This window comes from Parabacteroides faecis (assembly GCF_014647375.1).
Classification (GTDB): domain Bacteria; phylum Bacteroidota; class Bacteroidia; order Bacteroidales; family Tannerellaceae; genus Parabacteroides; species Parabacteroides faecis.
Map to the genome: position 1 here is coordinate 1 of NZ_BMPB01000002.1, position 57,671 is coordinate 57,671.

Below are 57,671 nucleotides of genomic sequence, written 5' to 3' on the forward strand. Positions count from 1 at the left end.
GAGTAATATTTGTGCCGGGATCGGTAGAGGACAGATGTTCGTACTGGATGAACATATAGCACGGCGTAGGGCAATACATCAGTTGTATACGGATTTATTGAAAGATGTTCCGGGAATTACGGTTCAGCAAAATCTGTCGGAGGATTTCGATTCGAACTTCTGGCTGACCTGTATTCTGGTAGATTCGGAAAAGGCAGGCTTTAGCCGTGAAGATATCCGGTTACATCTGGCAGAAGAAAATATAGAAACACGCCCTTTGTGGAAACCGATGCATCTGCAACCGGTATTTAAGCAATCACCTTTTTATGGTGACGGGGCATCGGAGAGATTGTTTGATAAAGGACTTTGTCTGCCTTCCGGACCTACACTGACCGATGATGACATTTGCAGGGTGGTGGAAGCAATGTTAAGTCTGTCATCTCCACGATAGAGTAGAAATAACAGACTTTAGATGTTGCTTCATTAGGGAACATTAGAGATGAAAAAATGTCCGCGGAGTTGTTCGGTAGAGGTACTGTGATTTTGGATAAAGCAGAAGCAGCTTTCGAACGAGGAGAATTTGTGACGAATGAAGAAGCAGAGAAGATTATAATATCTTGGTTGCTTTGTTATGAGGGATTATGCGCTGTCATAACATGATTATTTTGAGGATAAAGATAGTCTATATTTGTTTTTTGTGTAAGTTTGTAAAAAAAGTATGCACAACATCTCAGCCATAGAAGATCAGAATACAGAATTTAAAGCCTCGTTCAATACAGGAGTCATTGAGTCTTTGGTTGCATTTGCAAATGCAGGTGGAGGGACTGTATACGTGGGCGTTGATGATAGTGGTAAACTCCTGGGGATACAACTTGCTAAAGAAAGTGTTCAAAATTTCGTAAATGAGATTAAGAGTAAGACTGCTCCGGTATTAATACCCGATGTCAATGTAATAGATGTTGAAGATAAACAAATTGTAGCTTTTCAGATTCAGGAATATCCGATTAAACCTGTGGCAGTTCAAGGCCGGTATTATAAACGGGTTAATAATTCCAATCATCAATTGACAGTCGGTGAAGTAGTAAATTTATATTTGCAAACAATCAATTCCAGCTGGGATACCTATGTCGATACGTTACATACAATTGATGATATATCGCTGGAGAAGGTTCAGAAAGCTATTAATTTTTTAGAAAACAAAGGTCGTAGTATTACTGAAGATCCTTTGTCCTTTTTGTTGAAATATAATATGCTAAGAGAGGATAAAATAACAAATGCAGCTTTTTTACTCTTTCATAAAGATGATAATATTATCTCAACAGTAGAGTTGGGGCGTTTTCAAACGGATATTATTATTAAAGATTCTGCCCGTTCGAAGTCGGATGTACTAACCCAAATCAATGAGGTTTTGGATTTTGTACGAAAGCATATTAACAAAGAAATAATTATTACCGGCAGTGCTTATAATACCGAACGTTGGCAATATCCCCTTGAAGCAATAAGAGAAATTGTTTTGAACATGATCATTCATCGTGATTATCGTTCAGCTTCGGATTCGATCGTGAAAGTGTACGATAATAAAATTGAATTTTTCAATCCAGGTATGCTTCCTGATGATATTACGGTCGATGATTTAATGAATAATCGTTATAAATCGACACCACGTAATAAAATGGTTGCTGATTTCTGTAAAGATTTGGGTTTGATAGAGAAATATGGTTCGGGAATTCGTAGGGTTATCACACTGTTTAAAGAAGCAGGATTGCCATTACCGGAATTCGAACAGATTTCAGGCGGATTGAATGTAACGGTATATTCAAAGACTTTTGAAAGGATAAGTGATAATAAGGTCATAGATAAGGTCATAGATAAGGTCATAGATAAGGTCATAGATGATTTAAGTGAAAATCAATCAAAAATCATCTTGTTAATGCGTCAAAAGCCTTCAATTTCAACAAGCGATATGGCTAGTGTAATTGGTATCTCTCAAAGAAAAGTTTTTGAAAATATCCGCATTTTGAAACAAAAAGGAAAAATTATACGAGAAGGAAGTGCAAAATCAGGTCATTGGACAGTTTTGGATTAACTCATACAGAAAAACCTGTCGCCCCTAAATCTAAGGAAGCAACAGGCTTTTCACAATCAAATTACTTTTTCCATCTCTTCCCATCCCGGCTCCGGAAAATACTCATCGAGGATGAGATAGAACAGATGATACTTGCGGATCACATGCCGGATCCAACGTTCGCTGACCAGGAGTATTTCACTGATAGCGGTAATATCACGGTCGGTGATGCCCGATAGAGCTGTTTCCCGGCAATGCCGGTCGTAGGCCAGCAACAGGCAATGATAGATAGCATATCCGGTTGCTTTGTTACAACAGATCATACGTTGATAATTTTCTTTGTAGCTCATGCAGTAAATAATTTGTACAGACCACCGATTAGTCCCGCAGCCATCAGACTGTAACCGGCGATGTCTATGGGTTCGACACGTTGTTTGGTTCCCCGGTCGCCCTGGTTGAGAGCGAGAGTATCGCTCCGATCGCTGTCAGCGTCACTTCCGTCTGCTCCATCAGAAGAGACAGCAGGGTGATCGCCATCAGGAAGAGGACGAGGGTAGGGATGGGGACAAGGACAGTCACCGGCTGTCGGCTTTTGCTTGCGGGGAAAGATGATCCGGGCAAGGCTGGTGAGGAAGTTGAGAATGGTTTCAAGGACATTCATGTGAATTTGAAATTAAAAGTTGAAAATTAATGATTATAGATCAATGGAATTATCGTATCTTTATCAGATAACCAAATAAAAAGTATTGTTTTATGAAAAAATTGAATGAATACCCAATTCAAGATGAAACATCTTCGGTTAAGGAGCCGGAGATAACATATCAACGGAGCAATTCTTCAGAAACATATCCTATTATGCCTTTGGAGGAAGCGTTGAAGACTGGAATGTATTTAGAAGAATCCAGACGATTGATCCTTGAACGAATTCATAAAGACTTTCATCGATAATTATAATTTGTCATGAAAGTCGTTGTTGACCAAACCGTTCTTTTCGATCGACCCGCAGATCGACACCAACAACCTCTGGTAAGCCGCGCGGTTGTCACCGTTCACTTCGCTGATGTATTTGCTGTAAGCGATCTCTTTGGCATAAGCTGAAGGACGGGTGCTTAGTGAGGCTGCTACCGGATAAGCGGTGTGGATCAGACGGGCGAAGTCCATGAAACTGTCTTCCCTCGATTCGTAGGTGCGGAACCATAAAGAAGTATGGCCGCTGTTTTCAGAAAGATCGGTCTTTGTGCCTTTCCAGAAAGCATTGGGACGTCCATAGGCGGTGATGCCGAAGAAATTGTTATGTTCCTTTGCCAGGGTACTTTCTCCCCAACCGGTTTCGATGGCCGACTGGGCAAGGATAACCACCGGATTGATTCCGAAACATTCCCCCGCCTTTCGGGCGGGGAAAAGGTACTGTTTGATGTATTCCTGTTTTATCATACTGAATAATTATTACTCGATTTCCGGACGGTCGCTACCGCCACCTTCTTCCGGTTTGTTTTCCGTGCCGGGGATGATGTATTTTTCGAAACTGGCATTGCGGATTGTGTCCGTCAGCATTGTACCCGGATAGAAAACGATATGTGCCCGGTGGAACAGAGAAGTATTGAAATCCTTTTCCGTAGAAGAACCTTTGCTGCCGGCAACCATACGGAAACTACCGAAATCGCCCAGGTGCACCGATTCACCGTCACCCAACGATTCATTCATGACGGACAAGAGGCCGTCGAGTACCAGCAGGATATCACCGCGGCTTGCCGTACTGTATTTGCTGATACGGCTGCAAATACGGTTCAGATCGACCTTTTTGGTGATGCTCGTTTGTGCATAGTAAAGTTCGGCTCCTTCGGCCGCACCCTTACTCATGTCCCTTCTTTTGACAAGTCTGAATTTTAATGGCATGGGAAATAATTATTTAATGTGGATAATATGCCAATGTGCCAATGAAAAAACTTTTCCGGCATTCTGGCGGTTAGTTGGTTATCGATAACATTACAAAGATAAATACAGCCGAAAAGTGCCTACTGGATAGGAGCAGATAGCGATGGTTAATGGCGGATAAAGACAGTTATTTTTGAAAGAAAAAGGAATGAAAAACACTGTTGAAACATAGGTGTTTTAACGGCAAAACATATATGGTTTGCGAACGAAACATATATGTTTTGAGGAATGAAGAATAGGGTATTTCACAAGAATAAAACCAAGATTACGATTTAAAATCAGAGAATTATGAATACAAATAAAATAAATCGTATAGTGAATAATTTAATGGACGTTTTAAAAAAACAATCAGGGCAATAACAGGAAATCATTTGTCCTTGGAATCCTTGTCAAATTGGCTTGAAAAGCTACCGGATAAAGGACGCTATGTGATGTTGTTGGCGTGGCTCCTGGGAGAACCGGCTATAAAGCAATATGCGACCTGGGAGGTGTTGAGGAAACGTTTTAATAAACACCATCGGGATGATATTCTGGAATATTGCGAAATCGATGCCTGCCGTTTGCTGATCGAACGTATTGTGGTGAATGAGCCGGATTTATTTATCGCTTATATATCGGCTATGCTTCGTTGCGGAATACTGGACGGGACGTATGAACATGTGGCCGATCATATCGATCTGGTTTTTCGTACCGGTAAGGAAATAAATACCATTTGCAACCATCTGAGCGATGCGGATGATGTGTATTTTGACATTTGTGAAGCGGTTAGAGAGACGAAAAGGAAACATAAGAAAAATTGAAGTGACAGATATATTATTTAAACAACTGTAATCGAAGGATTTATAATTGAGAGATACCCTCAAGATATATTTTTCAAGGCGAGTGGTAATGACTAAGTTTGTATCAGAGCGCAAGAGAACGGTTCTGATATCAAAAAATGTTGAGAAGTCGCTAATTATAAATTCTATATAAAAGATACTTCTATCTATATTTAAAGAGAGACCGGCCCATTCGTATAAAGTGTGTTTGAGGATTTATATCAGGCTTTTAAAATTCAACAGTTTCGGCGTATAAGATCCGTATAACTCAGCGTATAATTAGTAACCTAAATTGAATGGATTATGAATGAGATGAAGGAAAGGGTAGAACGCAAATTGGAAAGCCTGGGAAATTCTTTTGTGAAAATGCCTCGCAAAGTGCTTCTCATGTCTTTCAGCCTACAAAAGAAAGACCGCCTGTATGCAAGAATTTTCATGGCCTTGGTTTCTATGTGTTATTTCAAGGATGGTATGGTGAAGCTGGGTAAATATTTTTATACATGCCACCGTGGTGAGTATCTGGGTAACTATCGTGAACTGGCTGACCGTACCGATGTCAGTTTCGGATCGGTCGGGCATTATCTGAAAGCATTGTCGGATGACTGCCTGATCGAGTACGAAGCAATAGCCGGAGGCACCCGGATCAAGGTCTGCAATTATGATTTTTTCTCGGGGTATCTGACAGAAAATACGGTAGACAACGGAAATGATATTTCAGCGGCTCAGGCAATGGCTGCCGCTGAACAGACTATGGGAGGACGCAGCAAACAATTCACGCCGAAAGGAAAAGGAGGCGAAGCATGAAAGAGGCTGTCGATGAACAGAAAGATTTGACTTTGGCGGAGGTGGAGAACACATTGGTGTGCTGCCTGCTGACCAGTGTGGAGGCACCGGGTCTGGTATCATCCTTATTGCGTAGGGAAATGTTTTCGGATGCCGCGGCAGGTTTTGTTTTCCAGGCGATAATGAATTTGTACGAACAGGGTGTGCAACCGGATATGATATCGGTCGAAACGGAGATGCGGCGGATGGATGAGGCCCGTTGGAAGGAACTGGACGGGGTGTCGTTCCTGCTTACTACGATGCTGAATGTGCGCCACGGAGGTAATGTGTTGCATTATGCCGGAGAGATCAAGCGCCAATATACTTTGCGCTGCCTGGCACAGTTGTTTGCTATGCTGAATTTTAAGAGCAGTACTTTCGATGCCGATCCGGGAGCCATTATTTCGGAAGCGGAGGATTCGCTGCTGAAACTGCAGACGGAAGTGGCCGGAAGCGAACCGATACGTCCGGTGGGTGTGTTGGCTGCTGAAGCGGTGGCGTGGCACCGGGAGCGGCTGGACGGGGCGTACGACCGGAACCGTATACGGAGCGGGTTGGGTGAGTTCGATTACGTCACCGGTGGTTTTCATAAAGGCGAACTGTCGGTGTTGGCCGGTCATTCGAGCGATGGAAAGACGGCTGTAGCACTGCATATTGCCGTCCAGGCGGCACGTGCCGGAAAGTATGTCTGCCTTTTCAGTCTGGAGATGTCGAACCTGCAAATGCTGAACCGTATCCTGGCGGGTATGACGGATGTCGATCCGGATCATCTGCGTATCTCGGGACTGACGGCTCGCGATCTGGAAAAATTGAAAAAAGCGGGCAAAGACCTGGAGCATCTGCCTTTGTATATCGATTATAAGGCTTGTAATACCTTGGCGGATATCCGTTCGAAAGTAATATTGAAAAGCAAGAAGGGAGAGTGTGATTTCATGATCCTCGATTATTTGCATCTTCTGGGAAGTATCCGCCAGAAAAATGAAACGCAGGAGCAGGTGGTAGGACGCAACATCACGGCATTGAAGCAGCTGGCATTGGATGCCGATTGTCCGGTCCTTGTCGTTTCGCAGGTGAACCGTGCCAGCGATCAGCGTGCCGACAAGGCGCATATTCCGGTGATGAGCGACCTGCGTGATTCCGGCACTATCGAACAGGTGGCCGATTGTGTATTTTTTGTCTACCGCCCGGAACGTTACGGGATCGTCAAGGACGAACGTACAGGGGATGACCTCAAAGGAGTAGGCAAACTCTATATTGTGAAAAACAGGAACGGGGCAACCGGTATTGCCCGTTTCCGTTATAATGCTTCCTTTACGAAAATAACGGATTATTAATACCCGGAACGAAATGGCACAATATAATATCGATCAGATAAAACGGTCGGTTCGCCTGGAAGAGGTGGTCGGACGTTACGTCAAACTGTCACGCCGGGGGAAGTTGTTTATCGGACTTTGTCCGTTCCACGCTGACCATCATCCGTCGTTGACCGTCGATCCGCAGAAGCAGACTTTCACCTGTTATGCCTGTGGAGAACATGGGGATGTGATTGCTTTTGTACAGAAAGCGGAGAAATGCAGTTTTGCGGAAGCTGCGAGAAAGTTGACAATTGACAGTGGACAGATGACAGATACGGTTACAGGTGGAAGAAAGAAGAAAATAAATAGTGATGCGAAGCAACTGTCACCTGTCACTTGTCCACTGTCACCTGAAAAAAACGTGCAGTTTTTTTCCTCCCTTCTGCCTTACGCTTGTGGTAATTCGGAATTGACACCTGCTTATCTGGATTTTGAGGTGGGCATTTCGCCGGGGCTGGTTCCGAAAGAATGGTATAAGATGCGGAACCGCATCGTTTTTCCGATCCGTGATGAGATGGGACGGTTGATTGCTTTTGCAGCCCGGAAACAATCCGGAGGGAAGCCCGGCGATCCGAAATACATCAATACCTCAGTGGAGGAAGGTTACCGGAAAAGTGAGAACTTGTATGCCCTGAACCTGGCGAAAGAGGCGATCGGGCAGGAGGGGTTTGTTTTTGTGGTGGAAGGGTATAAAGATGCCATAGCCATGCATGCCGCAGGTTTCAGGAATACGGTTGCTTTGTGCGGGACGGCTGTGTGTGACGGGCATGTCGCATTGCTGAAGAAATATACTTCGCAGGTGACAGTCTTGCTGGACGGGGACGGACCGGGCGAGAAGGCTTCGGCTGAAGCCGTGGCAATTCTTCGCAGGGAAGGTCTTTGGGCTGTCAGAGGACATTTGCCTGACGGGGAAGATCCTGATTCGCTGTTCAGGAGTCGGGGCAAAGAGGCTTTCGTCTCTTTTATCCGCGGGGTACGGAGGCAATTGTTATCGTCGGAAGAGTTTGCTTTATTCAACCGGATAAGCGGGCAGGTCCAACGGTTGTTGCAGAAGCGTACTGCCGGAGAAAGGGAAGTGTTGCTCGATGGTTTGACAAAGATGCTTGCCTACCGGACAGGATTGTCGCTCAGGGATAATTGGCCTGCTACATCAGACTGGAGGTGGCTATGAAAGAGGATCGGGAAAAAAAGCATCCGTTACCGGAGGATGAAGAGGAGGAAAAATGGAAAAACCGTAGTTTCAGTTGGCTGGAACTGGGGATTCTGTACAGTCCGACGCTCACACCTGCCGCAGCATCCCGCCGATTGAAGGCATGGGTATTGGCAAACAAGGTACTGGTCTCTCTTCTGAATACCGCCGGATGGAACAGGCAGCAACGGATCATGACTCCGAAACAGGTAGAATGTATTGTCGAGATACTGGGGAGACCTTAACAGGTTCATTGGCCAATATGCTAATAGAGATAGCAATAGATTCAGTATTTATCAGAGTTGAGCTATCCCCTTATCAATGTGACTTTGCCATTACAGGTTCATTTGCCGTCTGCTTCAGCTGACGGATTAGTAAATGATCTATCTCTTTGGACTTTAGTCCCATTTTAAACACACTCTCTATATTAAAAGAAATGTGGCTAAAGCCAAAAAGAGAAACAACTTGTAAACCGTCAGCTGAAGCAGACGGCAAATGAACCTGTAACTAAGCATGTCTTATTTATGACTGATGGTTTATGCTCGAATAAGCTCAAATCTTTTTAAATCGAAAGGAAATGAAATTTATATCTAAACTAATTATTGGGGGAGGTATTTTACTGCTTCCCTGGAATACGTATGCTCAGTTTACCAAAGGGCTGAGTTACCGGGCAGAGACCGGGATCAGTTTTAGCGGAGGGAAACATACACCTTTCTGGCTGGCAGCTAATAAACAAGGACTTTCATCTATCGAAAAGAATAACGGTTATCTGCGTGCCGGGATTTTCCGGGAGATGGAAGAGGATAAACGCTTTTCGTATGCTTTCGGGGCAGACCTGGCTGTGGCTTATCATTTTACGTCGACATTCATTGTCCAGCAATTATATGCCGATTTGAAATATCGCTGTCTGGGACTGAGTATCGGCAGCAAAGAACGGTATAGTGAATTTAATAATCCGCTTTTAAGTAGCGGGGGATTGACGTTTTCGGGGAATGCCCGACCGATTCCGCAAGTGCGTATCGGTATTCCGGAATATACCGTTGTACCGGGGACAAAAGGGTGGCTGGCCTTCAAAGGGCATATTGCTTATGGCATGTTTACGGATGATGGTTGGCAGAAGAATTTTGTAGCTCCGGGAAATAAATATACGGAACATGTGCTCTATCATTCAAAAGATTTGTATGTGAAGGTAGGTAACCGGGAGAAGTTTCCGTTGATTTTTGAAGGAGGACTGGAGATGGCTGCACAGTTCGGAGGGAATGCGTTTATTGGGAATGAAAAGATAGATATGCCGAATGGGATAAAGGATTTCTTTAAAGTATTTATTCCGAGCGGAGGAAGTAGTGAAACTCCGATGGGAGAGCAAACCAACATTTACGGGAATCATTTGGGAAGCTGGAATTTTTCACTCACCTGGTACGCTCCGCAGGATTGGACGGTTCGTCCTTATTATGAGCATTATTTTGAAGACCACTCGCAGATGTTCGGTGAGTATGGCTGGAAGGACTGCCTGGCAGGGATAGAGATAACATTTCCCAAAAATCCCGTCATTAGTCGTTTTGTGTATGAATATCTGTCGACAAAAGATCAGACGGGGCCTGTTTATTGGGACCATACGCCGGAGATACCAGAGCAGGTAAGTGGGGCGGATAATTATTATAATCATGGTATTTATACCGGTTGGCAACATTGGGGAATGGGTATCGGAAATCCTTTGGTGATGTCTCCTGTCTATAATACTGACGGTGATATCAGTTTTAAAAGTTCACGTATGCAGGGACATCATTTCGGGGTGATGGGGAATCCGGTTAGCGACTTACAGTATCGTATTCTTCTGTCGGTTACTCGTAACTGGGGAACATATAGTATGCCTTTTTATGAGATCAAAAAGAACGGGAATGCGTTGATTGAATTACAATATACACCGCATCAACTGAAAGGCTGGAGCTTTACAGCGTCGTTGGGTATGGACCGGGGTGCGATGTTGGGGAAAAGTGCCGGAGGAATGCTAACAATCAGAAAAACAGGATGGATACGATGAAAAGATATATGATAGCAATATTGCTGATGTTGATAGTCGGAGCTTGTGGTAAAATGCCGGTCAATGGGGATCTGGATGGCCGTTGGCAGATCATGAAGATAGAATATGCTTCCGGAGAGGAAGAAACACCGGAACGGGCATATTATAGTGTGGCATTGCATACGATCAATCTGATGCAAGTCGGTGTGACAAGTCAGACAGGAAATATGGAATATACCGGGGATTCATTGTTCGTCGAAATGCCCATCAGTAAAATTGAAAATCTATTGCCTTTCGGCATGAACGGAACGGAACAACGTTTCGGAGTAAAAGAATTAACCTCTAAACAGTTGGTTTTGCAATCGGATTATGCCCGGTTGGAGTTCAGAAAGTTTTGAAAACAACAAAAACAAATAACAATATGAATACCGTAATCAGAAATGTATTATTAGGGGGATTGGTGTGGCTGGCTGTACCATTGGCGGCACAGGTACCCCAGGAGTTGATAGACAAGGCGAAAGCCTCGGGTATGACGGACGATCAGATCCGTCAGGAGATAAATAAACGGATGGGGCAGTCTGGTGCTGAACAGAGTAGCCGTACGGCATCGGATGCTGTGGTTACCGATCGTACGGTTATGGCTCCGGAAGGTAAGGAAATACCTCCTTTGGAGATCCAGCGGGAAGCCAATCGTCCGGCAGGAGATTTAAGCGGAACGGTGTTCGGGCGTGAAATATTTTCGAACAAGAACCTGTCTTTCGAACCGGATTTGAATGTACCGACTCCCAAAGGGTATATTCTGTCTGCCGGAGATGAGTTGCTGATCAATGTATGGGGCGATTCCGAGTTGAACCTGAAACTGAAGATTTCCCCCGAAGGGACGATCCTGATCCCTAACCTGGGACCTGTCTCTATCAGCGGATTGACGATCGGTGCAGCCGAGAACCGTATCCGCCAGGAGTTGGGACGGATTATGTCGACCTTGTCCGGAGATACAGACGGGGCCAATACGTTTGTATCGGTCAGTCTGGGCCAGATACGCAGCATCAAAGTGAACATAGTGGGAGAGGTGGTTGCTCCGGGAACCTATACGCTTCCATCTTTTGCGACCTTATTCAATGCGTTGTATGCTGCCGGAGGGGTGAATGAGATCGGTTCGCTTCGCGGAATCAAAGTATACCGGAATAGTAAGGAAGTTGCCTGTCTGGATGTGTATGATTATCTGCTTAATGGCAAATACGATACGAATATCCGCCTGGAAGAGAACGATATGGTGATCGTTTCCCCTTACGATCAGTTGGCGGTCGTGCGGGGGAAGGTGAAGCGTAACCGTATTTTTGAGTTGAAGAAGGGGGAAACGTTGTCCCGGCTATTGAATATGGCAGGCGGTTTCACAGGAGATGCCTATACGAAAGATGTCCGTGTAAAGCGTAAGGCGGGTAGCCGTTACCAGATCGCCACTGTTACAGCGGATAAATATCCCACTTTTACGATGATGGACGGCGATTCTTTGTTGGTGGATTCCGTGATTCCTTTCTATGAAAATCGCCTGATAGTGACAGGTGCAGTCTGGCGTCCGGGAGAATACGAATTAAATGCGAACGTGCATACAGTAAAAGAATTGATCGACCAGGCAGCCGGTCTGAAAGGAGATGAGTTTACCGGCCGTGCCCAGATTATCCGGTTGAATCCGGATTTCACAACGACTGTTATAGCCGTCGATATCCGCAGTATCCTCAATGAAACCTCTCCGGATATGGAACTCAAGCCCGAAGACCAACTGAATATCCCCTCTCTGTTTGACCTTCGCGAACCTTATACGATCAAAGTGAGCGGAGCTGTCAATTATACGGACACGGTTCTTCCTTACCGGAATAATCTGACGGTGGAAGATGCTATTATGATGGCAGGAGGGTTGAAGGAATCGGCTGCAACTGTTAATGTGGAAGTTGCCCGCCGGATAAAAGATGCGAAGACTCACGAGAATACGAACCGTACGGCCGAGGTCTTCAATTTTGAATTGAACGACAATCTGGGGTTGATATCTATAGATGGAAAGAAGAGTGATACAATTTTTACGTTGGAGCCGTTTGATGAAGTTTATGTGCGTTTCTCTCCGGGATATCAGGAACAACAGGTGGTAAAGGTCGATGGTGAAATCACTTTCTCCGGCGATTATGTGTTGGCGGAAAAGAACTCCCGTCTGAGTGATATCATTGCTAAAGCCGGAGGGATAACTCCGGATGCTTATGTAAAAGGAGCGAGCTTGAAACGGCGGTTGACAGAGGATGAAATGCGCCGCCTTGAAACCTTGCTACAATTGAGTTCCAATAAACAAAGCCGTGACTCGGTTGCCTTGTCTCTGGAAAATATTAAAGACTATTCAGTCGGTATCGATCTGGAAAAGGCCTTGGCTAGTCCGGGAAGTGCCCATGACGTTGTGCTTCGTGATGGGGATGCACTTTATATCCCGCAGTTACAAAGTACGGTTAAGATAAACGGTGCTGTCACTTACCCGAACAGTGTCACTTATACAAAGGGTATGTCAGTAGGGAAATGCCTGTCTCAGGCAGGAGGATATAATGATATTGCCCGTAAATATCCGATCGTGATCTATATGAACGGGAAGGTGGCGACAACCAAAAGGTGTTTTATCTTCTTCAAACGTTATCCGAAGGTAGAGCCGGGTTGTGAGATCGTTGTCCCGACCAAGACACAACGCGATCGGAAGACAAGCCTGGCGGAAGTATTGAGTATTGCCAGTTCAACGACTTCAATGGCTGCAATGGTAACATCCATTATAAATACTCTCAAGTAATTTTCAATTTTCAATTATCAATTAGAAAGATGTCTATGGTTCAAAATAATGTTCCTGATGTAGAAAACGATGCTCAGGAGATCGATTTGGTAGAGTTGGCAAAACGGTTATGGGGTGAACGCCGGTTTCTTTTGAAATGTGGCGGTATAGCAGTTGTTGTCGGTTTGGTGGTGGCTTTCAGTATTCCAAAAGAATATAGTACGACTGTAAAACTGGCCCCCGAAACTTCCGACCCATCCAAGAAGATGGGAAACCTGGGAGGATTGGCTGCGATGGCTGGGATCAATTTGAATACATCTTCCGGAGCGGATGCCATCTCTCCGGATTTGTATCCGGATGTGGTCGGCAGTGTTCCTTTTTTGCTGGAATTGTTTCCGGTACAGGTGACGGATGAGGATGCGACACTTTCTACTTCTTTTTACGAATATATGGATGAACATCAGAAAAGTGCATGGTGGAGTTCTGTTTTGCGGGCTCCGTTCAAACTGCTGGGTGTAGTGAAAGACATGTTCTCCAAAGAGAAAGAAAAAGATAGTAATGAGTTATCCTCTTTTCTGTTGACTCAAGAGCAATCGGATGTCATTGAGGATTTGCAGGAACGTATATCGGTGTCCGTTGATAAAAAAACGTTGGTTATAACCGTATCCGTTCAGATGCAGGATCCTTTGATATCTGCTAACGTTACGCAGGTCGTTTTGAATAACCTTCAGAACTATATCACCAGTTACCGTACGCAGAAAGCCAAACAGGATTTGGAGTTTACAGAGAAGGTATTCGGTGAGGCACGCGAATCTTACTATAAAGCACAACGTGCATATGCGGCTTTTGAAGATGCCAATAAAAATATCATTTCCGCCAGTTACCGGACAGAACAGGAACGACTGAAGAATGAAATGACACTGACCTTCAATGTTTACAACACATTAGCCCAGAAGCTGGAACAGGATAAACTCCGTGTCCAGGAGCAGACACCGGTTTATACCGTCATACAGCCTGCCACTGTCCCACTGAAAGCATCATCCCCAAAGAAACCGTTGATATTGATCGGCTTTGTATTCTTAGCCATATTCGGTGCAGTAGGATATTTATTCATCAAAGACCTCTTTAAAGTTGACAGTTGACAAGTGACAGTTGACAGTTCTTATCAGAATTGAATGTAGTGTCGTTGGTAGGGGCGGTTCGCGAACCGCCCTTACAGGTTCATTTGCCGTCAGTTTTAACTGACGGTTTACAAGTTGCTTCTCCTTATTGGCTTCAGCCACATTTTTCTGAAACTGTTTAAATGGGACTAAAGTCCAAATAGATAGAGCATTTACTAATCCGTCGGTTAAAACCGACGGCAAATGGACCTGTAACTATACCAGCCCTATTGATGACTGATGGTTTATAGCTGAATAACTCACTTCTTTCTAAATTGGCACATGGACATATTGCTACATTGGCTCAAATCTTTCTATGCTCGAGTGCGAAGCCTAACTGTCACTTGTCAACTGTCAACTAAAAAATGTTTCACATTTTTATGTCCCTTCGCGATCTTTACCATTCTTATAATTATTTTGTAACTGAAGAGTCCGGCTGTTTGCTGGTTGGGTTCAGGGAAGATTCCGTTACTTTCATTGTGAAAGAAATATGGAATAAGGAGCCTGTCGGTTTGACGGAAGTGGACCGGTTGTATACTGAAATGCAACAGGTAGGGGAAATGTGCGGCTGTAACCAGTTCCGTATCCTGGCTCATGGAGGGTATTTGCCGGAAGCTCTTTCTTTTGAGCTGCACGGACTGACAGTATCGGATGAAAGCTATTTGGAAAGCCTTGCCGGTGGAAAGCATGTCGAACTGTTTTCACATAATGAAGCTGCTTACCGGGCAATTGAAGAAGGATTTAAAACGAACCGTATCGGAGCTGTCGTACAGGCAACCGGAACGGGAAAATCTTACCTGATTGCCAGGTATATCGTGAATCACGCGGCAGACGATATATTGGTTGTAGCTCCCAACGTGACGATCATCGACGAGATCAAAAAAGCAATCGGCAGAACGATACCACAGGTTACCTACCGGACTTTTCAGGCACTGGTCCTGAATCGGGAGAATGCCGGAAAACTCAAGGCGGATCATATCATTATCGACGAGTTTCATCATTTCGGGGCGGAAGTATGGGGAAAAGCCGTACAGGAGGTGATCGATCTTAATCCCGATGCCCGTGTACTGGGAATGTCGGCTACTCCGATACGTCCCGAAGAGATGCTCGACACCGTGGAGGTCTATTTTAAAGGTAACCTGTTCCATGAGCTATCCCTCTCGATGGCCTGGTATTATAAGATACTTCCTGTCCCTGTCCTGGTACAGAGTGTGTTCGACCTGAACAACCAGCTGGATAAGGTGCAACGGATATTGAACGGGAGTGACTGTACTTCTGAAAGACGGAAACGTATTCAGGATAAGATAGATTTTGCCCGGTTGGATTTTCGCGGATCGTTGAGTGCATCGGAACTGATCCGGCGGTATCTGCCGAAAGAGGTAAAGAAGATGCTGGTCTTTTGTAAAGATAAGGAGGATCTTCGGAATATGATCCCGGAAGTATCCCGTTGGCTCGGACAGGCCGGATTTGAAACGGAGACCTTCGAGATCCATAACGGATTGAGTAGCCGGGAGAATGAAAAGACACTACGGGGTTTCCGCCGGGAAACAGGAAAACTACATGTCCTTTTTTCCATCAATATGCTGATCGAAGGACTGCATGTGGAAGGGGTGGATGCCGCCATGTTCCTGCGCCGGACAGAATCGTATGTGGTTGCCTTGCAGCAGCTGGGCCGTTGTCTGAAAGCCGGGTCGGACCGTCATCCGGTGGTACTCGATTTTGTGAATAACCTTTCCGGGCGTTCGGTTTATGAGGCCATGTCGAGGGAACTGGCCTATCATCCGGCCATCCGTGCCCCGAAGAGTTTTAAAGGCTTTGTGGAGTTTCAGGTGACCGGATTCCTTTCCGATATCCGTGCCCGGGTGGATGATATGCTGTCGGAGCTGGATGCCTGGCCGGTGATGTATGAACGGCTGGTCGAATATAAGGAGCAGGAAGGCCGTTGGCCGCTGGTAGCTGAAGGGAAGCTGGGTAACTGGTGCAACACACAACGGATTGCCCGGAAGAAAGGGACGCTGTCAGACAATTATATCTCACATCTGGACCGGATCGGTTTTGAGTGGGAAGTGCAGGACAGCCGTTGGATGAATTGCTTTGAAGAACTGAAAGCATTTATGGCATCGGAACACCGTTGTCCCAAACGTGGCGAACACAATCTGAATACCTGGTGCAACACGCAACGGCAGGCATGGAAAAAAGGACTTTTGTCGGACGAAAGAACCCAGTTGCTCGATTCGATCGGTTTCAGGTGGGAGCAGGATCTTGATTCACTCTGGACGGAGAACTGGCAGCAGGTGCTTGCTTACTACAAGAAATATGAACGCTGGCCCAAAAGCAGGGAAGGGCGTTTGGGGGCGTGGTGTAATACGCAACGCAAAGCCCGTAAACAGGGATTGCTGTCTGCGGTTCGTATCGCCCAAATGGATGCGGAAGGTTTTATCTGGACAGTAGATGAAAAATGGCAGGAGAATTATGAGATGCTTAAACGTTTTTATGCGGATAATAAACGTTGGCCAACTGCCCGTGAAAACAAACTGGGCAGTTGGTGTTTTGTACAACGAAGAAGCCGGAAGAAAGGCGAGCTTTCTCCCGAACGTAAGGAACAGCTTGAACGAATCGGCTTTCCCTGGAGCCTAAAGTGATCTGCTTAACCTGTTATGCGTTGATCCCTTTATAATGTAGAGGCAGTGTAAACCAGAAAGTAGAACCTTCACCTTTCACCGAATCCACCCCGATAGTACCTCCCAGATATTCGATGATCGTTTTGCTGATCGTCAATCCGAGGCCTGTGCCCTGATGGAAATCGTTGATCTTGATGAAACGTTCGAATACACGCGGCCTGTTCTCTTCCGAAATACCGATCCCGGTATCTTTGACACTGACTTTCAGTGTATCCTCTGCCGTCTCGTAATAAATAGTGATACTGCCTTCCTCAGTAAATTTGATTGCATTGTTGAGGAAGTTCGTAACTACCTGTGTAATTCGTTGCGGGTCTGTCCGGACAATAACCTGGGGTGAATTTCTGTCATAGAGAAGTTTTACCCCAGGTTTTACTTTCAATGTGCCTCCCATGTAGACCTCCGTACACAGATCCCTGATGCTGACATCTTCGATATTGTATTTCAGCATACCAGACTCTATTTTTGAAAAGTCCAGAATATCCCCGATCAGGTTCAGCAGCAGATCATTGTTTTTATGGATAATATCCAGGTAAGTAGCCTGTTCCTCCGGGTCGTCCGCCTCCGCTACCAGGTCGGAGAAGCCGACGATCGCATTCAACGGAGTGCGTATTTCATGGCTCATGTTTGCCAGGAAAGCCGACTTCAATTTGTCTGCTTCCTTCACTTTCAGCAGTTCCAGCTCTATCTCGCGTTGATCTGTAATATTGGATGTATAGCTGATTATCTTGCTGGGCTTCCCGTCTTCGGTATATCTGTAAGCACGGACATTTGAGTTAAGCCAGTACACTTTACCGTCGAATATCCTGCGGTATACCGACACATATTTATCGATCTCTCCGGTGAGGAGACGTTTAAACTGACGGTTGTAAACTTTGTACTGGTCATCCGGATGCAAAGTCTCTATAAAGTCAGCCATACAGCCGAATCTGTCCTGTTTCAGGTAAGTCAGAAAGAGGCTGTTTTCCACGTCGTCATTCAGGCTGAAATCCACCGACAGACTATCTGTTGCGATATCATATTCCCAGATAACCGATTCGCCGGTATCGACGGCCGCTTTCAGTTTGGTCAGGTTATATTGTATTTCTTCGGTCTTATGGTAACTTTCGGTATCGTCAAAAACGATATAGAAGAAACCGAGTTGTTGTCCCTGCGTATCTTTCAAAACGACACCTTTCACCCTTAAATGTTTGATCTGGTCGGTTACGGTGCTGGAATAATATCCTTTTTCCGCTACTTTTTTGAAGTTATATTTCAAAAGGAACTCAACGTCTTCCCCGTTTTTAAGCTTTACGTTGGCCCAATCCGGGATATTGGGATTTTCAAAGGCATTCAATCCGATCGCCTCTTCACGTGTAGTCCCGAATATTTCCAGGTCGGCATTATTGATATCCAGTAGAATACCTTTTTCATCATACAGTTCGACCCCCCATGGGAGTTTGTCGAAAATGATCTGGAACTTGGCTTCACTTCTCAACACTTGTTTCATGGAGTGTTCCATCATTCCTTGCGCCATCTCGCGCTCGATAGCGATAGATATGATATCGGTAAGCATCCGCAGGTTCTCTACATCCAACGCACTCCAGTTACGTCGTTTTTTTACTGAATCCAGTCCGATAAAACCATTGATGTCCCCTTCGAAGAAGATAGGGATCACAAGCAATGATTTCACTTCCTGGAGCATTAATATCTTCTGTTCGGCGATAGCCTCTTCCGGCATCCGGGTAACGTCGTCGATGACAATATCTTTCCTGTCGTTGATCGTTTTTATCCACCAGGGAAAATCTTTCTTGGGCATGCCTACCAACAGATCTTCACGCATGGAAATAACACCTTGTCCGGTTACTTCATGCGTGAAGTCGAAAGTTGGTTTATCATCTTCGTAATTTCCGATATATACTCTGTCTACATCAAAAAATTTCAAGACGATCAGGAGTGACTGGTCAATGACATCTTTTTGTCCGGACTTCATTAATAATGACAAAACATCCGAGAAGGTTTTCCTCAATGCTATTGCATTGTTCAGAATACGATTTCTATATGCTTTTTCATCAGTAACGGAGGAGCCTTTTGCTTCTAATCTCTCGATTTCGCGGATCAGGTCTTCTCTCGAATAATTAGCATATACGCTGCTCATTTAGGTATATCAAGTTTATATGTTCGTGTATAAGGAACAAATGTACATATAATAATTGATTTTCAAATGATGTTCAACGTTTTCATGCTAATTATATTTTGTTTCTTACAATTTCGGCAATTCCCAGGGTGCCCGGTAATAGGCCTTCGATAAGGCAGTCGCTTCATTATCACCGATAAACACGCTGTTGGTGTCATCCCATCGTACTTCGCGTTGCAGGCGGCAGGATATATTCGCCAGGTGCGACATCTTGGCTACCCGTGCGCCGATGGCAATGTCGGCATGAGGCAATTCCCGACTCTTGATGCAACTCAGGAAGTTCCCGACATGATTATACAATCCTTTCCCTTCCCCTTTTTTGAACGGTACAGCTTCCATACGCGCTTCTTTTCCGGCAATGACAGGAAGGACTTCCCAGCCGGCACGGGTAAGTACCAATGTACCGTTTTCGCCGAAGAATGCCAGTCCTTCTTTCTTATCGAACGGGCCGTGGTTGATTCCGCAGGCATGATCCCAGATGATATTGAAATCTTTGTAGGCATAAGTAGCCATCAATGTATCGGGTGTTTCCATTGCATCGTCGGGATAAGCGAACTTACCGCCTCCGGAGCAAACGCGGCTGGGCAGGTCGGCGTTCATGCCTTCCAAAGCATAATCCAACAGGTGAACACCCCAGTCGGACATCAGTCCTCCGGCATAGTCCCAGAAGAAACGGAAATTGTAATGGAAACGGTAGATGTTGAACGGACGTTTCGGGGCCGGACCCAGCCACATGTCGTAATCCACTCCGGCAGGAACGGGGCTGTCGGCAACAACCGGCAAGGTCGGTTTTCCATCCTGGTAAGCCCAGACTTTTACCGTGCGGATACGCCCTATATTTCCGGCTTTCAGGAAATTAGCTGCTTCGTCCCAGTGCGGGTCGCTGCGCTGCCATTGTCCTACCTGGACCACCCGGTTGTATTTGCGGGCCGCCTTTTCCATCAGGTTGCATTCTTCGATCGTGTTGGAAAGCGGTTTTTCCACATAAACGTCTTTCCCTGCCTGGCAGGCATAGATGGTCGGCAGGCAATGCCAATGGTCGGGAGTTCCGATAATGACTGCATCTATATCCTTATTGTCGATCACCTTACGCCAGTCCTTGTAGAGGTGGGGGACCTTCTTCCCGGTACTTTTTTCCACATCGGCAGCTCGTTTGTTCAGCCATTCGTCGTCGATATCGCAGAGAGCTACGCACTCCACTTCGGGATACTTCAGGAAATTACTCAGATTGGAGAATCCCATCGAACGGCATCCTATCAGGGCTACCTTCACTTTGTTGCTTGGAGCAGTTTGTCCGAAAATCGCTCCGTGTGCACTGCCGAATAACGGCGAAAGACCAAGTCCGGCAGCTGATAATGCGGACTTTTGCAAAAAATTTCTTCTATTCATGGTATTTAAATTATGTGTTCGCAAACAGTTTTGCAATTATACGAAAAATAGTCCTATATTTGTGCCCTTAATCAAAAAAAGATAATGACACCTCCTTTAAATACAACCAATTGGAATGTACTATACACTGCCCCCCGGGCAGAAAAACAGGTAAAAGAACGCATTGAAGCCCTTGGGGTTGAATGTTTTTTACCTTTGCATCGAACGCCACGTGTCTGGTCCGACCGCGTAAAAATCGTCGAAGTTCCTTTATTCACTTCCTATATTTTTGTCCGTTGTCCGGATGATGTATTGCGCGACCTGCTTCGTGTATACGGCGTTATCCGTATTGTTTTTTATAATAAGAAACCGGCTATAGTCCGTCAGAAAGAGATAGATGCCATTCAGGAGTTTCTAGACCAAGCTGCCGAACATGCTCTTTGTCCGGGAGAGGAAGTGGAAATATTGGCGGGAGCCATGAAACATGTTTCCGGCAAGGTCAAGAAGATAAAGAAGAATCATTTGCTGCTTTACCTCGAACAGCTGGGTGCAACTGTTTGTGTGAAGATGGATGATGTGGCACGGGTAAATCGTCTTAAATAAAATAGAAATTTATGTGTGCATTATTTTCCTCGTTTTTTTCTCAGAAAAAAGATATATGGCCCGGTATGACGGATGTTCATTCTCATTTGTTGCCGGGAGTGGATGATGGGTTTTCCTCTTTGGAAGATAGTAGGGAAATGCTTGCTTTTCTGCAGGAACTCGGTGTGAAACGTATGTTTCTGACTCCCCACATTATGGCTGATCTGGCGAAAAACAGGGCTGTAACTTTGAAAGAACATTTCGGGACTTTCAGAGAAAGTTGTGAAGGCATAAGTGTAGATATGCGTCTGGCGGCCGAGTATATGCTGGATGAATGTTTTTATGAGCGGATGGAGGAGGGGCTGTTGTCGTATGACGGAGAACATGTCCTTGTGGAAGTCTCTTGCCTGCAGGCTCCGGGTGATTTGTTTGAAAAGTTGTATGCTATTCAGTTGAATGGGTTTATCCCGGTGATGGCACATCCGGAACGGTATCCTTTCTGGGATATAAGCGGGCTGATGAAGCTGAAGGAACATGGCTGTAAATTCCAGTTGAACCTGTTTTCGTTAGCCGGATTTTATGGTACGTTACCTCATAAGACATCCCTGTCGTTACTGAAAAAAGGATATTATGATTTTGCCGGAACTGATATTCATTCGCTGAACTACCGTCGTGGTTATGACACTCTTTCACTGAAAAAAGACCAATACGAAGCGGTTGAAAAGTTGCTGCATGGGAATGAGACATTGTGGAAGCAATGACTGATGATTACATCAACGTGCTATAAATATACTCCATATCCACATGCTTCCTGACCAGTTCCGCTAATTTATCATATTGCTCTTCCTTGAATGCTGCATAATCGAACGGAGCCGAATTGGTTTCTTTGTTGAAACCTTCGGCTAGGTTGTCGAGCACCTCCGGGTTGTCGAGGATACCGTGCATGTAGCTTCCCCAACAACGGGCATTCAGGTAATAACCGTCTTTTCTTCCGTCTTCAAGCAACGCTACCGGACTTTCAGGGGCATTACCCAGGAGAGTTGTCTGTCCCATATGTATCTCATATCCTTTACAAGCCATCTGTGAACCGGAGCGGAACGTGAAACGGCTTTGCTTCGTTATCTTTTCCTGTTCGATAACAGTACATTGGGGGAGTAGTCCCAATCCCGGTACGGCAGGCAGGTTCCCTTCTATCCCTTCCGGATCTTCCAGACGGGCACCCATCATCTGATAACCACCACAGATACCGATCACTTTTTTCCCTTTCTTGGCTGCACGTACAACGGCATCGGCTATGCCGTTGGCACGGATGCTTTGCAGGTCAGCAAGTGTATTTTTAGAGCCTGGCAACAGGATGATGTCTGCTTTCTCTATTTCGTCTATATTGCTTGTGTAGTAAGGATTGAAACGTGGGTCCATGTCCAGTACGTCGAAATCTGTAAAGTTCGACATGCGTTTCAACAGGATAATGGCGACATTGATCTTTCCATCCTGCCAGGTATTCGTTTTCATATCCAGCGCGACCGAATCTTCTTCTTCTATCTTGATATCGCGGAACCAGGGGATAACACCTACGACAGGTATTCCTGTCAATTCTTTCAATATTGTCCTGCCTTCCTCGAACAGCGATGCGTCTCCACGGAATTTATTGATGATGACCCCTTTCATCTGTGCCCGTTCCTCGGGTTTGAGCAGGGCGATCGTGCCGTAAACGGAACCGAATACGCCACCCCGGTCGATGTCGGCAACCAGATAGGTGGAGGCATCTGCCTGTATCGCCATCCGCATGTTGGTGATATCACGGTCGCGGAGATTCAGTTCGGAGATGCTGCCTGCCCCTTCCAATACGATCGGGTTATAGCGTGTTTCCAGACGTCTGAATGCTTCGATAGCTTCTCTGAAAAGGGCTTCTTTCTGATTCTGGACACCAAAATAGTCTTTGGCGGACATGTTGCCGACCGGACGGCCGTTCAAGACCACCTGCGAACTTTTGTCGTTGGTCGGTTTCAGCAAAACCGGGTTCATATCCGTATGCGGGGCAATGCCGCATGCCTCCGCCTGTACCACCTGGGCACGACCCATTTCGCCCCCTTCTGGGGTGGAGAAAGAGTTCAAAGACATATTCTGCGCCTTGAATGGGGCAGGTTGATATCCGTCTTGCTTAAAGATACGGCAGAAGGCTGCGTTGATCACACTCTTTCCTGCATCGGAACAAGTGCCAACGAACATGATCGGTTTCAAGTGCTGTTTCATAATGGCTGCAAAACTAATGAAAAAGCAGGATAGTTCTTATATTATTTTCTATATTTGCGTTTACTTATTTCTAAATTATATACGATTTAAATTAAATACCATGGAAAAACAGAAACAGAGCCAGCGGCTTCAGTCGCTGGACGCTTTACGGGGATTTGATATGTTCTTTATTATGGGAGGTGGTGCGCTGTTCGTTGCGCTGGCAACATGGATACCTACTCCTTTCTTTCAATCGATAGCGGATCAGATGAGCCATGCCAAATGGGGGGCGGGGTTTACGTTCGAGGATATTATCTTTCCGTTGTTTTTGTTTATTGCCGGTATTTCTTTTCCTTTTTCGCTGGAGAAACAGCGGGAGCGGGGAATGTCCGAAGCGGCTATCTATAAGAAGATCATTCGGCGTGGTATTACACTTGTGGTACTCGGATTCGTATATAACGGATTGCTCAATCTGAATTTTGAAACGCAACGGTATGCCAGCGTACTGGCCCGTATCGGTCTGGGATGGATGTTCGGTGCATTGATCTTTGTCAATACACGGACAATCACACGGGTATGGATCGTGGCGGCCATCCTGATAGGGTACTGGTTGTTGCTGTTCATTCCGGCACCCGACGGGAATGGGGCGGAGTTGTTTACACGTGAAGGAAATCTGGCTTGTTATATCGACCGCCTGCTGTTGCCGGGGCGTTTGCATGGAGGAAATTATGACCCGGAAGGCCTTCTGTCTACCTTACCGGCTGTCGGTACTGCTTTGCTGGGCATGTTTACCGGCGAATTCGTCAAACTCAGGAAAGAAGGGTTGAGCGAAAAGAAAAAGGTGGTGTATATGTTGGTGGCAGGCTGCTGCCTGTTGATAGTCGGACTGTTGTGGGGATTATTCTTTCCGATCAATAAATATTTATGGACCAGTTCGTTCGTTTGTACGGTGGGCGGTATCTCTGCTTTGTTGTTCGCCACCTTCTATTATATTGTCGATGTGAAAGAGTGCCGGGGATGGACACTTTTCTTTACGGTGATCGGAACGAACTCGATCACAATTTATCTGGCACAGGTATTTATCAACTTCACCTTTACTGCGAATGCAATTTTCGGAGGCTTTATCGGTTTGTTTCCTGAAACAGTCCAGCCTTTGCTGGGGGCGATGGCTTATATCGCCGTCTGCTGGGGATTCTTGTATTTCCTTTACCGTCAACGTATCTTCTTAAAAGTCTAAAATAATTACAAATGGAAAAAACTACTTACAAGCGATTGGAGTCGCTTGATGCTTTACGCGGATTTGACCTTTTCTTTCTGGTCGCTTTGGGACCGCTTGCTCATTCGTTGGCGAGGGCCGCTGATGTGGGATGGTTGAACGATTGTATGTGGGCATTCGACCATGTACACTGGGAAGGTTTCTCTCCCTGGGATCTGATCATGCCGTTGTTCCTGTTTATGTCGGGGGCATCCATGCCTTTTGCCCTGTCACGTTTTAAAGGTGTTTCCGATAAAAAAGGACTTTTCCGGCGCCTGGGAAAACGTATCCTGTTGCTCTGGATATTCGGTATGATGTGCCAGGGGAATCTGCTGGGACTCGATCCGGATCGTATCTATCTATATTCAAATACATTGCAGTCGATCGCAGCCGGTTATCTGATCACGGCCGTGTTGTTCCTTTATACCAGCCGGCGGACCCAGATCGGGGTGGCGGTAGCTTTGCTGCTTGTCTATTGGGCGGCGATGCAGTTTATCACGGTCGGTAGTTATGGCGGAGGCAACTATACGCCCGAAGGGAACCTGGCGGAATGGATAGACCGTGCCGTGCTGGGGCGTTTCCGCGATGGGGCGAAAGTGGTGGACGGTGAAATCGTTTTTGCACCGTGGTATCATTATACATGGATTTTGAGTACCCTAAATTTTGGAGTGACGGTGCTGACAGGTCTGTTTGCCGGTTACATAGCCAAGGATAAAACGAGCGATATTTATAAACTGAAATGGTATTTTGGTGCAGGTGCCGTAATGGTTGCTGCCGGATGGTTATGGGGATTGCAGATGCCGGTGATCAAAACGATCTGGACCAGCTCGATGGTGTTGGTAAGTAGCGGCTATTGCTTCTTGCTGATGGGGTTGTTCTATTATCTGATAGACTATAAAGGATATAATAAGAATATCACCTGGCTGAAGGTGTACGGAATGAATTCGATCTTGGCTTATATGCTGGCAAATGTCATTAATTTCAGCTGTCTGGGACAGTCCTTATTTTATGGCTTCGAACAATATCTGGGCAATTATTATTCCTTTTTGATCAGCTTGTCAAACGTATCAGTTATTTATGTAATTTTGTGGCTGCTATATAAACGTAATATATTTCTTAAAGTATAGAAAACACAAAATTAGGGAAAAGAGAAATGGAATCAATCAGACAGATATACCGGATTGGACACGGTCCGTCGAGTAGTCATACGATGGGGCCGATGCGTGCTGCACAGATGTTTCTGGAACGTAACAGAGGAGCCGTACGTTTTAACGTAACATTGTATGGTAGCCTTGCTGCTACAGGAAAAGGTCACATGACCGATGCCGCCATTCTGGAAGTGTTGCAACCGGTTGCCAAAACGAATATTACCTGGGAACCAAAAATATTCCTGCCGTTCCATCCGAACGGTATGTTGTTCGAATCGTTCAACGAGAAAGACGAAGAACTGGAATCATGGACAGTCTACAGTATCGGTGGCGGAATACTGGCGAATGAAAGTTTTAACGAGCTGAAGACGGCTCAGGTCTACGAGATGAGTACCATCAAGGATATACAGGCCTGGTGTGAAAAGACCGGACATTCTTACTGGGAATATGTGGAACAATGTGAGGGTCCTGAAATATGGGATTACCTGGCAGAAGTATGGGATGTGATGCAAAAGGCTGTGCAGAATGGTCTGGAAGCGGAAGGTATCCTGCCGGGTGGCCTGGGAATACGCCGGAAAGCGTCTGATTATCTGATACGTGCCAAAGGATACGGCAGCAGTATTAAGAGTCGTGGCATGGTTTATGCTTTTGCTCTGGCTGTTTCCGAAGAAAACGCCTGTGGCGGTAAGATAGTGACGGCTCCGACCTGTGGTTCCTGCGGGGTGATGCCTGCTGTATTATATCATCTGAAAGATACCCGCGAGTTCCGTGACTCCCGTATCCTGCGTGCATTGGCGACAGCAGGGTTGTTCGGCAATGTAGTACGTACGAATGCCTCCGTATCCGGGGCGGAAGTAGGTTGCCAGGGTGAAGTCGGAGTCGCTTGTGCGATGGCTGCCGGAGCTGCCAGCCAGTTGTTCGGCGGAACGCCTGCCCAGATCGAGTATGCTGCCGAAATGGGGTTGGAACATCACCTGGGGTTGACCTGCGACCCGGTTTGCGGACTGGTGCAGATCCCGTGTATCGAGCGTAATGCTTTTGCTGCGGCGCGTGCATTGGATGCGAATACATTCTCAAACTTCTCGGATGGAAAGCACCGGGTAAGTTTCGACCAGGTGGTAGAGGTGATGCGTCAGACCGGTAACGACCTGCCCAGCTTGTATAAGGAGACTTCCGAAGGCGGCCTGGCTAAAAAGTATGGCGATTAAGTGTATTAATATTAATTGTATATGAATAAAAGTTGTGTTATTGCTGTTTGTGCCGCAGCCTTGATGGCGGCTTGCGGACAACCGAAACAGCAGTCTGAAGAGGTGGCTACGAGTGGCAACCCTGTATTTGAAGGATGGTATGCAGATCCGGAAGGTATTATTTATGATGATACATACTGGATCTATCCAACCTGGAGCGATCTGTATGAGAATCAGACATTCTTCGACTGTTTCTCTTCTAAAGACCTTGTAAACTGGACGAAGCATTCTTCTATCCTGGATACGACCGAGGTGAAGTGGGCGAAGCGGGCTATGTGGGCACCGTCGGTTATCCGCAAGGAGGGCAAGTATTATTTGTTCTTCGGTGCGAACGATGTGCATGAAGGGGAAATAGGTGGTATTGGTGTAGCTGTCAGCGACCGCCCTGAAGGTCCGTATAAGGATTTGCTGGGTAAGCCGTTGATCAACGAGATTGTGAACGGGGCGCAGCCTATCGATCAGTTTGTTTTCAAAGATGACGATAATCGTTATTATATGTATTACGGTGGTTGGGGACATTGTAATGTCGTACAACTGAACGACGACTTTACCGGATTGGTACCGTTTGAAGACGGGGAGGTCTATAAAGAAGTGACTCCGGCTAATTATACCGAAGGACCATTTATGTTCAGGAAGAACGGTAAATATTATTTCATGTGGAGCGAAGGTGGTTGGGGAAATCCCGACTATTCGGTTGCGTATGCCATTTCTGATTCGCCTTTCGGACCGTTTAACCGGATAGCCAAGATTCTCCAGCAGGATTCGACGGTAGCGACCAGTGCCGGCCACCATTCTATTATGCATGTACCGAATTCGGAGGATTATTATATCGTTTACCATCGCCGTCCGCTGAACGATACGGCACGCGACCACCGTGCGACTTGTATCGACCGGATGACTTTCGATAAAGACGGATATATCAATCCGGTCAAGATGACCTTCGATGGCGTAGCGGAAAGAAAGATAAAATAGCTTTCTTCAATTGTATAAAATATATTAAAGTAAGGGTGCAATAGTTGCATCCTTATTTTTTTATATTACTTTTGACACATCTGTCAAACAAAAGTGTCAAACATATTTGACAGACAGTGTAGACAAATGAAGTAAAACTAGATATACAATGGGTACAGAAGAAGTAATCACAATGGAGAACCGGATCCTGGAAGCGGCAAAGCAAGTCTTTGTAAGGAAAGGATACGAAGCGACAAAAATGGGCGACGTGGCGGCCGAGGCCGGAATAGGGCGTACGGCTTTACATTATTATTATCGCACAAAAGATATGCTGTTCGATGCGATCTTCGACCAGTTGATGGACAGCCTGCTGCCTGACCTGGGAATTATTATCGATGAGAAGCTTCCTTTCCTGGAGAAGCTGCCTAAGATTATCGAACGATACGTGAATACGCTGCAGAGAAATCCTTTATTTCCGATTTTTGTTTTAAATGAGTTGCAGCGGGATCCGGAGCATATCTATCGTTCAGTGTTGAAAGACCTGCCGCGGGTAGAGCCGATCATGCATCTGCATACCCAGTTGATGGATGAAATGGAGAGAGGGCTGATAAAGAAAATGCCATTGTATTATATGGCGACAACCCTGATCAGCCTGTTGGTTTTCCCGATGCTGATACGGAATCCGGTTACCGCCATATTTATGAATGGCGATCCCGGGGAATACGATAAATTCCTGCAGGAACGTATCCCTTTTGTTACCGATATAATGATCCGGTTGCTGACTCCGGACGATCATACACAAAATAAATAAATACCTCTATGAAACGGATTTGTGTAATTCTATTCTTATGTTTACCCCTGCTACCGGGAATTGCGAAGGGGCAGGAGAAGATAACACTGGCGCAATGCTACGAATGGGCACGGGCTAATTATCCCCAGATACGCCAGTATGGGCTGATAGGGCAGACCGAGCAGTATAATCTGTCGAATGCCGTAAAAGGCTGGTTGCCTCAGGTGACGGTGAATGCGAAAGCTACTTATCAGAGCGATGTGACCAAACTCCCTTTTGATGCGGACAAGCTGTCGGCTGTCATGCCGGGACTGGAAATCCCGGCCTTGAGTAAAGACCAGTATCAGGTAGTAGCCGAACTGAACCAGAATATATGGGATGGCGGCACGATCCATACTTCCCGCCAACTGACCAAAGCACAGGCTGCAGCAGACCGGGAACAATTGGAAAGCGATCTCTATACATTGAACGACCGGGTGAACCAGCTTTATTTCGGTTGTCTGCTCCAGGAGGAGTTGATCCGCCAGAATGTGTTGTTACAAAAAGAACTGCAGATCAATATCGATCGTATAACGGCGATGATGGCTAACGGGGTAGCCAACCAATCCGACCGTGAAAGTATGGAAGTGGAACTTCTGAATGCCCGCCAGAAAGAGATCGAGTTGAAAGCTTCCCGCGTCGCTTTCGGCAGGATGTTGAGTGCGATGATAGGAAAGCCTTATGATAAAGACAGGATTTTGGAGGTGCCGAACGTACCGGGTAATCCTTTGCCCGGAGAAATAAACCGTCCTGAACTGAAGGCGTTGGATGCTAAAAGCTATTTGCTGGAGCTACAGAATAAACAGATCACGAGCGGTTTAATGCCCCGTATAGGTGCGTTTGTTCAGGGCGGATACGGCAGACCGGGATTGAATATGCTGGAGGATAGCTTTGATCCGTTCTATATAGCGGGGGTACGCCTTTCCTGGAATATGGGTAAACTATATACATTGAAGAACGACCGCCGTAAAGTCGCTACGACATTGCAGCAGGTGGAAGTTCAACGTGAGACATTCCTCTTTAATACCTCGCTTGAGTTGATGCAGCAAAACACGGAGATACAGAAGATATCCGACCTGATGAAGGCAGACGATGAAATAATCCGCTTGCGCACCAGTATCAAGAATGCTGCGGAGGTGAAACTGGAGAATGGGGTCATCTCCGTTACCGACCTGATCCGTGAGATCAATGCGGAGGATATGGCGAAGCAGACGGCGGCAGCCCATCGTATCCAGCATCTGAATGCTGTCTATAATTATATGTACACGACGAATAATGAATAATCAAAAAGAATCATGAAAAGTAATATGAAACGATTGAGTTCTTATACCTTGATAGCAACCGCATTATTGGGCCTGGCTGCATGTAACCGGGGAGATGGCAACTTCGATGCGACCGGTACGTTTGAGGCGACGGAGATCCTGGTGTCTTCCGAGGCTAACGGGAAGATCATGGAACTGAATATAGAGGAAGGCGACCGGTTGGATGCCGGAGCAATGGTGGGATATATCGACAGTACCCAGTTATATTTGAAGAAGATGCAGCTTTCGGCGGGCTTACGCTCCGTTGATATCCGTAAACCGGATATCCGCAAACAGATCGCAGCTCTGGAACAGCAGATCGCTACGGCCCGTACGGAGCAGCAGCGAATGGAGAACCTGGTAAAGGCAAAAGCGGGTAACCAGAAGCAGGTGGATGACATTGTAAACAATATCAAATATCTGCAGAAACAACTCGATGCACAATATTCTACCCTGAACAAAACGACCGGGGGAGCTGATGCCGAAGCCGAAAGCATCCTTTATCAGATCATGCAACTGGACGACCAATTACAGAAAAGCCGTATCGTAACTCCCCAGGCGGGAACGGTTCTCGTCAAATATGCAGAGCCGGGTGAAGTGATGGCTGCGGGCAAACCGCTGTATAAAATAGCGGATACCGATCTGCTTTACCTTCGGGCTTATATTACGGCCGATCAGCTTTCGACATTGAAACAAGGCCAGACAGTACGTGTCTTCGCTGATTACGGAGTGGATGAACAGCGTGAATATCCGGGAACGATTACCTGGATATCCGACAAATCGGAGTTCACGCCTAAAGGTATCCAGACGAAAGACGAACGTGCCAACCTGGTTTATGCCATCAAGATCGCTGTCAAGAATGACGGCTATCTCAAGATCGGGCAGTATGGCGAAACGGTGTTTGAGTAATTGAAAATTAGAAATTGAGAATTGAAAACTAATGGGGATAAATGGGGTTAAGATAGAGGCGATTAGTAAGAATTATGGACTGATAGAGGCCTTGCAGGATATTTCCCTGGATATACATTCGGGCGAACTGTTCGGCCTGATCGGGCCGGATGGGGCGGGGAAGACGACTTTATTCCGTATCCTGACCACTTTATTACTGGCGGATAAGGGAAAAGCGACCGTCTGCGGATTGGATGTCGTTCGTGATTATAAGAAAATCCGTACAATGGTCGGTTATATGCCGGGACGTTTCTCTTTGTATCAGGACCTGACGGTGGAAGAGAACCTGAACTTCTTTGCAACGGTATTCAATACGACGATAGCCGAAAATTATGAACTGGTGCGCGACATCTATGTCCAGATAGAACCGTTCAAGAAACGGAAAGCCGGAAAACTCTCAGGAGGTATGAAGCAGAAACTGGCGTTAAGTTGTGCTTTGATCCATCGTCCGGAGGTGCTTTTCCTGGATGAGCCGACGACAGGTGTCGATCCGGTTTCCCGTGTGGAATTTTGGGATATGCTGGATCGTTTGAAGAAACAGGGTATTACCATCCTGGTCTCTACTCCTTATATGGATGAGGCTTCCCGTTGCGACCGCATTGCCTTGATGCGTTCCGGCCGATGCCTGTCCGTCGATACACCGGTAGGCATCCGCTCCTCTTTCGGTAGGCATCTGTGGACTGTACGGGCTTCGTCTATGTATAAACTGTTGGTAGACCTTCGGAGTTTTCCGGGCACTTATTCCTGCTATGCTTTTGGTGATGCGCATCATCTGACATTGAAGGAGGATGGACGTGAGATGGATGACTTGATGCAGTTCCTGAAAGGAAAAGGTTATACCGATGTGACCATAGAATCTGTAGAGCCGAGCGTGGAAGATTGCTTTATGGCATTGTGATTAGAAAGATTTGAATCAATGTTGCAATAATAGAAAAATATGAACTTTCATATAAATATATAATGAACGTAATAGAAACAAACAACCTGACTAAGAGTTTCGGAAGCTTTACGGCAGTCGACCATATTAGCTTTGAGGTGGGCGAAGGGGAGATATTCGGTTTCCTGGGTGCTAACGGCGCTGGGAAAACGACTGCTATGCGTATGCTTTGCGGACTGTCGACTCCTACTTCCGGTCAGGCTCGTGTCGCCGGTTTCGATGTCTATAAAGAGACGGAACAGATCAAACGCCATATCGGTTATATGAGCCAGAAGTTTTCTCTTTACGGTGATCTGAAAGTATGGGAGAATATCCGTTTGTATGGTGGCATTTACGGCCTGTCGGAGAAGAGGCTGGCGGAAAAGACGGATGAATTGCTTGCTGTGCTGGATCTGGAATCAGAACGGAATACGCTGGTCGATGCACTCCCTTTGGGATGGAAGCAGAAGCTGGCATTCTCCGTTGCTATCATCCATGAGCCTCGTGTCGTCTTTCTGGATGAACCGACCGGAGGTGTCGACCCGGTCACCCGCCGTCAGTTCTGGGAACTGATCTATCAGGCTGCCGAACGGAATATTACTGTTTTTGTCACGACCCATTATATGGACGAGGCCGAGTATTGTAACCGGGTTTCCATTATGGTGGACGGGAAGATCGAAGCGCTGGATAGTCCGGCTGCCCTGAAATCTTCTTTCCATGTCGATAATATGAATGACGTTTTCCATGCTCTGGCACGAAAAGCGAAAAGAGGAGAATAGTATGAAGCAATTTATATCTTTTATACAAAAGGAATTTTATCACATTTTCCGCGATAAACGGACGATGTTGATCATTTTGGTTATGCCTGTTGTCCAGATATTACTTTTCGGATATGCCATAACGACGGAAATCAAAAGCGTACCGATCGCCATATTCGACCAGAGCCGGGATGAGGTTACGACAAAGATCGGTGCCCATCTGGCGGCCAGCGAATATTTCGAGCTTTATAAGATGATAGATAATCTGTCCGAGGCCGAGTCCCTATTCAAGCAGGGTAAAGTGAAACTGGTCGTGGTCTTTCCTCCGCAGTATGCTTCTTCGCCTGATGCCGATGCCCAGCTTTTGGCGGATGCAACCGACCCGAATGAAGCAACCCAGTTGACTTCCTATGCAACGGCTGTTATTGCTTCTGCAAAGGCAGAGATACAAGGGCAACTATTGCAACCGGCTGAAAGGGCGGCGTTAATGCAAGCTGGTGTTACCCCCGTCACTCATCTGCTTTATAACCCGACGATGAAAGGGGCCTACAATTTTGTTCCCGGTGTGATGGGATTGATCCTGATATTGATCTGTGCCCTGATGACTTCGGTCGGTATCGTGAAGGAGAAAGAGATGGGGACGATGGAGATATTGCTGGTTTCTCCGATGAAGCCGGTTTATATTATCGTGGCAAAAGCGATACCTTATTTATTATTAAGTATAGTGAATGTGGCGACGATCCTCTTTTTGTCTTATTTTCTGCTCAAGGTGCCGATTGCCGGCAGTCTGGCTTTGCTGGTGGCTGTATCTATCCTGTATGCTTTGGTTTCTCTTTGCCTGGGGCTGCTGATCTCGACCATTGCCGATACGCAGCAGGCTGCTATGTTGATCAGTGCGATGGTACTGATGCTTCCGGTTATTCTGCTCAGTGGTATGGTTTTCCCGATAGAGAATATGCCCGATATATTACAATGGATCTCGAATATCGTACCGGCTAAATGGTATATCATCGCTGTGAAGGATATCATGATAAAAGGCCTGAGTGCCGGTGCTATCATGAAAGAGATGGGGATATTGTTGTTTATGGTAGTTTTTCTGGTGATACTGAGTGTGAAACGTTTTAAGATCCGTTTATAACAAGAAAGTTATGAGAACATTACGATATTTACTTGAGAAGGAGTTCAAACAGATCAAGCGCGACCGGTTCCTGCCGCGTATTATCTTTCTGGTTCCACTGATGCAGCTGATCATTCTGCCTTTTGCTGCGAATTTTGAAATGCGTAATATCAACCTGGGTGTGATAGACAACGATCATTCCGTCCTGTCTGCCCAGTTGGTCGAAAAGGTTGTGGCCTCAGGTTATTTCCGTCTGACCAATGTTTCAGACAGTTACGACCAGGGAATCACATCTATCGAAAGCAATGAATCGGATTTGCTGCTGGAAATACCGGTGAACTTCGAGCAACAACTGGGACGGGAAGGAGCGGTTGAAGTGCTGATCGCTGCCAATGCTGTGAACGGGACGAAAGGAGGGATGGGAAGCTCTTATCTCTCCCAGATCATTCAGGACTTTAATCAAGAGAAAGGTTTTACTTCCGGTTTACGATCTGGCGGAATACGTTCTACGAGTCTCTTTAACCCGCATCTGAATTATAAGAATTATATGGTTCCGGGTATCATGGTCTTTTTGCTGACGATCATCGGAGGATTCCTTTCCGCCCTGAATATTGTCAGTGAAAAGGAAAAGGGGACGATAGAACAGATCAATGTGACCCCGGTTCCCAAAACACTGTTCCTGCTCTCGAAACTGATCCCTTTCTGGATCATCGGTTTTATTCTCCTGACAATCGGGGTTATTGTGGCCTGGATCGTTTACGGTTTGTTGCCTGTTGGTAATATCGGCATCATCTATTTGTTTGCGGCGGTTTACCTCATTGCCTTTACTGGTTTGGGATTGGCCATTTCCTCCATTTCTTCCACCCAGCAGCAGGCCATGTTTACGGCTTTCTTTTTTTTAATTATCTTTGCATTGCTGAGCGGTCTTTTTACACCTATTAGCAGTATGCCCCACTGGGCGCAACAAATAACCCTGTTCAATCCAGTGCGTTATTTTGTGGAAGTGATGCGTATGGTTTACCTGAAAGGCAGCCAGTTTGCTGATTTAACAGGGCATTTTGTGGTCGTATGTTTATTTGCTCTCTTCTTTAATGTTCTGGCTGTGGCTAGCTATAGGAAGAAATAATATGCTTTACAGCAGACTTAACCAATTTTTACACCAAATATGCACTTTATTAACGCTACTCTTTTATATTTGATTCAAATCTGAAACAATATTTCAAATATGGAAAGCGTTATTCCAAATATGGAAAAAGGTGAAGAGAATTATAAAGTGCCGAATCTGGAGAAAGGAATTGCGGTGCTTGAATATCTTTCGCTCCGTCCACAGGGTGAGACGCTGCAGGATATTAAAAGTAAGCTGGATATTTCCCAGACTACTGCATACCGTATTTTGAATACATTGGTTCGTTTGGATTATCTTAACTATAATGAAGATACGAAGCGCTACAAGTTGTCGCGAAAATTGCTAACTTTGGGCTTCAGATCGTTGAATGAGCATAATTTGTTGGAGACAGTGCTGCCTTGTTTACGCGATTTACGCGATAAAGTAGGGGAGACTGCATGCTTTGGTGTACTAGGAGATCAAAAGGGTATTTTTATAGAACAGGCACAGGGACATCATACGTTCCGTTTTGTATTATCACCGGGAAAACCATTTGAGCTGCATTGTTCAGCACCCGGTAAAGCGATTATGGCTTATCTGCCAAACACGGTCCGCGACCGTTATCTGTCGTATATGACATTTGAGAAATATAACTCGCGGACAATTACTACCCGGGAAGCCTATCTGGAGGAATTGGAAAAGGTCCGTAAGTTAGGTTATGCTATGGATAATGAAGAAGAATTGAATGGAGTGATATGTGTTGGTGCTCCTATTTTTAATTACACAGGATATCCTTGTGGGGCGATTTGGATATCCGGACCGAAAGACAGGTTGACGAAGGAAATATTCCGTTCGACGGTTGCGAGTATTAAGGAGGTGGCACAGAACATCTCGGGAGAATTAGGATATAGTAAAACACAAAAAAATAACAACATACCATGAACACAAAGAAATACATATTAAAAACTTCATTGATGGCTTGTTTTGTCAGTTGTTGCGTCTCGTTTGCATCGGCTGACAATCCTCCGTTTTTTACAACCGATATTAAACTGAATGACAAAGGAGAGATGCTCTTGACGGAAAAAGGGTTGAAACGGGTGGATATTTTTTCTCCTGACGGTAAGTTGTTACGTTCTTTCCCGATGGATGAAACGCCGACCGGTATTCTGGTTGACGGTGATAAAGCCTATGTGACGACGTTTGAGAAGACTGGAAAACTACAGATCTTATTATTGGAATCAGGCCGGATAGAAGCTGCTATCCCAACAGGTTCCGGTGCTTGCCATCCGATGTTCGGACCGGACAAGAAGACTATTTATGTATGTAACCAGTTCGATGACAGTGTATCGGAGATCGATCCGGTAAATCATAAGATACTGCGTACCGTAAAGGTGCTGCGCGAACCGAAATCTGCCGTATTCAGCAAAGACGGAAAATATATGTATGTGACAAATTTCCTTCCTGCACAGCGTGCGGACCTGGATTATGTGGCTGCCTGCGTTTCCGTAATCGAAATGAATGGTTTTACCAAAATAAAGGATATTAAGCTGGCTAACGGTAGTAATGCTTTGCGTGGTATTTGTATTACACCGGACGGAAAATATATTTATGTTTCCCATAATCTGGGACGTTTCGCCGTGCCGACTTCACAGTTGCAGCAGGGGTGGATGAATACGAGTGCATTCAGTGTGATCGATACGGAAAAGCAGGAGTTTGTCGGTGCTGTTGTTGTCGACGAACCGGAAAGAGGTGCTGCCGGTATCTGGAGTATCGACTGCAATGACGATCATATCTTTATTTCTCATTCAGGAACTCACGAAGTCAGTGTGATCGACCATCCAGCTTTGCGGGAGAAGTTTGAATCGTATCCTAATAAAGCGATGTTGGACTATGACTTGAACTTCCTGTATGGTATCCGCGAACGTGTTCCTTTGCAGGGTAACGGTCCGCGTTCGATGGTGCTTACCAATGAGAAGCTGATAGTTCCGACTTATTTTGCAGATGTCCTGAACGTAATGGATATAAATACACGGGAAATAACATCTACGGAACTGAATCCGGGACGTACGGAATCTGACATCAATAAAGGAGAAAAATATTTCAATGATGCCTCTCACTGTTTCCAGAACTGGCAGAGTTGTAACGGTTGTCATCCGGGAGATGCCCGTACGGACGGTATGAACTGGGACCTGATGAATGACGGGGTTGGTAACTCCAAGAATTGCAAGAGTTTGTTATTTAGCCATGTGACACCGCCTAATATGATTTCCGGTATCCGTGCCCATGCAGAAATCGCTGTACGCGCAGGATATAATTTCATCCAGTTCTTCGATATTACGGAAGAGGATGCAGTCTGCGTGGACGAATATCTGAAATCGTTGCGTCCGGTGCCGAGCCCTCTTCTGGTAAATGGCGAGCTGTCGGATTTGGCAAAAGAAGGACGTAAAGTATTTGAGAAACTGAAATGCGGCGAATGTCATAGCGGACCTTATTATACAGATATGAAATATCATCGTATCGGTGAGGATATTGAATTTGAAAAGGGATGGGATACTCCGACTTTAAGAGAAGTTTGGCGTACGGCTCCTTATCTATTCGATGGTCGTGCGGCTACAATGGGAGAAGTATTTGAAGTGCACAAACATGGAATCGATAAGAAAGTGTCCAAGAAAGATATTGAGGCTTTGGTTGAATATGTAAACTCACTCTAAAAGGAGGGATCGATGAATTATTGCGATAAGATAAACTATAACATTTATTCTACAGAAAAAGCGGGTTTTGAGGAAATGGTGGATAAACTGCTTGCTCAGTTGCCCCGTGATAAACAAATATTCAGGTTGGCCTTTTTCGGCACACCGAGTGATAATGAACAGTATGTTTCCCGTCGTATATTATTACGCGAGAAGGTACGTAAATATTATGGGAACCATGAGCCGGTATTGACTTATGTCTCTCAGCCGCCGTTGAACGGAGGGCTGCTGTTGGAAGCTCATATGTATACGCCGGATGAAGGTGACCATATTACATATAAACATATCGGAACATTTCCGTATGTGTTGCTGGAAAATGGCAGTGGCCGTTTCCTGTTTGCCGGAGGTTTCCACGGTGATGTAATCAATTTTGGTATCGAACAACAGTCGAAGGAAGTGTTCAAGCTGGTATCCGACCTGTTGAGAAAGGAAGGATTCCCGATCAACAGTATTATCCGTCAGTGGAATTATATCGAGCAGATCACGAAGTTTGACGGTGAAGACCAGCATTACCAGATATTCAATAATGCCCGTAGCGACTATTACGCTATGACAACCTGGGAAAACGGATATCCGGCAGCAACGGGTATCGGTGCGAACCTGGGTGGTATATTGGTAGACCTGGATGCAGCTTTGTTCTCGAATCCGGATTGTTATACGACACCGATCGACAATAAGCTGCAGGTTGCTGCACATGCTTACTCCGACGGTGTACTGGAAGCTGCCCATTGTAAGAAAACAACTCCGAAGTTCGAGCGTGCCAAGAGCATGACGTTCGGAGATCGTGAGTTGGTTTATATATCAGGTACGGCAGCCATTCGCGGCGAAGAAAGCCTGATAGGAGTGGGGCTGGAGCGCCAGCTTCATATCACGATGGAGAATATCGCGGAACTGATCGGGGAAGCGAAACTTAAAATGCTCCGGGTTTATCTGAAAGATAAATCTTTCTATGAAGAGTCTGAAAGACTTTTAAATGCGTATGAGTTGAACATCCCCATATCTTATATGTGGGCTGATGTTTGCCGGGATGAATTATTAATTGAGATTGAGGGAATAGCAGTGTTGTAATCCTGCCGGATCATGTTGACCGTTTGGCGAAAAATAGCAAATATTACTAACATAAATTAAAACAAAAATGAAAAAAGGATTAAGTATTAAATCAATGGCAGTGGGGCTATTATTAAGTTCCATGGTGGCATGTACCGGTAACAAGACAACGAGTGATGCAACTTGCTGTAATGGGGAAAACGGATGCACTGAACAATGCAAATGCAGTAACGATTCTAATTGTAAAAATAAAAAAGAAATGACTTATTCTAAGAAGTACACAAACGCCGACTTCTACAAAGACGGCAAATTCGATCAGCAAGTGGCTATCGAAGCAATGAAAGACATGTTCAAGTTCTATGATGTTCCTTTCACAGAACTGATGGCTAAAGACATGTGGGTAACCGACTTCGGTCTGGGTGACTTTGAAAATGTTGGTATGGGCGGTATTTTCTGGATCAACGATGCAGAACACGGATACTTTGCTCACGCTATCTACCTGCTTCCGGGACAGATGATCCCTGAACACGCTCATGTAAAAACCAAATTCCCTGCAAAACACGAATCATGGATGGTTGAAAAGGGATGGGTTTATAACTTCTCTGTAATCGGTGATGAAACTCCGAATGCTCCGGCAATCCCGGCTAGTCATGGTCCTATCAAGAGCAAAAACTTTGCAGTTCAGAAAGTAGGCGATGTTTTGCGTTTGAAAGAACTGGAATCATTCCACTTCATGATGGCTGGTCCGGAAGGTGCTATTGTTGACGAATGGGCATGTTATCATGATAACGATGGTCTTCGTTTTACAAATCCTAAGGCTTCTCTTTAATGATATTCAATCTTAGTTGTTATTACCTTATTTAAAAAGATACATGAATAAATATTTTTTATTGGTATCACTCTTTTTATCTACTTCCTTCCTTGTTTCGGCAGGTCCGAAACAAAAGAAGGCAGATACTTGGATTGATGCATCAATTAAAGCAAAAACGGAACTGCAGACCCAGCTTCAGAAGGCTAATATGCCTGTTATTTCCACCTGGAAGAAGCATAAGGAAAAAGCAGAACCTTTTGCTGTGGATTTGAAAGGCGTGGATAAGCTGGTGCTTATCACTGCCGGAGGTCCGGATGGTTCGGATTACGACCAGGCTGTTTGGGGTAACGCTCGTTTGATTAAAGCGGACGGTACTGCTGTTTGGTTGGATGAAGTTCCTTACGAATATGGTGTTGCCGGTTGGGCAAAGCCTAAAATGAATATTAACGCTTATGACCATGAGATCTTTATTGGTGGCAAGGAATACAAACACGGTGTTTTCTGTCATGCAAACGGTACATTGGTTTATCCGATAAAAGGTGAATATGTTCGCTTTGAAGCAGAAGTAGGTATCGACGATACTTCTTCCGGCGGTAGCGTTTATTTCCAGGCTTTGAACGTTGTTCCGAAATTTGTCGGTGACGAACTGATCGCTAAATATCCGGGACAGATCGGTATGCTGGGCGCTATGATGGACGGCTTGGATACCTGGTTGATCACTCCGGATGCTTCTGTTGAAAAACAAGCTGTAGAAGCAATGGTGGATAAGTTGAAAGACGGTTCTTATTATAAGAATGTCGTTCAGCAGATCGCTAATGAAAAAGAAGTGAATACCCAGATCCGTAAATATCTGGAATTGTTTGAAAAACTTCAGGATGTTTATGCATTGCAGGGTGACCTGGAATGGTTGAATATCGATGCTATCAAACTGGCATTTGCCGATATGAGCAAGCAGAAAGGTTTTGATGCTGCTAAATATCAGCCGATGTTGGATGAGTTGGTAAAACTCCAGCAGAAAGGTTTCAGCGGTATTTACAAAGGTGATGAACAAGCGATAGCCGATGCCCGCAAAGCATTGGAAAACAAAAAGGCTATCCTGTTGGGTAACCCGTTGCTGGATGCCGACAAGATCGTTGCTGTACGTTATAAATTAGGTTCAAGAGCACGTCAGGCAATGGCTCCGGATCTGGGAACACAGGCTAATAACTGGAGTAATCAGGAATCTGCACGCCGTAGTGGTTTCGATGCTGAGATCATCGAATTGACAGACCTGCGTGGTGATATGCAGATGAAGAGCATCTTCAAACCGATCGTTGCCGACGCTTCTATCGCTGACCTGAGATTGCACTGGAATGCTGACCGTGTGATGTTCACAACTTTAATGGGTGACAACGACAAACGTTGGAACGTATATGAAGTAAAACTGGACGGAACAGGTTGCAAGAAACTGGTAGAGAACGAAGAACCGGATCTGGAATTTTACGACGGTACTTATCTGCCGGACGGACGTATTATCGCTAACTCTAACATCGGTTATCAGGGTGTTCCTTGTGTAAGCGGTGATGACCCGGTAGGTAATATGGTTCTTTACACACCGGAATCAAAGAACCTGCGTCGTCTGACTTTCGATCAGGATGCTAACTGGAACCCGGTTGTTATGAACAACGGACGTGTTATGTACACTCGTTGGGAATATACCGACCTGACTCACTATTACTCTCGTATCGTTATGCACATGAATCCGGACGGAACAGAAAACAAGGCACTCTATGGTAGCGGTTCCATGTTCCCGAACAGTACATTCGATATCCAGCCGTTGCCAGGTCATGGATCTGCTTTCGTAGGTATCATTTCCGGTCACCACGGTGTAGCTCGTTCTGGTCGTCTGATCATCTTCGATCCGACAAAGGGACGTAAGAATGTTCAAGGTATGGTGCAGGAAATCCCTCACCGCAATCGTCAGATTGTTGAGCTGATCAAAGACGAACTGGTTAATGGCGTATGGCCGCAGTTCGTAAAACCGACTCCGTTGAATGACAAATATTTCCTGGTTGCTGCCAAATTGAATCCTCAGTCATTGTGGGGACTTTATCTGGTTGACATCTATGATAACGTAACTTGCCTGCAACAGGCAGAAGGCGAAGGTTATATCAGCCCGATCCTGGTGAAAGAAACAAAAACACCTCCGGCAATTCCTGATCGTGTGAAGCTGAATGAAAAAGAAGCTACTATCTTTATTCAGGATATTTATGAAGGTGAAGGTTTGCGCGGTATTCCTCGCGGAACAGTAAAAGAACTTCGTCTGCATGCTTATGAATATGCTTATGTGAAGACTCGTTCCGACCATAACTGGCATGGTATTCAGAGTGGTTGGGATATCAAACGTTTGTTAGGTACTGTACCTGTTGAAGAAGACGGTTCGGCTATCTTCAAGGTACCGGCAAATACTCCGATCTCTATCCAGCCGATCGACAAGGATGGTGTTGCTATCCAGTGGATGCGTAGTTGGGTAACCGGTCAGCCGGGTGAAGTGGTTTCTTGTATCGGTTGTCACGAAGACCAGAACCAGATTCCTATTCCTAAACGTGTGATCGCTTCTCAGAAAGCTGCTGCTCCTTTGAAAGCGCCTGTAGGTGGTGTTCGTTCATTCACCTTCGACCTGGAAGTTCAGCCGATCCTGGATCGTGCTTGTATCGCTTGTCACAATGGCGAAGGCAAAGCATTCGACCTGCGTGGTGGTAAGAAAGACAGACTGGGTTATGGTACTTCTTATCTGAATATCCATCCGTACGTACACCGTCAGGGTGGTGAAGGTGATATGGTTGTTCTTCAGCCGTATGAATATCATCCGAACACCAGCGAATTGGTTCGTATCCTGAAGAAGGGTCACCATAACGTGAAACTGACAGACGAAGAATGGTTGAAACTGTATAACTGGATCGACTATAACGCTCCTGATAAAGGTTACTTCGATGCCAACGTTCTGGGTAAGGAAATCATTCCGTACCAGGGATTCGATCAGATCGAACGTCGTAAAGAACTGACAGACAAGTATGCTAACGGTATGGGTGTAGACTGGAAGAAGGAAATCGCTGACTATGCTTCTTATTTGAAAGCACAAGGTCCGATCACTCCGGTTATGCCTGAAAAAGCAGCTCCTGTAAAGGTGAAAGAAGTGAAAGCGAAAGGATGGCCATTCGACAAGGCAGCTATCAAAGACATGCTTGCTAAGGAAACCAGCAACCGTAAAGAGATCGAAATCGCTCCGGGTGTGAAGATCAACTTCGTTCGTATCCCTGCAGGTGAATTCGTAATGGGTAGCTATAACGGCGAATCGGATGCTTATCCTACAGCTAAGGTGAAGATCGACAAACCGTTCTGGATGGGTGAAATGGAAGTAACCAACCAGCAGTTTGGCGTTATTTATCCTGAACACGACAGCCGTTTCGTTGACCAGTTGTGGAAAGACCACGTACACCAGGGTTATCCGGCTAACGAGCCGAATCAACCGGTTATCCGTGTAAGCTACAACGACGCTATGGAATATTGCAAGCAACTGAGCGAAAAGACAGGCTTGAACATTACGCTTCCGACAGAAGCACAATGGGAATGGGCTTGCCGCGCAGGTAGCGATAGCGATTTCTGGTATGGCGATATGAATACTGACTTCGGTAAATATGAAAACCTGGCTGACAAGACAACGTTGTTGTTTGCTGTTAGCGGTATCGACCCGCAACCTATGTCTCCGAACTCTATGTGGTATAAGTACTATACTTATCTGCCGAAAGAAGAAGGTGTAGACGACGGACAGTTGATCCAGACAGGTGAAAAGGTTTACGAAGCCAATCCGTTCGGTTTGTATAACATGCACGGTAATGTTTCAGAATGGACCCGTTCAGATTATGTGCCTTATCCTTATAATCCGAAGACTAAACTTACTTCAGATCATAAAGTGGTTCGTGGTGGTTCATACATCGAACGTCCGAAATTCTCTACAGCTTATGCACGTAAAGCATACTATCCGTATCAGCGTGTATTTAACGTAGGTTTCCGTGTAATAATCGAAGACTAATCCCTGAGATATGTCCTAGATATAGATAAAATCTATTAGGTGGCCCCGGTGTGGCCGGGGTCACTTAATTGAAATTTCTTATCTTTGGCGGCATAACTTAATTAAAACAACAAATGAAAGCAACTCTTGAAAGAATACTCTCTTCCTTTGTAACAACAATCGTTTTGTTACTTCTTTATGGTTTTGGTCTGGCTGTCGCCACTTTTATTGAAAAGTATCATGGTACGGCTGCTGCCAAAGCGATGATCTATTATTCCCCTTTATTCTTTTTGTTGCAATTTCTTCTGGTGGTTAATTTTCTTGTCATAGCTATTAAGTACCAGTATCTAGAACTCCGCAGATGGGGGTTGATGCTCGTTCATACCTCCTTTATTATTATCCTTCTTGGAGCCCTTGCTTCTTTCCAGTTCGGCGAAGAGGGAATCCTTCATATCCGCGAAGGAGAATCGACTGATCAGATGGCGGTCCGCCAGGGCGATCTGACCACTTTCCATACCTTACCTTTCACTGTAGAACTGAAAAAATTTACTTTGACCCGTTATCCCGGTTCATCCAGCCCATCTTCTTATGAAAGCGAATTAGTGGTGCGTGTAGACGGTCAGACACGTCGCGAACGGGTATTTATGAATAATGTATTAGATATAAAAGGGTACCGTCTCTTCCAGGCTTCTTACGATCCGGATGAACAGGGAACCGTACTTTCCGTCAATCGCGATGTAGCCGGACGGAACATAACGTATACCGGTTACCTGTTGTTGGTGATCGGACTTATTATTTCATTGGTAGGGAAGAATTCCCGCTTTATGACGTTGAGCCGTCGCTTAAAAGAATTACGTTCTGTTGCACAATCGGCAACAATGATTCTTGCGTTACTGACCCTGTCGGTATCAGTGAATGCAAAAGAAGAAACTTCGCCCATGCTGGATGCCGTGCAGAAATATACGGTATCTCCTGAACATGCGGCAAAATTCGGGGCATTGCCCATTCAGTCCCATAGCGGACGTATGATGCCTATCAATACATTCTCTTCGGAGATCTTGCGTAAACTACATAAAGCAGATAAGATCGGTAAATTGGATTCCGATCAGTTCCTGTTGAGCCTGTTGGCTATGCCGGATATGTGGATGCGTGTACCTTTCATCGCTTTATCCAATCCGGAGCTGGCAAATTATTATGATCTGACAGACGGTGAATGTGCTTATCTGCAGGTGTTCGATAACAATGGCGATTATAAATTGCAGGAAAAGTTGGAAGAGGCATATAACAAGATGCCTGCCCAACGTACCCGTTTCGATAAAGACTTGCTTAAACTGGATGAGCAGATCAATATATTCCACCAGCTGATCAATTACCAGATGCTGAATCTTTTCCCGAAAGAGGATGATCCTAATCACAAATGGTATGCGGCCGGTGACGACCTCTCTGCATTTACAGGAAAAGATTCCATGTTCGTTTCCCGTATTATGGGATGGTATCTGGCGGAAGTGCAGGATGCTTTGCAGAAAGGCGACTGGTCGAAGGCCGACGAGGTGGTCGATATGATCGGTACGTATCAGCAGGCAAAAAATAAGACACTCGATATCTCGGCTAAAAGGATTGAAGCCGAGCTTAAATATAACAAGATGGATATATTCCGTCAGTGTAAGATCGGTTATCTGATTTTGGGTGGTTTGTTACTGGTCCTTTCGTTCGTTATGCTGTTCAAGCAGCAGAAGTGGATGAAATTCGGTATCTGGATATTGGGGGTAGGCGTGTTGCTCGTGTTCCTTTACCATATGTATGGAATGGGAATGCGCTGGTATATCGGCGGATATGCACCGTGGAGTAATTCATACGAAACAATGGTGTATGTGGCCTGGGCAACTGTCCTGGCTGGTTTGTTGTTCGTACGTCGTAGTACGGTGACCTTTGCATTGGCTACTTTGTTCGGTGGAATTATCCTGTTCGTTTCCGGACTGAACTGGATGGACCCGGAGATCAACCCGCTGGTTCCCGTATTGAAATCGCCGTGGCTGATGTTCCATGTGGCTGTTATTGTAGCTGCATACGGTTTCTTCGGTATCAGCTGCCTGATCGGACTGACCAATCTGGTGCTGACGAGTATTGCTGGAAAGAAAAATACAGCCTTGTTGAAAGCCCGTATCAAAGAGTTGACCATCGTAAACGAAATGGCACTTTGGGTCGGTCTGGCTTTGATGACGATCGGAACCTTCCTGGGAGCTGTCTGGGCGAATGAATCGTGGGGACGTTACTGGGGATGGGACCCGAAAGAAACCTGGGCGCTGATCACGATGGTAGTGTATGCAGTCGTTACTCACCTGCATCTGGTGAAACGCTGGTATAGTGACTGGCTGTTCAACCTTTGTTCGGTGGTGGCTTTCTCTTCTGTTCTGATGACATTCTTCGGAGTGAATTATTTCCTGAGCGGAATGCACTCATACGGACAGAACGATAATGTACACGGAATCTTTACATATCTCTATATAGCCGGGGTCGTAGTGGTGATCCTGGGGATCTTATCGAGGATCGGATATAATAAGATAAAGGGAAATGAATGAATTATTAATATACAAGTTAAACATTAAATTTTAGTGATCATGAGAACATTTAATCATGTAGGTATCCTTACCAACGAAAACCAAGAAGGTGCAATGTTCAACGAAGGTTTGAACGTGTGGCTAACCGATTACAGCAAGAGCCCTAACAAGATCGAATATCTGAAGTTTGACGATCCTGCTAAGAGCTGCCTGCCTGATCTGGTTAAAACGAATGGTCATATCGCTTATACGGTTCCTTCATTGGAGGAAGCGCTGAAAGATGCAAAAGTTATCTTTGGCCCGGCTGTATGCGACGAACATTTGACTATTGCTTTCATCGAAGAAGAAGGTATTGCTATCGAATTAATGGAAATTAAATAATTTATAAACCTAAACGAAACAAGGAGGAAAAACACCATGGCAGAAATTAAGACTAAATTTATAAATGATCCTGAACAAATAACTCCGGAATTACTGGAAGGTTATGTATTGGCTTATCCTGATCAGGTAAAACTGGCTGCAGAAAATATTGTTGTACGTGCAAATCCTAAAAGCGAAGACAAAGTAGCTATCGTTACATTAGGTGGTTCCGGTCACGAACCTGCATTGAGCGGTTTCGTTGGCGACGGTATGCTGGACTGTTCTGTAGTGGGTGACGTATTTGCTGCTCCGGGTGCACAGCGTCTGTTCCAGGCTTTGCAGCTGATGAAACGTGAAGCAGGTATCTTGTTGGTTGTATTGAACCATTCTGGTGACGTGATGAGTGCAAACATGGCTTGTCAGTTGGCTGAACGTGTTGGTATCAAAGTAAAACAGATCCTGACTCATGACGATATCAGTGCAGGTATCGGTGCTCCGACAGACGATCGTCGTGGTTTGGCCGGTTGCGTTCCTTTGTATAAAATCCTGGGCGCTGCTGCAGACGAAGGCAAATCTCTGGACGAACTGATCGAGATCGGTGAACGTTATAACGATAAGGTGGCAACCCTGGCTGTTGCTATGCGTTCTTGTACGCATCCGCAGAATAATGCTACAATCACTGACCTGCCTGCCGGTGTAATGGAAATCGGTATGGGACAGCATGGTGAAGGTGGTGGCGGTCAGAAACCGTTAGTGTCTGCCGACGCTACAGCTGCTGAAATGGTTGACCTGCTTTGCCAGCAACTGCAACCGAAAGCCGGTGACAAGATGATGCTTATCATCAACGGTGTTGGTGCAACTACCCACATGGAATTGAATATCATCTTCCGCAAAGCTTACAAAGAACTGGAAGCACGTGGCATGGAAGTCGTGTTCGGCCGTATCCAGGAAATCCTGACAGTTCAGGAACAAGCTGGTTTCCAGATGATCATGGGTATCTTGGATACAGACCACATCGATTATTTGAAGAACAAGAGTGCAAACGCACCGTATTGGACAACTATTGGTAAATAAACAAATAACATGAAACAACTGACTATTGAGGCTTTCAAAGGTATGCTGAATAACGCCTTAACGCATATCAAAGCCCGCGAAGACGAATTCTCTAAACTGGATGCGGTAATCGGTGACGGCGATCACGGACAGGCTATCGTAACGGCTTTTTCTGTTGTCGTTAAAGGCTCGGAAAAAGGAACGGAATTCAAATCTATGCTGAATGATATGGGATTTGGTGTGATGCTGGAAACAAGCGGATCGACAAGTACCCTGTTAGGTGCATTCTTCCTTGGAATGAGCGACAGTGCTTCCGGATCTGAACTGGATGCCGAAGGTGTGAAGAAAATGTTTGCCGGTGGCCTTGCCAACGTGCAGAAACAGACGAAGGCACAACCGGGCGACAAAACGATGATGGACGCTTTGGTTCCTGCCGTAGAAGCTATGCAAGCTTGTGCGTCGGACGATATCAAAGAGATCCTGACAGCCGGTGCTAATGCAGCTCTGGAAGGTGCGAAGAAAACAGTAGATATGAAAGCGAACTTCGGACGTGCCCGTAATTACGGCGAACGTTCTATCGGTTATGCCGATAGCGGTGCTACATCATGGAGCTGTATGTTGGCCTCTTTTGCAGAAGCATTATAATTGAATAATTCACTTTTTTAATATAGAAAATAGAAAAATGGCAGATTTAGATGATTTGAGAGAAGGCAGTAACTTCGGTTTAGGTGTTAGCTCTCAACAACAAAGTTTCCATGTGAAGGGTGCTGAAAACCTTCCCTGGGGTATGAAAGATCGTTTATCCCGTATCTTTAACCCGAAGACAGGCAAAGCTGTAATGCTGGCATTCGACCATGGTTTCATTATGGGACCGACTTCAGGTTTGGAACGTATCGACCTGAATATCGTACCGCTGATTGAGTATGCCGACTGTATCATGTGTACACGCGGTATCCTTCAGTCTGCAATCCCGACTACAACAAACAAACCTATCTGTTTGCGTTCGGATGCAGGTACTTCTATCCTGACAGACCTGAACGACAACGTTCTGATCGATATAGAAGATGCTATCCGTATGAACGTTTCAGCTATGGCTGTTATGTTGGCTATCGGCGATGAAGCTCACGAAGCTAAAACGATCGCTAACCTGTTCAAGGCTGTAGATAAAGGTACCCGCTATGGTATTCCTGTAATGGGTGTGACTGCTGTTGGAAAACAGATGGCTCGCGACGCCCGTTATTTCGGTCTGGCTTCTCGTATCTGTGCTGAAAACGGTGCAAATATCGTGAAGACTTACTATTGCGAAGGTTTCGAAAAGGTAGTTGCTGCTTGTCCGGTTCCTGTAGTGATCGCAGGTGGTAAGAAATTACCTGAACTGGAAGCATTGGAACTGTGTTACAACGCTATCAACGACGGTGCTGCCGGTGTCGATATGGGACGTAACGTATTCCAGTCAGAAAATCCGATCACTATGATCCAGGCTGTTCATGCAGTAGTGCATGAAGGATTGACTCCGCAGCAGGGATTTGAAATGTTCCAGGATTTGTCTAAATAATTAATAAGTATACTTCAAAGGGGCGGGGCGCTACTCTGCCCCTTGTTGTATCCAAACATAATTAATACATATATTGAATTGCCATGAAGAAAATATTCACATTATTATGCTCGGCTCTTTTCTTGTTTGCTGCCACTTCCTGCCAGCAAAAGGCCCAGAAATTATTGTTGGCAGGTTCCGGTTGGAATAAGATCGTTATCATCGACAAGAATACAAAACAAATAGAATGGGAACATCCTTTGCAAAAAGGTTGGGAATGTAACTCGGCTGTAGCTACTCCCGACGGTAACATCTTGTTTGCCTATGCAAAAGGAGCTAAACTGATCACTCGCGACCAGAAAGAAATATGGAACATCTCTGCTCCGGAAGGCTGCGAAATGCAGACGGCGCGGGTCCTGCCCGATGGCAACTACCTGTTGGCATGGTGCGGACACCCGGCAAAGGTTATGGAAGTAAGCCCGAAGGGTGATATACTTTCGGCAACAGAATACGAAACAGGTATCGATCATCCGCACGCCCAGTTCCGTCAGGTGAATAAGAACAAGGCTGGTAATTACCTGATGCCTCTGTTCGCCACTTCTGAAGTACGTGAGATATCTCCTGCCGGCGAACTGGTTAAAACGACTAAACTGGAAGGTACTCCGTATAGCACTGTATTGCTGAACAACGGCAACTACATGGTAGCCTGTGGTGACGGTCATTCTTTGATGGAAGTAAATCTGGACAAAGGCGAAGTGATCCGTAAAATAGGTGCTACCGATATCGACGGTGTTTCTCTGTTCTTTGTAGCCCAGTTGTTGCCGACATCTAACAACGGTCTGTATATCTGTAACTGGCAGGGACACGATCCGAGTGCAAAAGAATCGAACAATCCGCAGTTGATGGAGATCGACGGTAATAATAAAGTTATCTGGAGCCTGAATGATAATGAAACATTCGGCATGATCTCTTCTGTTTGTCCGATCGACTAACAAGTTGACAGTTGACGGTTGACAGTTGACAAGTATTGATAAGTAACAGTTTGTTTCATGAAAATGAACCTATTCGGCTGAAAGCCGGAATAACTGTCAACTGTCACTTGTCAACTGTCAACTATTTATATATCTTTGCCAAACGTTAAACCTAAAAACAAAATCAATATCATGAAATTGCAACCAATCGACATCTTTATCATCGGACTCTACCTGGTGGCGATGATAGTCATCGGACTGATCCTGAAGAAAAGAGCGTCGAAAAATATGGACTCCTATTTCTTAGGAGGCAAAACTCTACCTTTTTATATGTTAGGCTTGTCTAACGCATCCGGCCAGTTCGATATTTCCGGCACTATGTGGATGGTTACGCTAGCCTTTATTTATGGAATTAAAAGTGCCTGGGTACCCTGGTTGTGGCCGGTGTTCAACCAGATCTTCCTGATGGTTTATCTATCTGTCTGGCTGCGCCGTTCAAATGTGTTGACAGGGGCCGAATGGATCCAGACACGTTTCGGAAAGAACAAAGGTGCTAATTTGTCGCATACAATTGTCGTTATCTATGCCCTGATCGGTGTGCTGGGTTTCCTTAGCTACGGTTTTATCGGTGTAGGTAAGTTTATGGAAATATTCTTCCCCTGGGACTATGTTTCCCAGTTTGTCCCGTTCGATATCCCGGCTGAATACGTGCCGCATGCTTATGGTATCTTCTTTACTGCTATTGCCACTGTCTATGTGATGTTGGGCGGTATGTTGACGTATGGACCGACGTGGTGCAGTTCGCCATTATGACCGTTGCCGGTGTAACGATTGCCGTTATCGCTATGATGAAGGTAAGTCCGGAAATGCTTGCCTCTATCGTGCCTGCCGGATGGGATAGCCTGATGCCTGGATGGACGCTCGATTTGAAGTGGACCGATATCTTCAGCGATGTGAATGAAAAGATCATGAACGACCAGTACGGCCTGTTCGGTATCTTCATTATGATGATGCTCTTTAAGGGGGTATTCAACAGTATGGCTGGTCCTGCGCCTAACTACGATATGCAGAAGATCCTTTCCTGCCGTAGTGGTAAAGAGGCAGCTTTAATGAGTGGCTCGGTTCCCGTAATCTTGCTGATCCCGCGTTATCTGATGATCATGGGCTTCACGATCCTTGCCCTGGCCTTTTTCAAAGACCTCGATCTGACAACGAAGACAGGTGCGATCGACTTTGAGCTGATTCTTCCGAATGCGATCAATGAGTTCGTTCCCGTAGGTGTATGCGGTTTGTTGCTGGCGGGATTGCTTGCTGCGTTTATGTCTACTTTTGCATCTACAGCCAATGCGGCTCCTGCTTATATTGTGAATGATATTTACAAGAAATATATCAATCCGAATGCCAGCAACAAGACGATGATCCGTGCCAGCTACATTGTGACGGTCGGCGTGGTGGTCGTTAGTATTGTGATTGGATTCTTTGTTGAGAGTGTGAACTCTGTACTGCAATGGATCACTTCTGCATTGTATGGTGGATATATCGCTGCAAACTTATTGAAATGGCACTGGTGGCGTTTCAATGGCAACGGCTATTTCTGGGGAATGATCACGGGTATCCTGGCAGCTATGGTATGTCCGTTTATCTTTGACGGTTACACAATGGTGGACGGTCATTTTGTAGAAAGAGTGGGAGAATATGCCAATAATGCTCCGATGTTGCCGTTGTTCTATTTCCCTGTATTACTGGTCGTATCTTTGATCGGGTGTGTGGTCGGCACTTATTCCGCCCCTCCGGTAGAAGACGAAACGCTGGAACGTTTCTATATTACCATACGTCCGTGGGGATTTTGGAAACCGGTTCACGATAAGGTGGTTGCCAAATATCCGCAGGTGAAAGCTAACAAAAACTTCAAACGTGATATGTTCAATGTGGCTGTGGGGATTATCTGGCAGATGTGCCTGACCATTATTCCGATGTATATCGTGATCCGTGAAGGAATGCCGTTGTTGACCAGTGTTCTGATCCTTGCTATCACGACGCTTGTTCTGAAGAAGAACTGGTATGATAAGATGAGCAAAGATGAAGTGGAATATAATGAGCTGATGAAAGAATTAAAACTGGACGAAAAGAAGTAACTTTGTATTGTCAAATAAAACAAATCAAAAGAAATGGATAAACTGAAAATTATTGGCGAACCGTTGCCAGATATGCCTTGGGAAGACCGCCCGGCCGATTGTAAGGAAGTACTTTGGAGATATTCGAAGAATCCGGTGATACCGCGTGATATCATTCCGACATCTAACAGTGTATTCAACAGTGCGGTCGTTCCGTTCAAGGGAGGCTATGCCGGTGTATTCCGTTGTGACGACACAAACCGCCGTATGCGTTTGCATGTAGGTTTCAGTGCCGATGCTATCCATTGGAATATCTCCGAAACAAAGCTGGAGTTCGAATGTGAAGACGAAGAGATCGGAAAGTTCGTTTATGCCTACGATCCGCGTGTGTGTTTCATCGAAGACCGTTATTATATTACCTGGTGTAACGGCTATCATGGTCCGACGATCGGCGTAGCTTATACGTTCGACTTCGAAACATTCCACCAGTTGGAGAATGCGTATCTGCCTTTCAACCGTAACGGCGTGATGTTCCCGCGTAAGATCAACGGCAACTTTGCTATGCTGAGCCGTCCGAGTGATAACGGACATACTCCGTTCGGAGATATCTTCTATAGCGAATCTCCTGATATGTGTTTCTGGGGAAAGCATCGTCATGTGATGGCTCCGGCTCCGTTTGAAGTGAGTGCATGGCAGTGCCTGAAGGTTGGTGCAGGTCCTATTCCTATCGAAACATCGGAAGGTTGGTTGCTGATCTATCACGGCGTATTGCAGTCTTGTAACGGCTATGTATATAGCTTCGGTGCAGCTTTGCTGGATCTGGATCAGCCCTGGAAGATTAAATATCGTACAGGTCCTTATCTGCTTTCTCCGCAGAAGGATTATGAATGTGTTGGGGATGTGCCTAATGTTACTTTCCCATGTGCTGCGTTGCATGATCCTGAATCGGACCGTATTGCGATCTATTATGGTTGTGCCGATACGGTAACGGGGCTTGCTTTTGGTCATATCAGTGAGATCATTGAATTTACAAAGAAGAATTCTATTGTATAAAGAAATCCTTTCGGGGATATTGAAATAGAATTTGTCTTTATATGAAACTTCTAAAATCAAAGTATATCCACTTTGATCTTAGAAGTTTTTTATCGGAGAGTTTCAAAAGTCTCAAAAATCTCTACCCAGTTTTTAAAAATCGGTATTTTAGAGGGTAAGGTTTTTGTCATTTGTCTGAATATCATTTTTGTTGTATGTGTTTTTGCTGTATCTTTTCTCATGGTTTATAATCACAAAAAGCCTTCCCTGAGGGTGTAATGCCTACCGATTTATTCTAAAGTAAAAACACCCTATTCCTTGCCAATTTATGGTCTTATTTTACAAAAAAGATTTATTATGGAATAAATATCAGTATGTATAGTTCGTTATCCAAATAGTTTCCGTTACTTTGCATCAGAAACAATAAGAGATTTATTTCGATCTTACTCTAACATGTATCTTTCCGGTTTTCAAACACCGGGTATTTCCATCTCTGATAAAGACCTTCCTAAAGTTTTATTGTTAAATTATTAATTTTTTATTTTTATATTTATGAACATGTATATTGGTAACCTTAGCTACAATGTTAAGGAATCAGATTTGAGAGATGTAATGGAAGAGTACGGAACAGTTGATTCTGTAAAACTTATTGTAGATCGCGACACAAGAAGATCAAAAGGTTTTGCTTTTGTAGAAATGCCTGAAAGTTCAGAAGCTATCAAAGCTATCAACGAACTGAACGGAGCAGAATATGAAGGCCGTGCAATGGTAGTAAAAGAAGCACTTCCTAAGAATTAATGAACTGACACATTATAATTAATACATCAGTAGAAAAAGGATATCCGGTAATGGATATCCTTTTTTATTTTAGTGATGCATACTTTATTTTCCTTCTCTCATTCTGACTTCAGACTATCTGCCGGATTGGCATTGAATATCCTCTAACTCTGGGAAGTGGCAGTGTCGAAATAGGATTCCTGCTTTTGTCAATCCCGATTATCGGAACAGGATAGTATATAAAACAAAAAACCTCAGAAATAAATTCCTGAGGTTTCTGTGGGCAGTGATGGATTCGAACCACCGAAGTCGAAAGACAGCTGAGTTACAGTCAGCCCCATTTGGCCACTCTGGTAACTGCCCCGCTAAAGTTGACAGTTGATAACTGATAATTGACAGATTAAAATCGGAGAGTGACATTAACTGTCAATTGTCAACTTTCCACTGTTAATTTTTTGAGCCTCTTGTCGGATTCGAACCAACGACCCCGAGATTACAAATCACGTGCTCTGGCCAACTGAGCTAAAGAGGCATTCAGTATTTCTGTTTTGCGAGTGCAAAGGTAGTGATTATTTCTAATCTCGCAATAGGGAAGTGCATTTTTCTACGCACTTTTTTTCATCGCCTATGTAAGATCGAATCTATCTTCCTGATTAATAATAAGAAAAGAATCTATATTTTTTTTAGAAAAATAGCAGATGTGAAAATTAATTCTTATTTTGCCAACTCATATAATCTCACTTAATCTAAAATCTATTATCATGAGCATTAACAGAAGACAATTTCTAAGAAGATCATTGGCTGGAAGCGCGGCTATCGTTGTAGGTAAAGACATGAATGCTGCTTCGACACCGGCTGTTGCCCCTTCTTTTTCTCCCATGGAGGATTTATCTCCCCCTGCAAAAGGAAAATCCGTTTTAGGATTACGTTGCAAACCATTGAGCACCGTTCGTGTCGGTGTTGTTGGCCTGGGTAGGGGAGCCGGAGCCGTAAAGCGGTTGGCACAGATTGAAGGCGCGGAGATCGTTGCTATCTGTGATCTGGATCCGGAACGAGTTGCCAACAGCCAGAAAACCCTTAACAACAGCAAACGGAAAGAAGCCATTGCTTATACAGGCGAAGAAGACTGGAAGAAGATGTGCGAACGCGATGACATCGACCTGATCTATAATGCTACTCCCTGGGAATTACATGTACCGATTGCCCTTTACGCCATGGATCATGGAAAACATGTAGCTATCGAAGTCCCTGCCGCACTCACGGTAAAAGATTGCTGGGCATTGGTTGATAAGGCAGAAGAAACCCAGCTTCATTGCATGATGCTGGAAAATTGTTGTTATGATTTCTTTGAACTGGCAACACTGAATATGGCACGCCAGGGATTGCTGGGAGAGATTATCCACACCGAAGGCGCTTATATCCATGATCTGAGAAGTTCGAAATTTAAAGGTTATTATAAACACTGGCGCCTGGAATATAGCAAATACCATACAGGCAATCCGTATCCTACACATGGACTTGGCCCGGTAGCCCAGATACTGGGAATTAACCAGGGGGACCGTATGGATTATCTTTCGTCTGTTTCCACCAACCAGTTCGGCCTTGCACTTTGGGCAAAAGAAAACCTGACGGACGACGAACGTATCACCCTTTCAGAACGTTATGCAATGGGCGATATGAATACCACGATCATTCATACCGTGAATGGCAAATCCATTATGATCCAGCACGACACGACTTCTCCGCGCCCTTATTCCCGCATCCATCTGGTACAGGGTACCAAAGGTATGGCTGTCAAGTATCCTGAACAGAAGGTGGCTATCCAGCCTGATACACATTCATTCCTGAAAGAAGGTCCGCAAAAAGACGTGATGGCAGAATATGAACACCCGTTAAGCAAATATATCGGCGAACGGGCGAAGAAGGTAGGAGGACATGGTGGTATGGACTTTATCATGGACTGGCGCCTGATCTACTGTCTGCGTAACGGTTATCCGCTGGATCAGAGCGTATATGATGCGGCAGCCTGGTCGTGTATCGTCGAGTTGAGCGAGCGCTCCGTATTGAATAAGAGCTGTTCGGTCGCTGTTCCTGACTTTACACGTGGTGCTTGGCGCGATTATAAGCCATGGCCTGTTATTGACATGAAAGAGATATTACACGGATAAATTGTAAAAATAAAAAACTCCTGAAAGCCGGCGGTCATTTCTGTCTGCCTGCACTTTCAGGAGTTCCTTCAGTAAGATAATTGCGTTGCTTACTTTATTTCTTTAAAAGAACTTCGTCAATTGCTTTCTTGAAGTCGGCTTTACTCATCGCACCTCTTGCCATTTGCGGTTGCTCGCTCATCGGGCAGAACAGGAGGGAAGGAATGCTCCGGATACCGAAAGCGGCAGCCAGTTCTTCTTCTTTTTCAGTATCTACTTTATATATATCAATTTGTCCGGTATATTCGTCTGCCAATTCTTCCAGGATAGGAGCGATCATCTTGCAAGGACCACACCAGGTTGCGAAGAAATCTACGATACAAGGCTTATCACCTTCATACATCCATTTATCGGGACTTGCTTCGTAGTTAGCTACTTTACTTAAAAAATCCTGTTTTGTTAATTCGTTAATTTTCATAATTATAACTCCTTGTTATTTAGTTACTATTCATATCTCTATTTACATAACAAAGTTACTACCTGTTATTCTTGTAATTATTGGCTGTTTTTCCTTAATAATTGACATTTTGTCCTTCTGTAGCGATATAACGCAGAAGGAAGCTATATAGGATATGTTGCAGAGTCATGTTCTTTTTAAAAGGTGAAATTCCTGAACCCCATGTTTTACAATTTCTCTGTTAAATAATGAAAACTCGTATCAACCCATTGATAGATTTGCTAGCTTTACGTTCCACAGGAAAGCTACACATTGTTTTTGGTAATTATCTCAGATAATTTGTTTTGTAATAACTGATTGATACCTTTCCTGATTGACGTTGATACAAGCATTGATAGGACAAAATATAATACTTATGGAAAAAAATATGAAACAGGTATTTCTACTTGTTTGCTCTTGTGCCTTGCTGGGGTGTACATCTTCTGTAAAAAACAACACGGAAATCAATTCTGATGACTTTCTGCTTACCGGTCATATTGAGGGATATAAACCGGCGGCAGAACCTCTGATAGGAAAAATCTACTATGAAGAATTATTTACAGGTAAACCTCTGGTAAAAGTAACAGAAGTAGCTTCGGGAGGGTATTTCCAGGCCTCGATTCCGCTCGGTCACTCACAGGAAATGAATTTGAATGTCGGTTCACGCTATTATACCCTTTATGCATTGCCTAAGGGAAAGTTGCATCTCACCCTGAATCCGGACTACCCCGATAGTTGCGAATATAAAGGGGACGGTGCGGATATATCCAAAGAACTGAATTTTTATTATGGATTCAGGAGAACGCATTATTCCAATGACTTTTCAGGAATGCAATCCGATATGGAACGTCTTTCTCCCAACGATTTTAAAGTCAAGAGGGAAAAGGTCCTGGCGGAAAGGCTTCGCACGATCGACTCTTTGCAAACGGCCCGTAATCTTTCTCAGGATATAGCCGATTTGATTCGTTATCATGAACAGTTGTATAACGGACATATTCTATTATCCTTTGCTGATTTTCGCAGACACCTCGGTAGAGCAAAGCCGGATAATCAGATACTCCAACAGCCCACACCTCCGGATTATTATACGTTTTTACAGGATATGCCTTTTGAAAAGAAGGATGCTGTGTCGTTATCCCAATACAGGGACATGATAGGGAGTATCCGGTTGCACCACCGATCATGGACGCAGGAAACTCGGTTAAAGACACCATTATAA

The 57,671-nt window shown here is 45.1% G+C and carries 50 protein-coding genes, 2 tRNA genes and 1 pseudogene (1 of these 53 running past the window's edge); 43 read left to right on the forward strand and 10 right to left on the reverse strand.

The window, feature by feature from the left end:
• Both IEY67_RS02655 and IEY67_RS02660 read left to right on the forward strand, forming a co-directional pair.
• Positions 1 to 430 (forward strand): DegT/DnrJ/EryC1/StrS family aminotransferase (locus tag IEY67_RS02655; RefSeq protein ID WP_189086818.1); only part of this gene is annotated, 430 nt, incomplete at its 5' end.
• 267 nt (positions 431 to 697) lie between these two features.
• Positions 698 to 2,065, forward strand: a complete 1,368-nt coding sequence (locus tag IEY67_RS02660; RefSeq protein ID WP_183669561.1) for an RNA-binding domain-containing protein — start codon at positions 698 to 700, stop codon at positions 2,063 to 2,065.
• Between the two features lie 56 nt (positions 2,066 to 2,121).
• Here the strand turns inward: IEY67_RS02660 and IEY67_RS02665 are convergent, their stop codons facing one another.
• Both IEY67_RS02665 and IEY67_RS02670 read right to left on the reverse strand, forming a co-directional pair.
• A complete protein-coding gene (locus IEY67_RS02665; RefSeq protein ID WP_183669563.1) occupies positions 2,122 to 2,394 on the reverse strand; it encodes a hypothetical protein in 273 nt (90 codons plus the stop codon).
• Positions 2,391 to 2,705: a hypothetical protein gene (locus IEY67_RS02670; protein WP_183669566.1), complete on the reverse strand. Its 315-nt coding sequence runs from the start codon at positions 2,703 to 2,705 to the stop codon at positions 2,391 to 2,393. The genes IEY67_RS02665 and IEY67_RS02670 overlap by 4 nt, the downstream gene beginning before the upstream one ends.
• A gap of 92 nt (positions 2,706 to 2,797) precedes the next feature.
• Between IEY67_RS02670 and IEY67_RS02675 the strand changes: the two genes are divergently transcribed.
• Positions 2,798 to 2,992: a hypothetical protein gene (locus IEY67_RS02675; RefSeq protein WP_183669568.1), complete on the forward strand. Its 195-nt coding sequence runs from the start codon at positions 2,798 to 2,800 to the stop codon at positions 2,990 to 2,992.
• On the opposite strand, the gene IEY67_RS02680 is transcribed toward IEY67_RS02675, so the two are convergent.
• Positions 2,993 to 3,478, reverse strand: a complete 486-nt coding sequence (locus IEY67_RS02680; protein ID WP_183669570.1) for a glucosaminidase domain-containing protein — start codon at positions 3,476 to 3,478, stop codon at positions 2,993 to 2,995.
• A 12-nt stretch (positions 3,479 to 3,490) separates the two neighbouring features.
• Complete coding sequence (locus IEY67_RS02685; protein WP_183669572.1) at positions 3,491 to 3,940, reverse strand: HU family DNA-binding protein; 450 nt, start codon at positions 3,938 to 3,940, stop codon at positions 3,491 to 3,493.
• Positions 3,941 to 4,356: 416 nt separating this feature from the next.
• Between IEY67_RS02685 and IEY67_RS02690 the strand changes: the two genes are divergently transcribed.
• The 10 genes from IEY67_RS02690 (at position 4,357) to IEY67_RS02735 (ending at position 16,782) form a co-directional block, all read left to right on the forward strand.
• Positions 4,357 to 4,779 (forward strand): hypothetical protein, encoded by a 423-nt coding sequence (locus IEY67_RS02690; RefSeq protein ID WP_122352486.1) that lies wholly within the window; start codon positions 4,357 to 4,359, stop codon positions 4,777 to 4,779.
• 321 nt (positions 4,780 to 5,100) lie between these two features.
• Positions 5,101 to 5,601: a hypothetical protein gene (locus IEY67_RS02695; RefSeq protein WP_183669574.1), complete on the forward strand. Its 501-nt coding sequence runs from the start codon at positions 5,101 to 5,103 to the stop codon at positions 5,599 to 5,601.
• Positions 5,598 to 6,953 carry a replicative DNA helicase gene (locus IEY67_RS02700; RefSeq protein WP_183669576.1) on the forward strand — a complete coding sequence of 452 codons (1,356 nt, stop codon included), beginning with the start codon at positions 5,598 to 5,600 and terminating at the stop codon, positions 6,951 to 6,953. Before IEY67_RS02695 ends, IEY67_RS02700 begins: the two co-directional genes overlap by 4 nt.
• A 13-nt stretch (positions 6,954 to 6,966) precedes the next feature.
• The gene (locus tag IEY67_RS02705) at positions 6,967 to 8,145 is read left to right on the forward strand and encodes a DNA primase (protein WP_183669578.1); all 1,179 of its coding nucleotides are present in this window, start codon (positions 6,967 to 6,969) and stop codon (positions 8,143 to 8,145) included.
• Entirely contained in the window at positions 8,142 to 8,408 is a 267-nt protein-coding gene (locus IEY67_RS02710; RefSeq protein WP_122352490.1) for a DUF4248 domain-containing protein, read from the forward strand. The genes IEY67_RS02705 and IEY67_RS02710 overlap by 4 nt, the downstream gene beginning before the upstream one ends.
• A 332-nt stretch (positions 8,409 to 8,740) precedes the next feature.
• Positions 8,741 to 10,204 carry a capsule assembly Wzi family protein gene (locus IEY67_RS02715; RefSeq protein WP_183669580.1) on the forward strand — a complete coding sequence of 488 codons (1,464 nt, stop codon included), beginning with the start codon at positions 8,741 to 8,743 and terminating at the stop codon, positions 10,202 to 10,204.
• Positions 10,192 to 10,581 carry a lipocalin-like domain-containing protein gene (locus IEY67_RS02720; RefSeq protein ID WP_183669582.1) on the forward strand — a complete coding sequence of 130 codons (390 nt, stop codon included), beginning with the start codon at positions 10,192 to 10,194 and terminating at the stop codon, positions 10,579 to 10,581. The genes IEY67_RS02715 and IEY67_RS02720 overlap by 13 nt, the downstream gene beginning before the upstream one ends.
• A gap of 23 nt (positions 10,582 to 10,604) precedes the next feature.
• Positions 10,605 to 13,001 (forward strand): SLBB domain-containing protein, encoded by a 2,397-nt coding sequence (locus tag IEY67_RS02725; RefSeq protein WP_183669584.1) that lies wholly within the window; start codon positions 10,605 to 10,607, stop codon positions 12,999 to 13,001.
• A gap of 35 nt (positions 13,002 to 13,036) precedes the next feature.
• On the forward strand, positions 13,037 to 14,122 hold the full coding sequence (locus IEY67_RS02730; RefSeq protein ID WP_122352494.1) for a GNVR domain-containing protein: 1,086 nt from the start codon (positions 13,037 to 13,039) through the stop codon (positions 14,120 to 14,122).
• A gap of 398 nt (positions 14,123 to 14,520) precedes the next feature.
• Entirely contained in the window at positions 14,521 to 16,782 is a 2,262-nt protein-coding gene (locus tag IEY67_RS02735) for a Helicase associated domain protein (protein WP_183669586.1), read from the forward strand.
• A 13-nt stretch (positions 16,783 to 16,795) separates the two neighbouring features.
• Here the strand turns inward: IEY67_RS02735 and IEY67_RS02740 are convergent, their stop codons facing one another.
• The gene (locus IEY67_RS02740) at positions 16,796 to 18,955 is read right to left on the reverse strand and encodes a sensor histidine kinase (RefSeq protein WP_122352496.1); all 2,160 of its coding nucleotides are present in this window, start codon (positions 18,953 to 18,955) and stop codon (positions 16,796 to 16,798) included.
• Positions 18,956 to 19,060: 105 nt separating this feature from the next.
• Positions 19,061 to 20,383, reverse strand: coding sequence for a Gfo/Idh/MocA family protein (locus tag IEY67_RS02745; RefSeq protein WP_122352497.1), 1,323 nt, complete (start codon positions 20,381 to 20,383; stop codon positions 19,061 to 19,063).
• Positions 20,384 to 20,467: 84 nt separating this feature from the next.
• On the opposite strand from IEY67_RS02745, the gene IEY67_RS02750 reads away from it, so the two are divergent.
• Together IEY67_RS02750 and IEY67_RS02755 are read left to right on the forward strand one after the other, a co-directional pair.
• Complete coding sequence (locus tag IEY67_RS02750) at positions 20,468 to 20,965, forward strand: UpxY family transcription antiterminator (RefSeq protein WP_122352498.1); 498 nt, start codon at positions 20,468 to 20,470, stop codon at positions 20,963 to 20,965.
• A gap of 11 nt (positions 20,966 to 20,976) precedes the next feature.
• A complete protein-coding gene (locus tag IEY67_RS02755; RefSeq protein WP_122352500.1) occupies positions 20,977 to 21,705 on the forward strand; it encodes a tyrosine-protein phosphatase in 729 nt (242 codons plus the stop codon).
• 7 nt (positions 21,706 to 21,712) lie between these two features.
• On the opposite strand, the gene IEY67_RS02760 is transcribed toward IEY67_RS02755, so the two are convergent.
• Positions 21,713 to 23,197 carry a cobyric acid synthase gene (locus tag IEY67_RS02760; RefSeq protein ID WP_183669588.1) on the reverse strand — a complete coding sequence of 495 codons (1,485 nt, stop codon included), beginning with the start codon at positions 23,195 to 23,197 and terminating at the stop codon, positions 21,713 to 21,715.
• A 100-nt stretch (positions 23,198 to 23,297) separates the two neighbouring features.
• Between IEY67_RS02760 and IEY67_RS02765 the strand changes: the two genes are divergently transcribed.
• The 25 genes and pseudogenes from IEY67_RS02765 (at position 23,298) to rbp (ending at position 53,830) form a co-directional block, all read left to right on the forward strand.
• Positions 23,298 to 24,413 (forward strand): acyltransferase family protein, encoded by a 1,116-nt coding sequence (locus tag IEY67_RS02765; protein WP_122374424.1) that lies wholly within the window; start codon positions 23,298 to 23,300, stop codon positions 24,411 to 24,413.
• An 11-nt stretch (positions 24,414 to 24,424) separates the two neighbouring features.
• A complete protein-coding gene (locus tag IEY67_RS02770) occupies positions 24,425 to 25,558 on the forward strand; it encodes an acyltransferase family protein (protein WP_122352504.1) in 1,134 nt (377 codons plus the stop codon).
• A gap of 26 nt (positions 25,559 to 25,584) precedes the next feature.
• On the forward strand, positions 25,585 to 26,787 hold the full coding sequence (locus tag IEY67_RS02775) for an L-serine ammonia-lyase (RefSeq protein WP_183669590.1): 1,203 nt from the start codon (positions 25,585 to 25,587) through the stop codon (positions 26,785 to 26,787).
• 63 nt (positions 26,788 to 26,850) lie between these two features.
• On the forward strand, positions 26,851 to 27,798 hold the full coding sequence (locus tag IEY67_RS02780) for a glycoside hydrolase family 43 protein (RefSeq protein ID WP_229800950.1): 948 nt from the start codon (positions 26,851 to 26,853) through the stop codon (positions 27,796 to 27,798).
• Between the two features lie 148 nt (positions 27,799 to 27,946).
• Positions 27,947 to 28,588 carry a TetR/AcrR family transcriptional regulator gene (locus IEY67_RS02785; RefSeq protein ID WP_122374353.1) on the forward strand — a complete coding sequence of 214 codons (642 nt, stop codon included), beginning with the start codon at positions 27,947 to 27,949 and terminating at the stop codon, positions 28,586 to 28,588.
• A gap of 8 nt (positions 28,589 to 28,596) precedes the next feature.
• Entirely contained in the window at positions 28,597 to 29,889 is a 1,293-nt protein-coding gene (locus IEY67_RS02790) for a TolC family protein (RefSeq protein WP_183669594.1), read from the forward strand.
• A 12-nt stretch (positions 29,890 to 29,901) separates the two neighbouring features.
• Entirely contained in the window at positions 29,902 to 30,816 is a 915-nt protein-coding gene (locus IEY67_RS02795; protein ID WP_183669596.1) for an HlyD family secretion protein, read from the forward strand.
• Between the two features lie 31 nt (positions 30,817 to 30,847).
• Positions 30,848 to 31,753: an ABC transporter ATP-binding protein gene (locus IEY67_RS02800; protein WP_122352510.1), complete on the forward strand. Its 906-nt coding sequence runs from the start codon at positions 30,848 to 30,850 to the stop codon at positions 31,751 to 31,753.
• Between the two features lie 62 nt (positions 31,754 to 31,815).
• Positions 31,816 to 32,550, forward strand: coding sequence for an ABC transporter ATP-binding protein (locus IEY67_RS02805; RefSeq protein ID WP_122374357.1), 735 nt, complete (start codon positions 31,816 to 31,818; stop codon positions 32,548 to 32,550).
• A 1-nt stretch (position 32,551) separates the two neighbouring features.
• The gene (locus IEY67_RS02810) at positions 32,552 to 33,667 is read left to right on the forward strand and encodes an ABC transporter permease (protein WP_122374358.1); all 1,116 of its coding nucleotides are present in this window, start codon (positions 32,552 to 32,554) and stop codon (positions 33,665 to 33,667) included.
• Between the two features lie 10 nt (positions 33,668 to 33,677).
• Entirely contained in the window at positions 33,678 to 34,772 is a 1,095-nt protein-coding gene (locus IEY67_RS02815; RefSeq protein WP_183669598.1) for an ABC transporter permease, read from the forward strand.
• Between the two features lie 99 nt (positions 34,773 to 34,871).
• A complete protein-coding gene (locus IEY67_RS02820) occupies positions 34,872 to 35,693 on the forward strand; it encodes an IclR family transcriptional regulator (RefSeq protein ID WP_183669600.1) in 822 nt (273 codons plus the stop codon).
• Complete coding sequence (locus IEY67_RS02825) at positions 35,690 to 37,462, forward strand: YncE family protein (RefSeq protein ID WP_122374361.1); 1,773 nt, start codon at positions 35,690 to 35,692, stop codon at positions 37,460 to 37,462. Before IEY67_RS02820 ends, IEY67_RS02825 begins: the two co-directional genes overlap by 4 nt.
• A gap of 12 nt (positions 37,463 to 37,474) precedes the next feature.
• Entirely contained in the window at positions 37,475 to 38,569 is a 1,095-nt protein-coding gene (locus IEY67_RS02830) for a chorismate transformation FkbO/Hyg5 family protein (RefSeq protein ID WP_122352516.1), read from the forward strand.
• Between the two features lie 67 nt (positions 38,570 to 38,636).
• Positions 38,637 to 39,377, forward strand: a complete 741-nt coding sequence (locus IEY67_RS02835; RefSeq protein ID WP_122352517.1) for a cupin domain-containing protein — start codon at positions 38,637 to 38,639, stop codon at positions 39,375 to 39,377.
• 43 nt (positions 39,378 to 39,420) lie between these two features.
• Positions 39,421 to 43,431, forward strand: a complete 4,011-nt coding sequence (locus IEY67_RS02840; RefSeq protein ID WP_183669607.1) for an SUMF1/EgtB/PvdO family nonheme iron enzyme — start codon at positions 39,421 to 39,423, stop codon at positions 43,429 to 43,431.
• Positions 43,432 to 43,544: 113 nt separating this feature from the next.
• Positions 43,545 to 45,989, forward strand: a complete 2,445-nt coding sequence (locus IEY67_RS02845; RefSeq protein ID WP_183669614.1) for a cytochrome c biogenesis protein CcsA — start codon at positions 43,545 to 43,547, stop codon at positions 45,987 to 45,989.
• A 39-nt stretch (positions 45,990 to 46,028) separates the two neighbouring features.
• Positions 46,029 to 46,349, forward strand: a complete 321-nt coding sequence (locus tag IEY67_RS02850; protein ID WP_122352520.1) for a hypothetical protein — start codon at positions 46,029 to 46,031, stop codon at positions 46,347 to 46,349.
• A 36-nt stretch (positions 46,350 to 46,385) separates the two neighbouring features.
• A complete protein-coding gene (locus IEY67_RS02855; protein WP_183669616.1) occupies positions 46,386 to 47,402 on the forward strand; it encodes a dihydroxyacetone kinase subunit DhaK in 1,017 nt (338 codons plus the stop codon).
• Between the two features lie 9 nt (positions 47,403 to 47,411).
• The gene (locus tag IEY67_RS02860; RefSeq protein WP_183669618.1) at positions 47,412 to 48,026 is read left to right on the forward strand and encodes a DAK2 domain-containing protein; all 615 of its coding nucleotides are present in this window, start codon (positions 47,412 to 47,414) and stop codon (positions 48,024 to 48,026) included.
• 37 nt (positions 48,027 to 48,063) lie between these two features.
• Entirely contained in the window at positions 48,064 to 48,936 is an 873-nt protein-coding gene (gene lsrF / locus IEY67_RS02865) for a 3-hydroxy-5-phosphonooxypentane-2,4-dione thiolase (RefSeq protein ID WP_183669620.1), read from the forward strand.
• An 83-nt stretch (positions 48,937 to 49,019) separates the two neighbouring features.
• Positions 49,020 to 49,907: a beta-propeller domain-containing protein gene (locus tag IEY67_RS02870; protein WP_122352524.1), complete on the forward strand. Its 888-nt coding sequence runs from the start codon at positions 49,020 to 49,022 to the stop codon at positions 49,905 to 49,907.
• 171 nt (positions 49,908 to 50,078) lie between these two features.
• Positions 50,079 to 52,021 (forward strand): annotated as a pseudogene (locus tag IEY67_RS02875) (sodium:solute symporter family protein).
• 33 nt (positions 52,022 to 52,054) lie between these two features.
• Entirely contained in the window at positions 52,055 to 53,053 is a 999-nt protein-coding gene (locus tag IEY67_RS02880) for a glycoside hydrolase family 130 protein (RefSeq protein WP_122352526.1), read from the forward strand.
• Positions 53,054 to 53,584: 531 nt separating this feature from the next.
• Positions 53,585 to 53,830 carry an RNA-binding regulator gene (gene rbp, locus IEY67_RS02885; RefSeq protein WP_122352527.1) on the forward strand — a complete coding sequence of 82 codons (246 nt, stop codon included), beginning with the start codon at positions 53,585 to 53,587 and terminating at the stop codon, positions 53,828 to 53,830.
• A 259-nt stretch (positions 53,831 to 54,089) separates the two neighbouring features.
• On the opposite strand, the gene IEY67_RS02890 is transcribed toward rbp, so the two are convergent.
• Together IEY67_RS02890 and IEY67_RS02895 are read right to left on the reverse strand one after the other, a co-directional pair.
• Positions 54,090 to 54,172, reverse strand: a tRNA-Tyr gene (locus IEY67_RS02890).
• 95 nt (positions 54,173 to 54,267) lie between these two features.
• Positions 54,268 to 54,341, reverse strand: a tRNA-Thr gene (locus IEY67_RS02895).
• 229 nt (positions 54,342 to 54,570) lie between these two features.
• Here IEY67_RS02895 and IEY67_RS02900 point away from each other — a divergent pair.
• Complete coding sequence (locus IEY67_RS02900; RefSeq protein WP_183669622.1) at positions 54,571 to 55,977, forward strand: Gfo/Idh/MocA family protein; 1,407 nt, start codon at positions 54,571 to 54,573, stop codon at positions 55,975 to 55,977.
• Between the two features lie 94 nt (positions 55,978 to 56,071).
• On the opposite strand, the gene trxA is transcribed toward IEY67_RS02900, so the two are convergent.
• A complete protein-coding gene (gene trxA, locus IEY67_RS02905; protein ID WP_183669624.1) occupies positions 56,072 to 56,434 on the reverse strand; it encodes a thioredoxin in 363 nt (120 codons plus the stop codon).
• A 406-nt stretch (positions 56,435 to 56,840) separates the two neighbouring features.
• Here trxA and IEY67_RS02910 point away from each other — a divergent pair, with 406 nt between their 5' ends.
• Positions 56,841 to 57,671, forward strand: a complete 831-nt coding sequence (locus tag IEY67_RS02910) for a hypothetical protein (protein WP_183669626.1) — start codon at positions 56,841 to 56,843, stop codon at positions 57,669 to 57,671.
• On the forward strand, positions 57,635 to 57,671 hold the 5' portion of the coding sequence (locus IEY67_RS02915) for a TlpA family protein disulfide reductase (protein ID WP_183669628.1). The gene runs 959 nt beyond the window's last position; 37 of the gene's 996 nt are visible here — the first part of the coding sequence; it begins with the start codon at positions 57,635 to 57,637; its stop codon lies beyond the right edge, outside the window. The genes IEY67_RS02910 and IEY67_RS02915 overlap by 37 nt, the downstream gene beginning before the upstream one ends.

What these genes read in the sequence shown, in the direction of transcription:
- rbp (WP_122352527.1), top strand. Translation starts at nt 53,585, where the DNA reads ATGAACATGTATATTGGTAACCTTAGCTACAATGTTAAGGAATCAGAT.
- IEY67_RS02730 (WP_122352494.1), top strand. Translation starts at nt 13,037, where the DNA reads ATGGTTCAAAATAATGTTCCTGATGTAGAAAACGATGCTCAGGAGATC.
- IEY67_RS02715 (WP_183669580.1), top strand. Translation starts at nt 8,741, where the DNA reads ATGAAATTTATATCTAAACTAATTATTGGGGGAGGTATTTTACTGCTT.
- IEY67_RS02870 (WP_122352524.1), top strand. Translation starts at nt 49,020, where the DNA reads ATGAAGAAAATATTCACATTATTATGCTCGGCTCTTTTCTTGTTTGCT.
- IEY67_RS02855 (WP_183669616.1), top strand. Translation starts at nt 46,386, where the DNA reads ATGGCAGAAATTAAGACTAAATTTATAAATGATCCTGAACAAATAACT.
- IEY67_RS02775 (WP_183669590.1), top strand. Translation starts at nt 25,585, where the DNA reads ATGGAATCAATCAGACAGATATACCGGATTGGACACGGTCCGTCGAGT.
- IEY67_RS02795 (WP_183669596.1), top strand. Translation starts at nt 29,902, where the DNA reads ATGAAAAGTAATATGAAACGATTGAGTTCTTATACCTTGATAGCAACC.
- IEY67_RS02720 (WP_183669582.1), top strand. Translation starts at nt 10,192, where the DNA reads ATGGATACGATGAAAAGATATATGATAGCAATATTGCTGATGTTGATA.
- IEY67_RS02680 (WP_183669570.1), bottom strand. Translation starts at nt 3,478, where the DNA reads ATGATAAAACAGGAATACATCAAACAGTACCTTTTCCCCGCCCGAAAG.
- IEY67_RS02750 (WP_122352498.1), top strand. Translation starts at nt 20,468, where the DNA reads ATGACACCTCCTTTAAATACAACCAATTGGAATGTACTATACACTGCC.
- IEY67_RS02745 (WP_122352497.1), bottom strand. Translation starts at nt 20,383, where the DNA reads ATGAATAGAAGAAATTTTTTGCAAAAGTCCGCATTATCAGCTGCCGGA.
- IEY67_RS02830 (WP_122352516.1), top strand. Translation starts at nt 37,475, where the DNA reads ATGAATTATTGCGATAAGATAAACTATAACATTTATTCTACAGAAAAA.
- IEY67_RS02880 (WP_122352526.1), top strand. Translation starts at nt 52,055, where the DNA reads ATGGATAAACTGAAAATTATTGGCGAACCGTTGCCAGATATGCCTTGG.
- IEY67_RS02755 (WP_122352500.1), top strand. Translation starts at nt 20,977, where the DNA reads ATGTGTGCATTATTTTCCTCGTTTTTTTCTCAGAAAAAAGATATATGG.
- IEY67_RS02800 (WP_122352510.1), top strand. Translation starts at nt 30,848, where the DNA reads ATGGGGATAAATGGGGTTAAGATAGAGGCGATTAGTAAGAATTATGGA.
- IEY67_RS02805 (WP_122374357.1), top strand. Translation starts at nt 31,816, where the DNA reads ATGAACGTAATAGAAACAAACAACCTGACTAAGAGTTTCGGAAGCTTT.
- IEY67_RS02810 (WP_122374358.1), top strand. Translation starts at nt 32,552, where the DNA reads ATGAAGCAATTTATATCTTTTATACAAAAGGAATTTTATCACATTTTC.
- IEY67_RS02740 (WP_122352496.1), bottom strand. Translation starts at nt 18,955, where the DNA reads ATGAGCAGCGTATATGCTAATTATTCGAGAGAAGACCTGATCCGCGAA.
- IEY67_RS02790 (WP_183669594.1), top strand. Translation starts at nt 28,597, where the DNA reads ATGAAACGGATTTGTGTAATTCTATTCTTATGTTTACCCCTGCTACCG.
- IEY67_RS02675 (WP_183669568.1), top strand. Translation starts at nt 2,798, where the DNA reads ATGAAAAAATTGAATGAATACCCAATTCAAGATGAAACATCTTCGGTT.
- IEY67_RS02770 (WP_122352504.1), top strand. Translation starts at nt 24,425, where the DNA reads ATGGAAAAAACTACTTACAAGCGATTGGAGTCGCTTGATGCTTTACGC.
- IEY67_RS02910 (WP_183669626.1), top strand. Translation starts at nt 56,841, where the DNA reads ATGAAACAGGTATTTCTACTTGTTTGCTCTTGTGCCTTGCTGGGGTGT.
- IEY67_RS02835 (WP_122352517.1), top strand. Translation starts at nt 38,637, where the DNA reads ATGAAAAAAGGATTAAGTATTAAATCAATGGCAGTGGGGCTATTATTA.
- IEY67_RS02670 (WP_183669566.1), bottom strand. Translation starts at nt 2,705, where the DNA reads ATGAATGTCCTTGAAACCATTCTCAACTTCCTCACCAGCCTTGCCCGG.
- IEY67_RS02725 (WP_183669584.1), top strand. Translation starts at nt 10,605, where the DNA reads ATGAATACCGTAATCAGAAATGTATTATTAGGGGGATTGGTGTGGCTG.
- IEY67_RS02685 (WP_183669572.1), bottom strand. Translation starts at nt 3,940, where the DNA reads ATGCCATTAAAATTCAGACTTGTCAAAAGAAGGGACATGAGTAAGGGT.
- IEY67_RS02815 (WP_183669598.1), top strand. Translation starts at nt 33,678, where the DNA reads ATGAGAACATTACGATATTTACTTGAGAAGGAGTTCAAACAGATCAAG.
- IEY67_RS02845 (WP_183669614.1), top strand. Translation starts at nt 43,545, where the DNA reads ATGAAAGCAACTCTTGAAAGAATACTCTCTTCCTTTGTAACAACAATC.
- IEY67_RS02785 (WP_122374353.1), top strand. Translation starts at nt 27,947, where the DNA reads ATGGGTACAGAAGAAGTAATCACAATGGAGAACCGGATCCTGGAAGCG.
- IEY67_RS02665 (WP_183669563.1), bottom strand. Translation starts at nt 2,394, where the DNA reads ATGAGCTACAAAGAAAATTATCAACGTATGATCTGTTGTAACAAAGCA.
- IEY67_RS02695 (WP_183669574.1), top strand. Translation starts at nt 5,101, where the DNA reads ATGAATGAGATGAAGGAAAGGGTAGAACGCAAATTGGAAAGCCTGGGA.
- IEY67_RS02780 (WP_229800950.1), top strand. Translation starts at nt 26,851, where the DNA reads ATGGCGGCTTGCGGACAACCGAAACAGCAGTCTGAAGAGGTGGCTACG.
- trxA (WP_183669624.1), bottom strand. Translation starts at nt 56,434, where the DNA reads ATGAAAATTAACGAATTAACAAAACAGGATTTTTTAAGTAAAGTAGCT.
- IEY67_RS02705 (WP_183669578.1), top strand. Translation starts at nt 6,967, where the DNA reads ATGGCACAATATAATATCGATCAGATAAAACGGTCGGTTCGCCTGGAA.
- lsrF (WP_183669620.1), top strand. Translation starts at nt 48,064, where the DNA reads ATGGCAGATTTAGATGATTTGAGAGAAGGCAGTAACTTCGGTTTAGGT.
- IEY67_RS02900 (WP_183669622.1), top strand. Translation starts at nt 54,571, where the DNA reads ATGAGCATTAACAGAAGACAATTTCTAAGAAGATCATTGGCTGGAAGC.
- IEY67_RS02825 (WP_122374361.1), top strand. Translation starts at nt 35,690, where the DNA reads ATGAACACAAAGAAATACATATTAAAAACTTCATTGATGGCTTGTTTT.
- IEY67_RS02820 (WP_183669600.1), top strand. Translation starts at nt 34,872, where the DNA reads ATGGAAAGCGTTATTCCAAATATGGAAAAAGGTGAAGAGAATTATAAA.
- IEY67_RS02700 (WP_183669576.1), top strand. Translation starts at nt 5,598, where the DNA reads ATGAAAGAGGCTGTCGATGAACAGAAAGATTTGACTTTGGCGGAGGTG.
- IEY67_RS02860 (WP_183669618.1), top strand. Translation starts at nt 47,412, where the DNA reads ATGAAACAACTGACTATTGAGGCTTTCAAAGGTATGCTGAATAACGCC.
- IEY67_RS02660 (WP_183669561.1), top strand. Translation starts at nt 698, where the DNA reads ATGCACAACATCTCAGCCATAGAAGATCAGAATACAGAATTTAAAGCC.
- IEY67_RS02840 (WP_183669607.1), top strand. Translation starts at nt 39,421, where the DNA reads ATGAATAAATATTTTTTATTGGTATCACTCTTTTTATCTACTTCCTTC.
- IEY67_RS02710 (WP_122352490.1), top strand. Translation starts at nt 8,142, where the DNA reads ATGAAAGAGGATCGGGAAAAAAAGCATCCGTTACCGGAGGATGAAGAG.
- IEY67_RS02760 (WP_183669588.1), bottom strand. Translation starts at nt 23,197, where the DNA reads ATGAAACAGCACTTGAAACCGATCATGTTCGTTGGCACTTGTTCCGAT.
- IEY67_RS02735 (WP_183669586.1), top strand. Translation starts at nt 14,521, where the DNA reads ATGTCCCTTCGCGATCTTTACCATTCTTATAATTATTTTGTAACTGAA.
- IEY67_RS02765 (WP_122374424.1), top strand. Translation starts at nt 23,298, where the DNA reads ATGGAAAAACAGAAACAGAGCCAGCGGCTTCAGTCGCTGGACGCTTTA.
- IEY67_RS02850 (WP_122352520.1), top strand. Translation starts at nt 46,029, where the DNA reads ATGAGAACATTTAATCATGTAGGTATCCTTACCAACGAAAACCAAGAA.